Origin of the sequence: Mesorhizobium sp. B2-6-2, assembly GCF_006440615.1 — a bacterium.
Classification (GTDB): Bacteria; Pseudomonadota; Alphaproteobacteria; order Rhizobiales; family Rhizobiaceae; genus Mesorhizobium.
In genome coordinates this window covers 1-54720 of record NZ_VFUG01000023.1, presented here as the reverse complement: position 1 = coordinate 54720, position 54720 = coordinate 1, and the positions used below count along the sequence as shown (strand labels likewise).

General features: G+C 64.3%; 57 protein-coding genes and 1 pseudogene (1 of these 58 only partly in view). 26 read left to right on the top strand and 32 right to left on the bottom strand.

The annotated features are described in order from the left end of the window. On the bottom strand, positions 1-422 hold the 5' end (the start) of the coding sequence (locus tag FJ419_RS31330; protein ID WP_140700460.1) for a hypothetical protein. Its footprint begins 649 nt before the window's first position; 422 of the gene's 1071 nt are visible here — the first part of the coding sequence; its start codon is at positions 420-422; the stop codon falls past the left edge of the window. A gap of 183 nt (positions 423-605) precedes the next feature. Between FJ419_RS31330 and FJ419_RS27685 the strand changes: the two genes are divergently transcribed. Beyond that, positions 606-1043, top strand: coding sequence for a metallopeptidase family protein (locus FJ419_RS27685; protein WP_095769832.1), 438 nt, complete (start codon positions 606-608; stop codon positions 1041-1043). A 173-nt stretch (positions 1044-1216) separates the two neighbouring features. On the opposite strand, the gene FJ419_RS27680 is transcribed toward FJ419_RS27685, so the two are convergent. Beyond that, positions 1217-1423: a DUF1737 domain-containing protein gene (locus tag FJ419_RS27680; protein WP_140544689.1), complete on the bottom strand. Its 207-nt coding sequence runs from the start codon at positions 1421-1423 to the stop codon at positions 1217-1219. A gap of 29 nt (positions 1424-1452) precedes the next feature. Continuing rightward, positions 1453-2331 (bottom strand): CoA ester lyase, encoded by an 879-nt coding sequence (locus FJ419_RS27675; protein ID WP_140700444.1) that lies wholly within the window; start codon positions 2329-2331, stop codon positions 1453-1455. 681 nt (positions 2332-3012) lie between these two features. Here FJ419_RS27675 and FJ419_RS27665 point away from each other — a divergent pair. The 3 genes from FJ419_RS27665 to FJ419_RS27655 all read left to right on the top strand — a co-directional run bounded on the left by FJ419_RS27665 (position 3013) and on the right by FJ419_RS27655 (position 6513). After that, positions 3013-3711, top strand: a complete 699-nt coding sequence (locus FJ419_RS27665; RefSeq protein WP_140700443.1) for a response regulator transcription factor — start codon at positions 3013-3015, stop codon at positions 3709-3711. Then, positions 3699-5270, top strand: a complete 1572-nt coding sequence (locus tag FJ419_RS27660) for a HAMP domain-containing sensor histidine kinase (RefSeq protein WP_140700442.1) — start codon at positions 3699-3701, stop codon at positions 5268-5270. The genes FJ419_RS27665 and FJ419_RS27660 overlap by 13 nt, the downstream gene beginning before the upstream one ends. 76 nt (positions 5271-5346) lie before the next feature. Beyond that, on the top strand, positions 5347-6513 hold the full coding sequence (locus FJ419_RS27655) for an FAD-binding oxidoreductase (protein WP_140700441.1): 1167 nt from the start codon (positions 5347-5349) through the stop codon (positions 6511-6513). Between the two features lie 216 nt (positions 6514-6729). Here the strand turns inward: FJ419_RS27655 and FJ419_RS27650 are convergent, their stop codons facing one another. From FJ419_RS27650 to FJ419_RS27635, 4 genes are all read right to left on the bottom strand, one after another. After that, positions 6730-7218 (bottom strand): SRPBCC domain-containing protein, encoded by a 489-nt coding sequence (locus FJ419_RS27650; RefSeq protein ID WP_140700440.1) that lies wholly within the window; start codon positions 7216-7218, stop codon positions 6730-6732. Between the two features lie 45 nt (positions 7219-7263). Beyond that, on the bottom strand, positions 7264-7713 hold the full coding sequence (locus FJ419_RS27645) for an SRPBCC family protein (RefSeq protein ID WP_140700439.1): 450 nt from the start codon (positions 7711-7713) through the stop codon (positions 7264-7266). After that, the gene (locus FJ419_RS27640) at positions 7710-8030 is read right to left on the bottom strand and encodes a metalloregulator ArsR/SmtB family transcription factor (RefSeq protein ID WP_140700438.1); all 321 of its coding nucleotides are present in this window, start codon (positions 8028-8030) and stop codon (positions 7710-7712) included. Before FJ419_RS27640 ends, FJ419_RS27645 begins: the two co-directional genes overlap by 4 nt. A gap of 254 nt (positions 8031-8284) precedes the next feature. Then, on the bottom strand, positions 8285-8710 hold the full coding sequence (locus FJ419_RS27635; RefSeq protein ID WP_140700437.1) for a GNAT family N-acetyltransferase: 426 nt from the start codon (positions 8708-8710) through the stop codon (positions 8285-8287). A gap of 154 nt (positions 8711-8864) precedes the next feature. On the opposite strand from FJ419_RS27635, the gene leuD reads away from it, so the two are divergent. The 6 genes from leuD (at position 8865) to FJ419_RS27600 (ending at position 13449) form a co-directional block, all read left to right on the top strand. Then, entirely contained in the window at positions 8865-9470 is a 606-nt protein-coding gene (gene leuD, locus FJ419_RS27630) for a 3-isopropylmalate dehydratase small subunit (RefSeq protein WP_040987979.1), read from the top strand. Between the two features lie 74 nt (positions 9471-9544). Continuing rightward, positions 9545-10480, top strand: coding sequence for a hypothetical protein (locus FJ419_RS27625; protein ID WP_140700436.1), 936 nt, complete (start codon positions 9545-9547; stop codon positions 10478-10480). A gap of 337 nt (positions 10481-10817) precedes the next feature. Beyond that, positions 10818-11201, top strand: a complete 384-nt coding sequence (locus FJ419_RS27620) for a RidA family protein (protein ID WP_140700435.1) — start codon at positions 10818-10820, stop codon at positions 11199-11201. 43 nt (positions 11202-11244) lie between these two features. Beyond that, entirely contained in the window at positions 11245-11595 is a 351-nt protein-coding gene (locus FJ419_RS27615) for a VOC family protein (RefSeq protein ID WP_140700459.1), read from the top strand. Positions 11596-11855: 260 nt separating this feature from the next. Beyond that, positions 11856-12959 carry a 3-isopropylmalate dehydrogenase gene (gene leuB / locus FJ419_RS27605; protein ID WP_140700434.1) on the top strand — a complete coding sequence of 368 codons (1104 nt, stop codon included), beginning with the start codon at positions 11856-11858 and terminating at the stop codon, positions 12957-12959. 4 nt (positions 12960-12963) lie between these two features. Continuing rightward, positions 12964-13449 (top strand): GNAT family N-acetyltransferase, encoded by a 486-nt coding sequence (locus FJ419_RS27600; RefSeq protein ID WP_140700433.1) that lies wholly within the window; start codon positions 12964-12966, stop codon positions 13447-13449. Between the two features lie 384 nt (positions 13450-13833). Here the strand turns inward: FJ419_RS27600 and FJ419_RS27595 are convergent, their stop codons facing one another. Then, positions 13834-15720 (bottom strand): DEAD/DEAH box helicase, encoded by a 1887-nt coding sequence (locus tag FJ419_RS27595; protein WP_140700432.1) that lies wholly within the window; start codon positions 15718-15720, stop codon positions 13834-13836. A 476-nt stretch (positions 15721-16196) separates the two neighbouring features. On the opposite strand from FJ419_RS27595, the gene FJ419_RS27590 reads away from it, so the two are divergent. Beyond that, complete coding sequence (locus FJ419_RS27590) at positions 16197-17231, top strand: aspartate-semialdehyde dehydrogenase (RefSeq protein WP_140700431.1); 1035 nt, start codon at positions 16197-16199, stop codon at positions 17229-17231. Positions 17232-17960: 729 nt separating this feature from the next. On the opposite strand, the gene FJ419_RS27585 is transcribed toward FJ419_RS27590, so the two are convergent. After that, positions 17961-18389 (bottom strand): ACT domain-containing protein, encoded by a 429-nt coding sequence (locus FJ419_RS27585; protein ID WP_140700430.1) that lies wholly within the window; start codon positions 18387-18389, stop codon positions 17961-17963. A 137-nt stretch (positions 18390-18526) separates the two neighbouring features. Between FJ419_RS27585 and FJ419_RS27580 the strand changes: the two genes are divergently transcribed. The 3 genes from FJ419_RS27580 to FJ419_RS27570 all read left to right on the top strand — a co-directional run bounded on the left by FJ419_RS27580 (position 18527) and on the right by FJ419_RS27570 (position 19888). Beyond that, on the top strand, positions 18527-18937 hold the full coding sequence (locus FJ419_RS27580; RefSeq protein WP_140700429.1) for a DoxX family protein: 411 nt from the start codon (positions 18527-18529) through the stop codon (positions 18935-18937). Between the two features lie 12 nt (positions 18938-18949). Beyond that, a complete protein-coding gene (locus FJ419_RS27575) occupies positions 18950-19477 on the top strand; it encodes an SRPBCC family protein (protein ID WP_140700428.1) in 528 nt (175 codons plus the stop codon). Positions 19478-19624: 147 nt separating this feature from the next. Then, positions 19625-19888, top strand: a complete 264-nt coding sequence (locus FJ419_RS27570; protein ID WP_140547045.1) for a YMGG-like glycine zipper-containing protein — start codon at positions 19625-19627, stop codon at positions 19886-19888. Between the two features lie 76 nt (positions 19889-19964). Here FJ419_RS27570 and rpsP read toward each other — a convergent pair whose 3' ends face one another. The 5 genes from rpsP to FJ419_RS27545 form a co-directional block, all read right to left on the bottom strand. Next, positions 19965-20366: a 30S ribosomal protein S16 gene (rpsP, locus tag FJ419_RS27565; protein WP_140700427.1), complete on the bottom strand. Its 402-nt coding sequence runs from the start codon at positions 20364-20366 to the stop codon at positions 19965-19967. Positions 20367-20416: 50 nt separating this feature from the next. Then, a complete protein-coding gene (locus FJ419_RS27560; protein WP_095770012.1) occupies positions 20417-20743 on the bottom strand; it encodes a chorismate mutase in 327 nt (108 codons plus the stop codon). Positions 20744-20750: 7 nt separating this feature from the next. Next, positions 20751-22328: a signal recognition particle protein gene (ffh, locus tag FJ419_RS27555; protein WP_140700426.1), complete on the bottom strand. Its 1578-nt coding sequence runs from the start codon at positions 22326-22328 to the stop codon at positions 20751-20753. A gap of 339 nt (positions 22329-22667) precedes the next feature. After that, positions 22668-23618: a CPBP family intramembrane glutamic endopeptidase gene (locus FJ419_RS27550; protein ID WP_140700425.1), complete on the bottom strand. Its 951-nt coding sequence runs from the start codon at positions 23616-23618 to the stop codon at positions 22668-22670. A gap of 486 nt (positions 23619-24104) precedes the next feature. Continuing rightward, the gene (locus FJ419_RS27545) at positions 24105-24710 is read right to left on the bottom strand and encodes a DUF1236 domain-containing protein (protein ID WP_140546505.1); all 606 of its coding nucleotides are present in this window, start codon (positions 24708-24710) and stop codon (positions 24105-24107) included. Between the two features lie 363 nt (positions 24711-25073). Between FJ419_RS27545 and FJ419_RS27540 the strand changes: the two genes are divergently transcribed. After that, positions 25074-25877 (top strand): lytic transglycosylase domain-containing protein, encoded by an 804-nt coding sequence (locus tag FJ419_RS27540; RefSeq protein ID WP_140700424.1) that lies wholly within the window; start codon positions 25074-25076, stop codon positions 25875-25877. 120 nt (positions 25878-25997) lie between these two features. On the opposite strand, the gene FJ419_RS27535 is transcribed toward FJ419_RS27540, so the two are convergent. Both FJ419_RS27535 and FJ419_RS27530 read right to left on the bottom strand, forming a co-directional pair. Next, the gene (locus FJ419_RS27535; protein WP_140700423.1) at positions 25998-27653 is read right to left on the bottom strand and encodes a hypothetical protein; all 1656 of its coding nucleotides are present in this window, start codon (positions 27651-27653) and stop codon (positions 25998-26000) included. 301 nt (positions 27654-27954) lie between these two features. Then, the gene (locus FJ419_RS27530; protein ID WP_140700422.1) at positions 27955-29178 is read right to left on the bottom strand and encodes an argininosuccinate synthase; all 1224 of its coding nucleotides are present in this window, start codon (positions 29176-29178) and stop codon (positions 27955-27957) included. A gap of 435 nt (positions 29179-29613) precedes the next feature. Between FJ419_RS27530 and FJ419_RS27525 the strand changes: the two genes are divergently transcribed. Both FJ419_RS27525 and FJ419_RS27520 read left to right on the top strand, forming a co-directional pair. Then, positions 29614-30255 carry a LysE family translocator gene (locus tag FJ419_RS27525; RefSeq protein WP_095770006.1) on the top strand — a complete coding sequence of 214 codons (642 nt, stop codon included), beginning with the start codon at positions 29614-29616 and terminating at the stop codon, positions 30253-30255. A 118-nt stretch (positions 30256-30373) separates the two neighbouring features. Then, a complete protein-coding gene (locus tag FJ419_RS27520) occupies positions 30374-31027 on the top strand; it encodes an outer membrane protein (protein WP_181170827.1) in 654 nt (217 codons plus the stop codon). Here the strand turns inward: FJ419_RS27520 and FJ419_RS27515 are convergent. Genes FJ419_RS27515 through rlmN form a run of 3 tightly spaced genes read right to left on the bottom strand, consistent with a single transcriptional unit; the run spans position 31024 to position 33472 of the window. After that, positions 31024-31728 (bottom strand): GNAT family protein, encoded by a 705-nt coding sequence (locus FJ419_RS27515; protein WP_140700420.1) that lies wholly within the window; start codon positions 31726-31728, stop codon positions 31024-31026. The genes FJ419_RS27520 and FJ419_RS27515 overlap by 4 nt on opposite strands. 47 nt (positions 31729-31775) lie before the next feature. Then, on the bottom strand, positions 31776-32243 hold the full coding sequence (locus FJ419_RS27510; protein ID WP_140700419.1) for a hypothetical protein: 468 nt from the start codon (positions 32241-32243) through the stop codon (positions 31776-31778). Continuing rightward, complete coding sequence (rlmN, locus tag FJ419_RS27505) at positions 32240-33472, bottom strand: 23S rRNA (adenine(2503)-C(2))-methyltransferase RlmN (RefSeq protein WP_140700418.1); 1233 nt, start codon at positions 33470-33472, stop codon at positions 32240-32242. Before rlmN ends, FJ419_RS27510 begins: the two co-directional genes overlap by 4 nt. A 404-nt stretch (positions 33473-33876) precedes the next feature. Here rlmN and FJ419_RS27500 point away from each other — a divergent pair, with 404 nt between their 5' ends. Then, complete coding sequence (locus FJ419_RS27500; RefSeq protein WP_140546497.1) at positions 33877-34176, top strand: hypothetical protein; 300 nt, start codon at positions 33877-33879, stop codon at positions 34174-34176. 189 nt (positions 34177-34365) lie between these two features. After that, positions 34366-35718, top strand: coding sequence for a chloride channel protein (locus tag FJ419_RS27495; protein WP_140700417.1), 1353 nt, complete (start codon positions 34366-34368; stop codon positions 35716-35718). Positions 35719-35834: 116 nt separating this feature from the next. Here FJ419_RS27495 and FJ419_RS27490 read toward each other — a convergent pair whose 3' ends face one another. The 8 genes from FJ419_RS27490 to FJ419_RS27455 form a co-directional block, all read right to left on the bottom strand. Continuing rightward, positions 35835-36593, bottom strand: a complete 759-nt coding sequence (locus tag FJ419_RS27490; protein ID WP_140700416.1) for a DUF4336 domain-containing protein — start codon at positions 36591-36593, stop codon at positions 35835-35837. A 33-nt stretch (positions 36594-36626) separates the two neighbouring features. Next, positions 36627-37178, bottom strand: a complete 552-nt coding sequence (locus FJ419_RS27485; RefSeq protein WP_140700415.1) for a hypothetical protein — start codon at positions 37176-37178, stop codon at positions 36627-36629. A 130-nt stretch (positions 37179-37308) separates the two neighbouring features. Beyond that, positions 37309-37611: a hypothetical protein gene (locus FJ419_RS27480; RefSeq protein WP_140700414.1), complete on the bottom strand. Its 303-nt coding sequence runs from the start codon at positions 37609-37611 to the stop codon at positions 37309-37311. A 92-nt stretch (positions 37612-37703) separates the two neighbouring features. After that, positions 37704-38489, bottom strand: coding sequence for a hypothetical protein (locus FJ419_RS27475; RefSeq protein WP_140700413.1), 786 nt, complete (start codon positions 38487-38489; stop codon positions 37704-37706). Further along, entirely contained in the window at positions 38476-39009 is a 534-nt protein-coding gene (locus tag FJ419_RS27470) for a sigma-70 family RNA polymerase sigma factor (protein ID WP_140700412.1), read from the bottom strand. Before FJ419_RS27470 ends, FJ419_RS27475 begins: the two co-directional genes overlap by 14 nt. A gap of 446 nt (positions 39010-39455) precedes the next feature. Beyond that, the gene (locus tag FJ419_RS27465; protein ID WP_140700411.1) at positions 39456-39959 is read right to left on the bottom strand and encodes an invasion associated locus B family protein; all 504 of its coding nucleotides are present in this window, start codon (positions 39957-39959) and stop codon (positions 39456-39458) included. 256 nt (positions 39960-40215) lie between these two features. Then, complete coding sequence (locus FJ419_RS27460; protein WP_095770030.1) at positions 40216-40578, bottom strand: YkvA family protein; 363 nt, start codon at positions 40576-40578, stop codon at positions 40216-40218. A gap of 499 nt (positions 40579-41077) precedes the next feature. After that, positions 41078-41371: a 4a-hydroxytetrahydrobiopterin dehydratase gene (locus FJ419_RS27455; RefSeq protein WP_140700410.1), complete on the bottom strand. Its 294-nt coding sequence runs from the start codon at positions 41369-41371 to the stop codon at positions 41078-41080. A gap of 188 nt (positions 41372-41559) precedes the next feature. Here FJ419_RS27455 and FJ419_RS27445 point away from each other — a divergent pair. After that, positions 41560-42032: pseudogene (locus FJ419_RS27445) on the top strand (low molecular weight protein-tyrosine-phosphatase). On the opposite strand, the gene thpR reads toward FJ419_RS27445, so the two are convergent. Together thpR and FJ419_RS27435 are read right to left on the bottom strand one after the other, a co-directional pair. Next, positions 41939-42532: an RNA 2',3'-cyclic phosphodiesterase gene (gene thpR, locus FJ419_RS27440; RefSeq protein ID WP_140700409.1), complete on the bottom strand. Its 594-nt coding sequence runs from the start codon at positions 42530-42532 to the stop codon at positions 41939-41941. The pseudogene FJ419_RS27445 and the gene thpR sit on opposite strands and share 94 nt — an antisense overlap. Before the next feature lie 118 nt (positions 42533-42650). Then, positions 42651-43295, bottom strand: coding sequence for an arylesterase (locus FJ419_RS27435; protein WP_140700408.1), 645 nt, complete (start codon positions 43293-43295; stop codon positions 42651-42653). 82 nt (positions 43296-43377) lie between these two features. Between FJ419_RS27435 and FJ419_RS27430 the strand changes: the two genes are divergently transcribed. The 4 genes from FJ419_RS27430 (at position 43378) to FJ419_RS27415 (ending at position 48316) form a co-directional block, all read left to right on the top strand. Continuing rightward, the gene (locus FJ419_RS27430) at positions 43378-44073 is read left to right on the top strand and encodes an ABC transporter ATP-binding protein (protein WP_140700407.1); all 696 of its coding nucleotides are present in this window, start codon (positions 43378-43380) and stop codon (positions 44071-44073) included. A 4-nt stretch (positions 44074-44077) separates the two neighbouring features. Continuing rightward, positions 44078-46633 carry an ABC transporter permease gene (locus tag FJ419_RS27425; RefSeq protein WP_140700406.1) on the top strand — a complete coding sequence of 852 codons (2556 nt, stop codon included), beginning with the start codon at positions 44078-44080 and terminating at the stop codon, positions 46631-46633. Between the two features lie 248 nt (positions 46634-46881). Continuing rightward, on the top strand, positions 46882-47622 hold the full coding sequence (locus FJ419_RS27420) for a Bax inhibitor-1/YccA family protein (RefSeq protein ID WP_140546944.1): 741 nt from the start codon (positions 46882-46884) through the stop codon (positions 47620-47622). 118 nt (positions 47623-47740) lie between these two features. Continuing rightward, positions 47741-48316 (top strand): GNAT family N-acetyltransferase, encoded by a 576-nt coding sequence (locus FJ419_RS27415; protein WP_140700405.1) that lies wholly within the window; start codon positions 47741-47743, stop codon positions 48314-48316. Positions 48317-48451: 135 nt separating this feature from the next. Here FJ419_RS27415 and FJ419_RS27410 read toward each other — a convergent pair whose 3' ends face one another. Beyond that, a complete protein-coding gene (locus FJ419_RS27410; RefSeq protein WP_140546946.1) occupies positions 48452-48838 on the bottom strand; it encodes a DUF2794 domain-containing protein in 387 nt (128 codons plus the stop codon). A gap of 557 nt (positions 48839-49395) precedes the next feature. Further along, a complete protein-coding gene (locus FJ419_RS27405) occupies positions 49396-50196 on the bottom strand; it encodes a thioredoxin family protein (protein ID WP_140700404.1) in 801 nt (266 codons plus the stop codon). A 183-nt stretch (positions 50197-50379) separates the two neighbouring features. Between FJ419_RS27405 and FJ419_RS27400 the strand changes: the two genes are divergently transcribed. Beyond that, positions 50380-51039 carry a ceramidase domain-containing protein gene (locus FJ419_RS27400; protein ID WP_140700403.1) on the top strand — a complete coding sequence of 220 codons (660 nt, stop codon included), beginning with the start codon at positions 50380-50382 and terminating at the stop codon, positions 51037-51039. A 114-nt stretch (positions 51040-51153) separates the two neighbouring features. On the opposite strand, the gene acnA is transcribed toward FJ419_RS27400, so the two are convergent. Further along, positions 51154-53844 (bottom strand): aconitate hydratase AcnA, encoded by a 2691-nt coding sequence (acnA, locus tag FJ419_RS27395; protein WP_140700402.1) that lies wholly within the window; start codon positions 53842-53844, stop codon positions 51154-51156. A 283-nt stretch (positions 53845-54127) separates the two neighbouring features. On the opposite strand from acnA, the gene ccmA reads away from it, so the two are divergent. Then, a partial coding sequence (gene ccmA, locus FJ419_RS27390; RefSeq protein WP_140700401.1) for a heme ABC exporter ATP-binding protein CcmA occupies positions 54128-54720 on the top strand: 593 nt, incomplete at its 3' end.

Below are 54720 nucleotides of genomic sequence, written 5' to 3'. Positions count from 1 at the left end.
GTGCCGACCCAGAGGATCGGCAGACCTTGCTTCTCTCTGAGGACCAGGCTTACGAGCGACAGCGCGAAGCCGGCAACGGCGCCGGCATCGCGGGTCTCCAGGCCATGGATTTCGCTGAGCGCCGCCTTGGGCAGGCCGCCGCCAAGCGCGGCGTCAAGCCGATCGATGCCGGTGTGGAGGAAGGCGTCCGCCGAAGCCACGGCAAGGCCGCGCCGGACAATCGTCATGTCCGGCCCGGCGGCATCGTTGGATGTCTGGTTTTGCGCAATTCCGGACGGAAAACTGCTTCGCACTTTTCCTGGAATTGCTCCGGGCGCGCACCCCGAAGGCGCCTGCAGGCGCTCGGGCAGCGTTCCCTCGATCTTCGCGATCTGGCGGCGCAGGGCAAAAACAGTGTCCCGCGCCACGGCGCTCATCGCCATGACGTTCACTTCCAGCAGCAATTGTTCCTGTTATGTTCCTATAGATTCCAGAGGCGCCCGGAAGAGTCAAGCAGAGTCACAAGGAATTTATTCCTTCGTCTTTTACCTGAAAGCGAACACCCCAGCCGGTCCATTTGCCTCAATCGGCGTGAAAGCCTATATGCCGGGATTAAAGGACATTCCATGGCCCGCATCTACAAGACCCGCACCTGGCACGACCAGCTCTCGCCGTCGATGGACGAGATGGAGCTTCTGGCGCTGGAGGCCTATGCCCATCTGCCGGACGAGTTCCGCAAGCTCACCGGCGAGATCATCATCCAGATCGCCGAGTTCCCGACCGACGAGATCATGGACGATCTGTCGCTGGAGACGCCCTTCGACCTGCTCGGCCTGTTCGAGGGGCGCGGCATCGCCGAGCGCTGGAACCCGCAGACCGGCGAAGGTCCGAACCGCATCACGCTCTACCGCCGCGCCATCCTCGACTACTGGGCCGAGAATGAAGAAACGATGGGCGACATCGTCACCCATGTGCTGATCCATGAGATCGGCCACCATTTCGGCCTGTCGGACGACGATATGGAGCGGATCGAGGAGGCGGCGGAGCAGGCGGCGGCGGGGTGAGGGCGCACCTCGTCATCCGCATCGTTCTTCGCAGCGACTCCCCCTCATCCGACCGCTTCGCGGCCACCTTCTCCCCGCCGGGGAGAAGAGATTGGCGCCGGCGCCGAAAGTCTCCTCTCCCCTCGGGGAGAGGTCAGCCGAGCGAAGCGGAGGCTGGGTGAGGGGCGCTTTTCCTACCAGTCGCTGAGCTTGGTGTCCGGGCCGTAGTCCTGGCCTTCGACATCCTTCACCACGGCCTGGCCGCAACGCATCGACTTGGTTTTCTTGTCAAAGGCATAGGTCGGCGAGCCGAACAGGTGCCAGCCCTTGTTCAGGGCCGCCGTCACCTTGTGGCAGAAGGTTGAATCGTCCGGACCGGACAGAAAGCGGTAGAGTTTCATTTATCAAGCCTATCTTGAATACCGGCGCATCATGCGCCGATGATCGCGGCCTTCGCCAGAAGTTTCTCGGCTTCCGCCAGATGCAGCCGTTCGACCATGCGGCCGTCCATCGCAATCACCCCCTTGCCGGCATTCTCGGGCCGCGCGAACGCATCCTTGATCGCACGGGCCGCAGCCAGCCTCTCGGGCGACGGCGAAAAGGCGCGGTTCGCCGGCTCGATCTGGGCGGGATGGATCAGCGACTTGCCGTCAAAGCCCATAGCCGCCCCGTCGGCGCATTCGCCGGCAAAAGCGTCGAGATCGCGAAAATCATTGGCGACGCCGTCGATGACGTCGAGGCCGCCGGCCCGTGCCGCGAGCACCAGCTGCATCAGCCACGGCATCAGATAGCGCCGGTCGGACGTCGCCAGGATGCCGGTCGCCTTCATCAGGTCGTTCGTTCCGGTCACGAAACAAGCCAGCCTCGAGGCCGGATCGCGGCCGAGTTCGGCGATGGCGCCGATGTTGAGCAGCGCCTTGGGCGTCTCGACCATCGCCCATAGTTTCACGCTGTCCGGCGCGAAATTGTCGTCGAGCAGGTCGCCGGCCTCGAGGATGTCGCGCGGCGTGGCGACCTTGGGCAGAAGAATGCCGTCGGGCTCGGCCTTGGCCACTGCCAGCAGGTCGTGGGCGCCCCATTCGCTGGCCAAAGGATTGATGCGCACCACCATCTCGCAGCTTTTCTCGTGCCCGGCGAGAATGCCTGCGACCTTGTCGCGCGCCGCTTTTTTGCCGGCGGGCAGGACGGCATCCTCAAGATCGATGATGACGGCGTCGCAGGCCAGGGAGCCGATTTTGGCGAGCGCCTTGTCGTTCGAGGCGGGAATGTAAAGCACCGAACGGCGCGGGCGGTAGGGTTCTTGAGCCATGGCCGATCTTTGCCGGGTGAGTTCAAGCGAAGCAAGTACGCAGGCTATCTGCCGAAATGCCGGCGCTGCCCCTCATCGCCCTGCCGGGCACTTCTCCCCGTATAGTGACGGGGAGAAGGGGCTGGCCGCAGCCTCGCCGCTCTTCTTGCAACGTTGACGATTGGGCAAATCGGCGGCGGGAGCTTCCCTCTCCCCGTCACTATACGGGGAGAGGATGCCGGCAGGCAGGTGAGGGGCAGCGCCAATATCTGGCGATTGCCCCTGCACCAAATCTGCAAACCCTTGCTGAAAAGCTCCGGGATTCCGCCGCGCCGTTACCGCGCCAGTCGGCGAGAAGGCCGCCATGCGAACACCTCATAAATCCCGCTGGTCGCTGCCGCGCCGGCTCCGCAATGAAGGCTGGTGGCTCGTCGAGCCGCAAAGGCCATGCCATGAGGCAGGCATCCTGCTTTTCGCTCCGAGGTCGCTCCACATGGTGGGAGCGGACATTCCGAGGACGGCCCGGCGATGACGCTCTTTGTCAACTTGCCATGGGCTCTGCCCAGGCATGCGCAAATGCCCCGAAGCCTTTGTCGATTCATCTCCTTGTCCCGATGCAGCTCCGGACCGAAAACAATTTCGCACTTTTGCCTGGAATTGCTCTAATCCTGCCGTCACCTTACGCGCCGGGCCGCTGATTTCATGCCGCACAACATTCTCGTCGCCGACGACGACCCGCATATCCGCGAGATCATCTGCTTCGCGCTGGAAAAGGCCGGCATGAAGACGGCCGCCGTCGCCGACGGCGCCGCCGCGCTGCAAGCGGTCGAGCGCCGCGCGCCCGACCTCATCGTGCTCGATATCGGCATGCCGGAGATGGACGGTCTGGAGGTCTGCCGCAGGCTGCGGCAAAAGTCCGATGTACCGGTGCTGTTTTTGTCCGCGCGCGACGAGGAGATCGACCGGGTGCTCGGGCTGGAGATGGGCGGCGACGATTATGTGACGAAACCGTTCAGCCCGCGCGAGCTGGTCGCCCGCGTCAACGTCATCCTGCGGCGCGCGCGTCCGGCGCCGGTCGAAGAAGAAGCCGACGACCGTCAATTCACGCATGGCAAGCTCATGCTCGTCCCGTCAAGCCATGAAGCCAGCTTCGAAGGCAAGCCGCTCACCTTGACGGCGATCGAGTTCGCGATCCTGAAGGGCTTCCTCGCCCGCCCGCAGCATGTGCTTGGCCGCGACGCGGTGATGGCCAATGCCTATGCCTCGAACATCCATGTCTCGGAGCGCACGGTCGACAGCCATATCCGCAACGTGCGGGCCAAGCTCGCGGCGGTCGGCTGTCTCGATGCGATCGCCACGGTGCACGGCGTCGGCTTCCGGCTCGGCCGATGCGGTGGTTGAGCAAGGAGAAGTGGCGGCCCAGGCTTGCCACCGTCGTTGTCGTCATTCTCATCCTGGTGATGGCGCTGCCGCTGGTCGGGCTGTTCTTCTTCCGGCTCTACGAGAACCAGCTGATCCGCCAGACCGAGGGCGAGCTCATCGCGCAAGGCGCGGTCGCCGCCGCCGTCTATGCCCGGGAGGTGCGCGCTGCCGGCATTCCCCAGGAAAAGCTGGGGTCGCCGATCTCGGCCGATCCGGCAAGGGACAACAGCTATCCCTATGATCCGATCGAGCCGCGCCTCGACCTTGCCTCCGACGATGTCATGCCGACGCGCCCGGCGGCGCTTCCCGCCACCGCCGATCCGGCCTTCGCGGCAATAGGCGCGCGGCTCGACGGCATCCTCGACGAGACGCAGAAAACGACGCTTGCCGGCTTCCGGCTGCTCGACCCGCGCGGCGTGGTGATCGCCGGCGGCGACGAGGTCGGCCGGTCGCTCGGCGAGATCGAAGAGGTGCGGACAGCGCTTTCAGGCGCCTATGCCAGCGCGCTCAGGCTGCGCATTCCCGACCAGCCGCCGCCGCCGCTCTACTCGGTGAGCCGCGGCACCAGGGTGCGCGTCTTCGTCGCCCTGCCGGTCGAGCTCGACGGCCGGGTCGCGGGCGTCGTCTATCTGTCGCGAACGCCGAACAACATCGTCAAGCACCTCTATGGCGAGCGCGGCAAGGTGACGTTGGCGGCGATCGCCATCCTCGGCGGCACGCTGTTGATCGCGCTGGTGTTCATCCGCACCGTCAGCCGGCCGATCTACGCGCTGATCGAGCGGACGAAGCGCATCGCCGCCGGCGACCGCGAGGCGATCAGGCCGCTCGCCCATCACGGCACGCGCGAGATGGCGGCGCTGTCGGCGGCGTTCCTCGACATGGCGCAAAAACTGCAGGCGCGCTCCGACAGCATCCAGACCTTCGCCACCCATGTCTCGCATGAGCTGAAATCGCCGCTGACGGCGATCCAGGGCGCGGCGGAGCTGCTGAGGGATTCCGGCGGCGCGATGGACGAGGCCGAGCGCAAGCGTTTCTCCAACAACATCGTCACCGACGCCGGGCGGCTCAATCTCCTGGTGCGCCGGCTGCTTGACCTGGCGCGCGCTGAAAATCTGGAACCGAGCGGCGAAAGCACGACGCTTCATGCTGCGTTGGCATCCTTGCCGGTCGACACAAGGCTGGAAGCGCGGCTTGATGGCGGCGGCGATATCAGGCTCGGCATCTCGGCCGAGAATCTCGGCATCGTGCTCGCCAATCTCATCGACAATTCGGCAAGGCATGGCGCCCGACAGGTGGCGATCCATGCTTCAGCCGCCGGCGAGCGCGCGTCGGTCCAGATCGGCGACGACGGCGACGGGATCTCGGCCGCCAACCGCGCCAGGATCTTCGAGCCCTTCTTCACAACGCGGCGCGAGTCCGGCGGCACCGGCATGGGGCTCGGCATCGTGCTGGCCCTCCTGAAAGCGCATGATGGCACGATCAGGCTGGTTGACTCCGAGCGCGGCACGCGCTTCGAGATCGATTTGCCGGTCGTTTGAATTCAAGCGTGATCCTGTCCGAAAAAACCGGTGCCTGCGTCGCAGGATCATGCCCTAGAACTGGAGAGCCGAAAGCGTGCGCTACGACATCGTCATCATCGGCGGAGCCATCGTCGGGTCCTCGGTCGCCTACTATTTGCGCGAGGAGGGCTTTACCGGTTCCATCGCGCTGATCGAGCGCGATCCGCAATTCTCGCATGCGGCGACGACCTTGTCCTGCGCCTCGATCCGCCAGCAATTCTCGATCCCTGAAAACATCCGCCTGTCGCAGTTCACGCTGAAACTGTTCCGGCGGCTGAAGGAAACCTTCGGGGCCGACGCCGATATCGGCTTTCGCGAGGGCGGCTATCTCATCCTCGCCGGGGAGGCCGGGCTGCCGATCCTCAAGGCCAATCACGAGACGCAGGTCGCCGAGGGCGCCGACATACTGCTCGAGGATGCCGGGCAGCTGGCGCAGCATTTCCCGTGGCTGTCGACCGAAGGCATTGCCGCTGGCGCCTTTGGCCGCAGCGGCGAGGGCTGGTTCGACGCGCATGCGATGCTGATGCTGTTCCGCAAGGCGCTGCGCGACAAGAAGATCGATCTCATCACCGCCTCCGTCACCGGCATCGCGCGTGACGGCAACCGCGTCACCAGCGTAAGCCTCGACAATGGCGAGACGCTCGAAGCCGGCATTGTCGTCAACGCGGCCGGGCCGAATGCCGGCAAGGTCGCGGCTTTTGCCGGGCTGGCGCTGCCGGTCGAGCCGCGCAAGCGCAACGTCTTCGTCTTCGAAGCGCGCGACAAGTTCGCCGACATGCCGCTGCTGGTCGATCCGTCCGGCATCTATGTGCGGCCCGAAGGCTCGGTCTACATCACCGGCGGCGCCGAGCCGGAGGAAGGCGATCATGCGCCCGATCCGACGGATTTCGACGTCGAGTGGCCGCTGTTCGAAGAGGTGATCTGGCCGGTCCTAGCCACCCGCATCCCGGTCTTCGAGGCGATCAAGCCGACGCGCGCCTGGGTCGGGCATTACGACTACAACACGCTCGACCAGAACGCGGTGATCGGCCCGCATCCGGAGGTCGAAAACTTCCTGTTCGCCAACGGCTTCTCCGGCCACGGCCTGCAGCAGGCACCGGCGGTGGGGAAGTCGATCGCCGAACTCATCGTGCATGGCGGGTATCGGACGGTGGATTGCAGGGCACTCGGGTATGAGCGGGTGGCTGAAGGAAGGGCGTTCAGGGAGCTGAATGTGATCTAGCGCTGCGAAATTTCTCTTCGACGCTGGCGGGACAGCGCCCCCCTCTGTCCTGCCGGACATCTCCCCCACAAGGGGGGAGATCAGATGTCACCGTGGCTTTCGCCAATCGCCAACTTTGCCGGGATGAGCGGGGCGCCCGAACTGCCAATCTCCCCCCTCGTGGGGGAGATGCCCGGCAGGGCAGAGGGGGGCGCGAAGGAACGCGGCGTTTCTTACTTAAGCCGCCTGTAGTCCGTCACTAAAATATCCCTGCAGCCACCCAAGCACCCGCGCCCACCCCTCGGCATGTTCCGCCGCGGCGTCCGGGAAACCTGCGAAGCCGCCGTGGCAGATGATGAGCCGCGTGCCGCCGGCGATCGGCTCCAGCAGATAGGCGAGGGTCGTTTCGCGCCGGCCGAGCGCCGGATGATCCCAGTCGTAGTGCCGCGTCTGCACGATCCGGCGCGGCATCTCGATTTCGAGAAACTCTCCGCCGGCGGGCAGGCGCCTGCCGTCGGCGGTTCGCACCGTGACACGCCAGCTTCCGCCGACGCGCAGATCGGCGTTCCAGCCGGTCATGCGGTACGTTTCGGGCGAACCCCACCAGCGCTCGACCTCGCTGGTTGTCAGCGCCGCGCCAACCTCGTCCGGCGAGGCGGGAAGCTCGGCCGAGGCCATGACCGTGTCCGCATTCGCCATGGCTTGCGGCAAGGATAATTGAAGCATCGAATCCACCTCTGCCGAAAATTGTCTCGTGTCCGAAACGAACCTTTACTCTTTCGACGGCGGGTGCTCGAAACCCTTGCCGGTCTCGAGCAGGCTCTTGAGGCTCGCCAGCACCAGCGGCCAGCCCTTGGAGACGTTCTGGATCAGCTTGTGCGGGCCGTCGGCCTCGTGGGTGACGGCAAGCTTCATCAATTCGCCGTCGGGCTCGATGATGAAAGTGCAGCGCGTGTAGCCGTCCTCCTTCACCTCGGGCATCCATTCGTTGCGCCATTTGATCACCAGGCGCTTGGGCGGATCGATCTCGAGGATCTCACCGGAATCGGCGACGCGCCCGTCTGGGAAGACCAGCTTCCAGCTCGAGCCGACCTTCCAGTCGCTCTCCTGATGGGAGCTGAGGAAGAACTGCCGGTTGAATTCCGGATCGGTCAGCGCCTGCCAGAGTTTTTCAGGCGTGGTGCGGATGTAGGTGACATAGACGAAACTGTTCTCGCTCACGGCTCTTCCCTTTCAAGGCGTTGCTTCAGGTCGCTGAGAGCGGCAAGCCGCCCCCGCTCGAACTTGCCGATCCAGCGCTCGGCGATCTCGTTGATCGGAACGGGGTTGAGGTAGTGCTCCTTCTCGCGGCCCCGCCGCATGGTGGTGACGAGGTTCGCCTCCTCGAGGATCGCCAGGTGCTTGGTCACCGCCTGGCGCGTCATCGCCATGTGCTCGCAGAGCGCATTCAGCGTCTGCCCGTTCCGGGCATGGAGGCTGTCCAGCAATTGCCGGCGGGTTGGGTCGGCCAAAGCGCGAAAGACGGCATCCATGCTCATGGCCTTAATATGCAACCATTTGGTTGCATGTCAAGCGGTGGCAAAAATATTCTGCCGCCTGATGACTGCCTGCCTAAGTTTCTTGCCGGATTGTGCCTTGAGGTGGCTTCGCTTTTGAGCAGCGCCTTCCCCCACTCCGTCGCTGCTTCGCAGCGCCACCTCTCCCCCTCCGGAGGGAGAGGAAGGGAGCCAGGGTCGATCTGGCTCGCCGGTTCCAGGCAGAAGTCGGCTCCCGATATCGGTGGCGGTTCAGGTCAGCGCTTGCGGGAGAACCAGAAAGCGTCGGTCATGCGCGTCATGCCGATGCGTTCGTAGAAGCCGATGGCGTCGGGCACCGAGATCAGGCCGATGGCGACCGATGGCCCGAGCTGGCGGCGGGCCTCATCCATCAAGCCCCTGCCGACGCCGAGACCCTGTGCCGAGGCGGATACGGCGAGCTCGGAGATGTAGCAAACCCAGGAAAAATCGGTGATGCCGCGCGCGACGCCGACCAGCGGCTTGCCCTCGATATCGAGCCGCGCTGTCAGCACCAGATTGGCATTGCCGAGCATTGTCTTCAGGCGCGCTTCGTCGTCGACGGGCCGTGTTGCACCGAGGCCGGATTCGACCAGCACACGGCGGAATTCGGCGACATCGAGAGCGGGCTCGCTGGCGTACAGGATTTCGGTGGGCTCAACCATCCCCGCCAAATTGCCTCAGCCATCCGCGTTTTGAAAGCCATTGGTCCCGATCTTGTGTTCAATGGCCCGAACCCAACCGCCAATACCTGACTTTCATTTGCCCGGCGCTTTGTGTAAACCGTGCCCCTGCCACCAAGGAAAGACGGGCAAGATCATGGATAAATTCACCAAGCTCACCGGCGTCGCCGCGCCCATGCCGATCGTCAATGTCGACACCGACATGATCATCCCCAAGGATTATCTCAAGACGATCAAGCGCACCGGGCTAGGCACCGGCCTGTTCGCCGAGATGCGCTACAATGAGGACGGCTCGGAGAATCCGGATTTCGTGCTCAACAAGCCGGCCTACCGCAAGGCGCAGATCCTGGTCGCCGGCGACAATTTCGGCTGCGGCTCGAGCCGCGAGCATGCGCCCTGGGCGCTGCTCGATTTCGGCATACGCTGCGTGATCTCGACCTCTTTCGCCGACATCTTCTACAACAACTGCTTCAAGAACGGCATCCTGCCGATCACCGTCAGCCCGGAAGACCTCGACAAGCTGATGGACGACGCCTCGCGCGGCTCCAACGCGACGCTGTCGATCGACCTCGAGGCCAAGGAAATCCGCGGGCCGGATGGCGGCGTGGTCAAATTCGACCTCGACGATTTCAAGCGCCATTGCCTCTTGAACGGCCTGGACGATATCGGGCTGACCATGGAGAAGGCCGGCGCCATCGCGTCCTTCGAGAAGAGGAATGCCGAGCAGCGCCCCTGGGCCTGAACGGGCCTGAGCACTGAATGGATAGACCCGGCTGCAAGCGGCCGGGTTCGTGGCGGCTGAATGGAGGCACAGTCATGACACGCTCGCTTCTGGCCGCCGGCGCCTCGGTGGCAATCCTTCTCGCCACGGTCAGCTCCCATGCGCAGACCACCGCGCCGGCCACGCAGCCGGCGCCGGCCGCGTCCGACCAGCCGGCGACCGATCAAGGCGCGGCCGACCAGGGCAGTGACCAGGCTGTGTCGGATGACGACAAGCAGGCGCCGATCCCGTTCGAGGGCGGCCAGCTCACCATCACGCAGCTGGAGCAGGATGGCGAGAAGGCGCTGTCCTATGACGGCAAGCAGCTGGCCAGCAATTACGACGTCTTTTTCGACAAGATCGTCAAGATCGGCGACGTCAACGTCGCGCTGGTCGATGTCGGCGACGGCGGCAACCAGTGCGGGCCGGCCAAGGTCATCGTCTGGAAGCCGAAGGACGGCGAGATCCAGACCACTACGGTCGAGCAGGACGAATGCGGCGCGCCGCCGGCCGCAGTCTCCGACAGCGCCATCTATTTCGTGCCCTATCTGCTGCCGGGAGAGACACGGCCGGCGCTGCAATGGTCGCCCTCGGAAGGGCTGACGACCTCCGGCACCCTGACCTACACGCCCGAACCCGGCACCGACTGGAAGGATGTCGACCCGTCGAAATTGGACAACATCATCGACGCCTTCCACAACGAGGCCGTCTACAAGGCCGGGCAGGCGTTGCTGGGCAACGACATGCCCGACATGGCGACCAGCCTTCTGGTCGGCGGCGGCACCGAAAAGACGGCGTCGGGCGCCTTCTATGCCACCGGCTGCGTGCCGCACGACTGCGGCGGCAATGACGGCTTCATGGCGCTCGACCCGGCCAAGCAAAAAGTCTATTTCGCCCGCCGCGGCGACAATGGCGAGCCGCAGGCCTGGCCGCCGGTGAAGGATTGGCCGGACGACATCAAGAAGGCCTATGACGACGCGCAGGGGAATTAGGGTTCGTATCGTAACGACCATCCGCGGCTTCGTCATTCTAGGGCGGAGCGAAGCGAAGCGGAGCGCAGACCCTAGAATCCATGCCGTGACCGTTGCCGTAGGGTGCGAGTGCCCAGAATTCTGCATTGTTGGCGGCGCTTCGGCGTAACGGCATGGATTCCAGGGTCTGCGCGCGTCGCGTCGCTCCTTGCTCCGCCCTGGAATGACGACGGGAGGACGGCTATCGCTAATCTCCAAGGTTGGCGCTTGCTTCGTGACATGCTTCGCATTCGTTGGCTCACGACCAGCCGCACCCCTTTTGCTAGATGCAGGTCGAAACAACCCAACGAGGCACCTCATGCGCAAGCTCATCTCCACCGGCTCCCCCTTCGAGAAGACCGCGGGCTATTCGCGCGCGGTGGTGCAGGGCGACTGGTGTTTCGTCTCCGGCACGACGGGCTATGACTATGCCACCATGACCATGCCCGACACGGTCGAAGCGCAGACGCGCAATTGCCTCGCCACCATCGCCAAGGCGCTGGCCGGGGGCGGGTTCGACATGGCCGATGTGGTGCGAGCGCATTACTACATCACCGACCAGGCCTATGTTGACGTCGTCTTCCCGATCCTCGACGAGGCGTTCGGCGACATCCGCCCGGCGGCGACGATGATCGTGTGCCAGCTCAACAAGCCGGAGATGAAGATCGAGATCGAGGTGACTGCGCTGAGGCGCACGGCATAGGCTGCCGGCACTGGGAAGCGCGCAAAGCAGGGGTCAGCCTATGGTGAAAGTCGAGCGCATCGTCGCCAACATCGCCACATCCGACATTGCCGCGGCCAAGCGCTTTTACCAGGGCGTGCTCGGCCTCGATCTGCTCATGGATCTGGGTTGGATCGCCACCTACGGGTCCGAGGAACGGATGCAGGCGCAGGTGAGCTTCATGGCGCAAGGCGGATCCGGCACGCCCGTGCCGGACCTGTCGATCGAGGTCGACGATGTGGATGCGGCGCTTGCGGGCATGAAGAAGGCAGGCTTCGCCGTGGAATATGGCCCGGCCGACGAGCCCTGGGGCGTGCGGCGCTTCTATGTGCGCGATCCGTTCGGCAGGCTGGTGAATATTCTGTCGCATCGGTAGCGTCACGGTTTCTTGCGAGACGCTGGCGGGACAGCGCCCCCCTCTGCCCTGCCGGGCATCTCCCCCACTTGGGGGGAGATTGGCTATCATTCCGGCTTTCGCCAATCTTCAACGTTGCAGGATTGAGATGGCCGGCAGGCCAGAGGGGGGCGCGACGGATCGCGGCGATTGGTGCTTCGCAGCAGTCATCCCCTTGCGCCGCAATCACTTGGCGTTTAGCAAGGCCGCGGTTTCTCCAGATACTATTGGGACGGTTCTCCATGGCTTCGAAAAATCTCTTCCTGCTCGCCGGCGACGGCATCGGCCCCGAGGCCATGGCCGAGGTGAAGAAGCTGATCAAGGCCATGAACGACAGGCTGGGCAGCGGCTTTGCCACCGACGAGGGGCTGGTCGGCGGCTGCGCCTATGACGCGCATGGCGCCGCGATCTCGGATGCCGACATGGCCAAGGCGATGGCAGCGGACGCGGTGCTATTCGGCGCCGTCGGCGGTCCGAAATGGGACGCCGTGCCTTACGAGGTGCGCCCCGAGGCCGGCCTGCTGCGGTTGCGCAAGGACATGGAGCTGTTCGCCAATCTGCGGCCGGCGATCTGCTACCCGGCTCTCGCCGCTTCCTCCTCGCTCAAGCAGGAAGTGGTCGAGGGCCTGGATATCCTTATCGTGCGCGAGCTGACCGGCGGCGTCTATTTCGGCGAGCCGAAGCAGATCATCGATCTCGGCAACGGCCAGAAGCGCGGCATCGACACCCAGGTCTACGACACGTTCGAGATCGAGCGCATCTCGGGCGTTGCCTTCGAGCTCGCGCGCACACGCAAGAACCACGTCACCTCGATGGAAAAGCGCAACGTCATGAAGTCGGGCGTTTTGTGGAACGAGGTCGTCTCGCAGACCCACAAGGCGCGCTATTCCGACGTCAAGCTCGACCATATGCTGGCCGATGCCGGCGGCATGCAGCTGGTGCGCTGGCCGAAGCAGTTCGACGTCATCGTCACCGACAATCTGTTCGGCGACATGCTTTCCGACATCGCCGCCATGCTTACCGGCTCGATCGGCATGCTGCCGTCCGCATCGCTCGGCGCGCCGGATGCCAAGACCAAGAAGCGCAAGGCGCTCTACGAGCCGGTGCACGGCTCGGCGCCCGACATCGCCGGCAAAGGCATCGCCAACCCGATCGCCATGATCGCGTCCTTCGCCATGTGCCTGCGCTATTCCTTCGGCATGGTCGCCGAGGCCGACAAGCTCGAAGCGTCGATCGCCGCCGTGCTCGACGACGGCCTGCGCACCAAGGACATTTTCTCGCCCGGCATGAAGGAAGTCGGCACCACCGAGATGGGTGACGCCATCATCGCCAAGTTCCTGGGATGATCGTATGACCGTCGACATTCGCTGGGCGAGGGTCGACGACGCCGAAGCGCTCGCCACCGTGCTTTGCGCGATGGCGGCGCATTACCGGCAGGCGCCGCTCGACCACGGGCGCGCCACGGCCACGGCGCGGCAATGGATTGAGGACGAAAGCTCGGCCTATCCGCATTTTGCTTTGGCCTTTGCGGATGGCGAGGTGGCCGGCCTCGCCTCGGTGGCCATTGCGCACCCAGGCATTGATCTCGAACGGCTGATGTTCTTGAAGGATCTGTTCGTGCGCGACAGCGCCCGAGACAAGGGCGTCGGCCGCGCGCTGGTCGGCTTTCTCGCCGGCTATTGCGTCGGCAAAGGCATCGGCCGCATTGATCTGACCACGGAAGACTGGAACGAAGGCGCGCTGCGTTTCTACGACCGGCTCGGCGCAGAACGCCACGGCCAGAAGGTTTTTCTCAGGGTGTCGGGCGACGCGCTGAACAGAGCCGCTAGAATCTGACGCCGGCCTGTGTCGGCGCGAAGCCGGGCGTAGCAATGTAGAGCAGGCCAGCCGGTCAGCCCGACGCAGCGAGCCGGCAGCCACCACGCCTTCGTCATTCTATCGCGGAGCAAGGAGCGAAGCGACGCAGCGCAGACCATAGAACCCATTCCGTGGCCTATGAGCGTCGCAGCGGTTCAGAACGGCTCCCTGTTCTGCGTCGTCCCTATTCTTCGCGCGAGGTCACGGAATGGATCCTCGGGTCTGCGCGTCCGCTTCGCTCCCGCTCCGCCCGTGGATGACGAAGTTTGGAATGCTTCGGCCAATCTCGAACGGTTGCGATTTGCCGCCGAAAGAGAGCGCCGAGCATTCGCCGAGGGCCTGCCTCCGCGTTCCGTCGCGATCCTACGCTGGCCGCTTCTTCTGCTTCTTTCGCTTTGCCGGCTGGTCGGATTTCGGCCCGTCGAACTTTGGCCCGTCGAATTTCGCCTTGCCGGGTTTCTTCGCCCAGGTGTTCAGCGCCCCGGCAGGCTGTCGTTCACCCGGCGGCCGCTTCTCGAATCCGGGCGCGCCCTGGTCGAAAGACCGCTTGCCGCGATGCAGCTTTTTCTCCGGTCTCGGCGGCTGGTAGCCGGCCCGCGACAGGTCCGGCGTACCGTCGATCCGCCTGACCGCGATGTTGCCCTGCAGCTTGCGGTCGGGGCCGATCGCCTCGACGAAGCGGTCGGCCCAGTCTGCGGCGATCTGCACGAAGGTCTCTTCCGGCTGCATCTTGATGGCGCCGATCTCGCGCTTGGACATGCCGGCGGTGCGGCACAGCATCGGGATCAGCCAGCGCGGCTCGGCATTCTGCCGGCGGCCGACCGACAGCGAGAACCAGACGCTGTCGCCGAAATCGTCACGGCGGCCCGTTGTTTCTTCCCCGCGGCCCGACATTTCTTCCCGGCGCGCGAACTTCTCCTTTGATGGCGCGAAGGGCGCGACATCGATCAGGTCCTCAGGCGCCGAGCGGCTTGCCCGGCAAAGCCGCACGAAAGCGGCGGCCACCAGTTCGGCGCCATGCCGTTCGAGAAGCGCCGTGGCGAAGTCGCGCTCTTCGTCCTTCACCGGCTCGCCGAAGGAAGGATCGGCCAGGATGCGCTCGTCGTCGCGCCGCAGCACCTCGTCGGCCGAGGGCGGGCTCGCCCAGGCCGCGGTCAGGCCGGCATTGGCGAGCAGCCGCTCGGTGCGCCGGCGTGCATTGCCCGGCACGATCAGCGCGCTGACGCCCTTGCGCCCGGCGCGTCCGGTGCGGCCGCTGCGATGCAGCAGTGTCTCCGGATTGCTCGGCAGGTCGGCATGGATGACGAGATCGAGATTGGGCAGGTCGATGCCGCGCGCGGCGACGTCGGTGGCGATGCAGACTTTGGCACGGCCGTCGCGCATCGCCTGCAGGGCGTGGCTGCGCTCGTTCTGGCTGAGCTCGCCGGACAGCGCCACCACCGCAAAATTGCGGTTGTTGAAGCGCGCTGTAAGATGGTTGACGGCGGCGCGGGTGTTGCAGAACACCATCGCGTTGCCCGCTTCGTAATAGCGCAGCACGTTGATGATGGCGTTCTCGCGATCGGCGGGCGCGACGGAAAGCGCCCGGTACTCAATGTCGAGATGCTGCTTTTCCCCGCCGCCGGCCGAGATGCGCACGGCGTCGCGCTGGTAACTCTTCGCCAGCGTGGCGATGGAGCGCGGCACGGTGGCGGAAAACATCAGCGTGCGGCGCCCGGCGGGCGCTGCGTCGAGGATGAACTCGAGATCCTCGCGGAAGCCGAGATCGAGCATCTCGTCGGCCTCATCGAGCACCACCGCTTTCAGCGCCGACATGTCAAGCGCGCCGCGCGTGATGTGGTCGCGCAGTCGGCCCGGCGTGCCGACGACAATATGAGCGCCGCGTTCCAGCACGCGCCGCTCGGTGCGCATGTCCATGCCGCCGACGCAGGAAGCGATCTCAGCGCCGGTCAGCTCGTAGAGCCATTCCAGCTCGCGCCGCACCTGCAGCGCCAGCTCGCGCGTCGGCGCCACGACCAGGCCGAGCGGCGCGCCGGCATCGGCAAAGCGCTGAGCGCCGCCAAGCAGGGTCGGCGCCACGGCAAGGCCGAAGGCGACGGTCTTGCCGGAGCCGGTCTGCGCCGACACCAGCGCGTCGGCTTCGCCGAGCTCCGGCCCAAGCACCGCCTTCTGCACCGGTGTCAGCGCGACATAGCCGCGTTTTTCCAGCGCTTGCGCCAGCGCAGGAACAATCGTTTCGAAACTGGACATTTTCTTCTTTCGGAATTCGGGGTTCTGCGCTCGTCATGGAGCACAAGGCCGGCACTGCGCCAGCCAACGGTATTTGGGCCGTTCGTACTTCCTGCAGCCGCCATTGTACAGAGCAGGCGGCAGCGCCTTTCCCTTCTCCCGCAGGGGGAGAAGGAGGCGCTGCGCCGATTGACTCTTCTGCCAAACCGCGTAAAAGCCCGCTTCGAACGGGATCATCCTCGATGCGCGGCCTTTTAATGGCTCTTCTTGCATTCGATGCCCCCAGCCACGATGTGAACCATTGGGCCGGGCGTTCAGACGCGTCCGTCCGTTCAAGCAAAACCCCATTCTTGGCCAAGAAAACCGGCAAAACCAGCACCAAAACGGTGTGATTCCCTTGGCCTAACCACCCTCTCCCGGGTCCGGCCCGGGGGACGGAACCCGCATGAGGCCGGCGGGTTTCTCCAACAACCAAGCGGAGAGGGACAGGAGATCTTATGAGTTTCAAGGTTGCGGTAGTCGGCGCCACGGGCAATGTGGGCCGCGAGATGCTCAACATTCTGGACGAGCGCGGCTTCCCGGTGAGCGAAGTGGTGGCGTTGGCGTCGCGGCGCAGCCAGGGCACCGAAGTGTCCTTCGGCGACCGCACGCTGAAGGTCAAGGCGCTCGACCAGTATGATTTTTCCGACACCGACATCTGCGTCATGTCGGCGGGCGGCAATGTGTCGAAGGAATGGTCGCCCAAGATCGGCAAGCAGGGCTGCGTCGTCATCGATAATTCGTCGGCCTTCCGCTACGATCAGGACGTGCCGCTGATCGTGCCGGAAGTGAACCCGGACGCGATCTCGCTGTTCACGCGCAAGAACATCATCGCCAACCCGAACTGCTCGACCGCGCAACTGGTCGTGGCGCTGAAGCCGCTGCATGACTTCGCCACCATCAAGCGCGTCGTCGTCGCCACCTACCAGTCGGTGTCGGGCGCCGGCAAGGAAGGCATGGACGAGCTGTTCACCCAGACCCGCGCGGTGTTCGTCGCCGACCAGGTCGATGTCAAGAAGTTCACCAAGCGCATCGCCTTCAACGTCATCCCGCATATCGATGTCTTCCTCGATGACGGTTTCACCAAGGAAGAGTGGAAGATGGTCGCCGAGACCAAGAAGATGCTCGACCCCAAGATCAAGCTGACGGCGACCTGCGTGCGCGTGCCGGTGTTCATCGGCCATTCGGAAGCCGTCAACATCGAGTTCGAGAAGCCGATCACGGCGGATGAGGCGCGCGAGATCCTGCGCGAGGCGCCCGGATGCCAGGTGCTCGATAAGCGCGAGAACGGCGGCTACATCACTCCGCTCGAATCGGCCGGCGAGGACGCCACCTTCATCTCGCGCATCCGCGAGGATTCGACCGTCGACAACGGCCTGTCGATGTGGGTCGTTTCCGACAATCTGCGCAAGGGCGCGGCGCTCAACGCCGTGCAGATCGCCGAGCTCCTGGTCGAGCGCGGCCTGATCCAGCCGAAGAAGAAGGCGGCCTGACGGCGGTTTGTTTTCGCTCACGGGCCGTACCGCCGCTTCCGCGGCTGGCCCTGCGCGGGCGCGCCGGACGACCGGCGGCCTGCGGTCGCAGGCTCGGCCTTCGGGCGTTTGGTTTTCGCTCACGGGCCGCACCGCCGCTGCCGCGGCTGGCCCTGCGCGGGCGCGCCGGACGACCGGCGGCCTGCGGTCACAGGCTCGGCCTTCGGCCGTTTGGTTTTCGCTCGCGGGCCGTATCGCCGCTGCCGCGGCTGGCCCTGCGCGGGTGCGCCGGACGACCGGCGGCCTGCGGTCGCAGGCTCGGCCTTCGACCGGGGCGCTTCTTCCTTCTCCCCTTGTGGGAGAAGGTGGATCGGCGCGAAGCGCCGAGACGGATGAGGGGTGTTCCAGCGTAGTGAGACGCCGGCGACCTCTACCGCCGCACTCAATGCTGGCTTAAGTCCGTGTCAAGCTGGAACACCGCTCTGGTCGCCCTCTACGGCCGTCTTATGAACAACGGCAAGGCTCACAGGCAAGCCATCATCGCCTGTGTCAGAAAGCTCCTCATCTTCGCCAACGCCGTCGTCGAACGCGGCACTCCGTGGAGCAAAAGTCCACCCGCAAAACACACCGCCTGAGCTAATGGTTGCGCTTCTCCCACAAGGGGAGAAGGGGGAACCGCGCTAGGCCCCCATGATCGGTCCAGAGCCCTCAAATATCCTCCTGCGTCCGGGAAGGCTTGCCGGATATTCTCTATGAACTCAGGCGGTGAGCCAAGTCGCCGCTTTCCACCGCCAGGTTCCGCAAAATAGCCAGCGCCTCCTCCGCCCGCTCCGCCGGCACGAACAGATGGTCGTGATAGAAGGCCGAGACGGGATTGACCCCCATGCCGGCTGCGGCCAGCCGCTTGGTGATGGCGGCGAGGAAGCCGACGGCTTCCAGCGAGGAGTGGATGTCGAGCGTGATCATCCGGCAGCGGAACGTTCCGGCAAGGCCGGCAGCCTTGGCTTCATCTTCGGTCACGATCAGGGTCAGGCCTTCGCGCTCGCGGAACTGCATGACGGGATCGAGCCCATCCCGCACGGCCGAGTCCGGCGCCAGCGTCGTGAAGACATAGACGTCGGTAAGCAGTCGCGGCGTCATCGACGCCAACAGCCTGCGCAGGTCGGTCTCGCCGGTCATCTTGTCTCCTCCGTTCCATTCACTGAACCACGCTTTTGAAAAAAACGCACCCGACCCGTAGGATCGCCGTGTGGTTCTCCGTCCTTGGTTCGAAGCTGGCAGAGAGCCAGCCCTTGAACCATCAGGAGGGAACATCCGTGAGCATTTCCGAAGCCACGCCTGTCTCGAACGGCGCCTTGTGGACCGGGCGCGTGCTCAGCGCCGCCGTCGTCCTGTTCATGATCTTCGACGGCATCATCAAGCTGCCGCCGCTGGACGTGGTCACCCAGACGATGGCGCAACTGGGTTGGCCGGACGATGTCGGCACGGCGCGCCTGCTTGGCGTCGTCGGGCTGATCTCGACCGCGCTCTACGCCATCCCGCGCACCTCGGTGCTCGGCGCCATCCTGCTCACCGCCTATATGGGCGGCGCGATTTCGACCCATGTGCGGATCGGCAATCCGCTCTTCTCGCACACTCTGTTCGGCGTCTATCTCGGCATCGTCCTGTGGGGCGGGCTCTACCTGCGCGACCAAAGGCTGCGCGCGCTGATCCCGTTCTCGCGATAGAGGAGCAAAGAGATGTTTGCCACCATCCTCATCATCCTGGTCGTCATCATCGTCGCGATGCTGATCTATGCCGCGACCCGGCCGAACGATTTCGTCGTCTCGCGTTCGGCCAGCATCAAGGCGCCGGCCGAGACGATCTTCCCGCTGCTCAATGATTTCCGGCGCTGGCCCGAATGGTCGCCGTTCGAAAAACTTGACCCCGGCATGAGGCGCACGCTGTCCGGCGCCGAAAGCGGCAAGGGCGCGGCCTATGCCTGGGAAGGCAACTCCAAGGCCGGCAAGGGCCGCATGGAGATCACGAATTCGGTGCCGTCATCGCTGGTGTCGCTCAAGCTCGACTTCGAAAAGCCGTTCAGGGCCAACAATAGTGTCGACTTCACCCTTTCGCCGTCCGGCGAGGGCACGACCGTCACCTGGGCGATGCGCGGGGCAAGGCCCTTCATCGTCAAGCTGATGGGCCTGTTCATGAATTTCGACAGGCTGATCGGCAAGGATTTCGAGGCCGGGCTCGGCAATCTGAAGCGCCTTTCGGAGCGCTGAAAACCACGAAGTTTCAACAAGTTGGCGTTCAGTGCCGTAAATCCGGCCGGCGCGTAGCCGGCCAATCTTCATCATTGCCGGGATCAATTTAGCTGTTTGTGAGTTTAAGGCATGGCGGCGAGGACGGCGCTTGAGAGAGGAATAGCGATGAAGAAAGCAATTACCATCCTGGTGCTGACCATGGCCTTGGGCGCCTGCTCGCAAACGGAAAAGGGTGCTGCGATCGGCGGGTTGGGCGGTGCGGCTGTAGGCGCTGCTGTGGCCAACAACCCGACCCAAGGGGCCATTGTCGGCGGCGCTGTCGGCGCGGTGGCCGGCGCGCTGATCGGCCATGCCAGCGAAAGCGGCCAGTGCCGCTATCGCGACCGCTACGGGCGTGTCTATGTGGCGCGCTGCCCGTCCGGCTATTGAGGTATCGGATCGAAATCGAACAAAGAAAAACGGCGGGCCGATGCCCGCCGTTTTCATAGGCGACGAAGAACCGTGGTTACTCGGCGCCGGCCGCTTCAACCTCGGCCGGTGCGGCGCTCGCCGCGGCAGCCGCCGCAGCGGCGTCTTCCTGGGCCTTCTTCAACAGGGTAGCGCGTTCCTGCGCCTTCTTGCCGGGCAGCGCCTTGTTCGGATTCGAGCGGGCCTCGCGCTTGGCAATGCCGGCCTCGTCGAGGAAGCGCAGCACGCGGTCGGTCGGCTGGGCGCCATGCGACAGCCAGTGCTTGACGCGGTCGGCGTCGACCTTGACGCGCTCGCCGTCCTTCGGAAGCAGCGGGTTCCACGAGCCGAGCGACTCGATGAAACGGCCGTCGCGCGGCGAACGGGCGTCGGCGACGACGACGTGGTAGTAAGGACGCTTCTTCGAGCCCGCACGGGCCAGTCTGATCTTCAGTGCCATTTCTTTGTCTCCTAAAAGCTCTGATTTCGTTGATGAGTTTTCGGCTGGTTTCAGCCGGTTTTCGTCACGCCGTTGGCAGCGGCGATCTGTTCGTGGTGCCGGATCACTTCGCGGACGACGAAGTTGAGGAATTTCTCCGCGAAATCCGGGTCGAGATGCGCATCCTTCGCCAGCTGGCGAAGGCGGGCGATCTGCTGCTGCTCGCGCGCGGGGTCGGCGGGCGGCAGGCCATGCTCGGCCTTCAGAACGCCGACCGCCTTGGTGCAGCGGAAGCGTTCGGCCAGCATATGGATGAGGGCGGCGTCGATGTTGTCGATCGAAGCGCGGTAGCCGGCCAGGATGGCGCGTGCATCGGCCATATCTTTCTCCTCGTTCATCGCCCCTTCACTTCTTCTTGCCCAAACCGGGGAGCCCGCCGCCGCCGAGGCCGGGGAGAACCGGAAGCTTCATGCCGCCTGGCAGGCCCGGCAGTCCGCCACCGGGAAGTCCGCCGGGGAGGCCCTTGCCGAGGCCGGCGGCCTGCGCCTGCTTCTGCAGGGCCTCGAGCTGCTTGGGATCCATCTTGGAAAGATCCGGCATGCCGCCGCCGGGCATCATGCCGCCCAGCCCCATTTTCGAGGCAAGGCCGCCCATCATGCCGCGCATGAGGCCGCCGCCTTTGCCCTTGCCGCCCATCGCCTTCATCATGTCGGCCATGCCGCGATGCATCTTCAAGAGCTTGTTGATCTCGGCCGCGTCGGTGCCGGAACCGGCTGCGATGCGCTTCTTGCGCGAGTGCTTGAGGATGTCGGGGTTGGCGCGCTCGGCCTTGGTCATCGAGGAGATGATGGCGAGCTGGCGGCCGAACATCTTGTCGTCGAGGCCGGCGGCGGCCAGCTGGTCCTTCATCTTGCCCATGCCGGGCATCATGCCCATGATGCCGCCCATGCCACCCATCTTGGACATCTGCTGAAGCTGCTGGGCGAGGTCGTTCAGGTCGAACTTGCCCGACTGCATCTTTTTCGCCATCGCCGCCGCCTGCTCGGCGTCGATCGTCTCGGCGGCCTTCTCGACTAGCGAGACGATGTCGCCCATGCCGAGGATTCGGTCGGCGATGCGCTTGGGGTGGAATTCCTCCAGCCCGTCCATCTTTTCGCCGGTGCCGATGAGCTTGATCGGCTTGCCGGTGACGGCGCGCATCGACAGCGCAGCGCCGCCGCGGCCGTCGCCGTCCATGCGGGTCAGCACCAGGCCGGTGATGCCGACGCGCTCGTCGAAGCTTTTGGCCAGATTGACGGCGTCCTGGCCGGTGAGCGAGTCGGCGACGAGCAGGATCTCGTGCGGGCTCGACACCTTCTTGATGTCGGCCATCTCGACCATCAGCGGCTCGTCGATATGGGTGCGGCCAGCGGTGTCGAGGATGACGACGTCATGGCCGCCGAGCCGGGCGGCCTGCACGGCGCGCTTGGCGATATCGACCGGGCTCTGGCCGGCGATGATCGGCAGCGTCGCGACCTTGGTCTGCTCGCCGAGCTGGCGCAGCTGCTCCTGCGCGGCGGGCCGCCGCGTGTCGAGCGAGGCCATCAGGACCTTCTTGTTCTGCCGCTCGGTCAGCCGCTTGGCGATCTTGGCCGAGGTCGTCGTCTTGCCGGAACCCTGTAGGCCGACCATCATGACAACCACGGGTGCCGGCGCGTTGAGATCGACGGCCACGCCTTCGGCGCCGAGCATCTCGACCAGCTCGTCATGGACGATCTTGACGACCATCTGTCCGGGCTTGATCGACTTCAGCACCGCGGCGCCGACCGCCTTCTCGCGCACCTTGTCGGTGAAGGAGCGAACCACTTCCAGCGCGACGTCGGCCTCGAGCAGCGCACGGCGCACCTCGCGCAAAGCCGCCGAGACATCCGCCTCGGACAGCGCGCCGCGACCAGTCAGGCCGTTCAGGATGGAGCCAAGACGCTCCTGGAGGGATTCAAACATCTGCGGTCCTTGATCTCGGTGAGGTTCGACCGAGAGGTAGTGCGTTCGCGCCGGGTCGCCAAGCAAAAGCGCAAAGCCAAAAAGCACCCGGGGGCGCATCGCGCTGCCGGGTGTTGGCCTCCAGGATCTCTTTACAGCAGCCGCCTCAAAGAGGCTTCGGCGTCCTGGTCGGCTTTCGCGAAAGAAAACTCGTCGCGGAATTCAGCGGCTCTAGACAGGAAATCGGCCGCGGAGTCAAGGCCAACGCATGTCGCGCAAACTGCGCAGCGGTTTTGCGGCAACGACATGCGTCAAGAAACTATGCTGGAATCCCGGCCAAAACGCCGCCGTTGGGGCGTCTCATAGCGGGCTTTGCCGGGTCGCCCCGACCCGCAGCGGCGAGCGCCGGTGCAAAAGCAGCAGCATCGTCAGAAGCGTGCTGACGACGCCGATCGCGGCGATGAGAACGGCGTCCAGATGGGTCCAGCCGGGACCTTCGAGGGGCTTGGCATTGAGCAGCGCGAAGGAATTATAGGCCTCCTGGTGCGAGATCAGCAGGAAGCCGGTCAGGTTGTTGCCGAGATGGGCGCCGAAGCCGGCGCCGAGATTGCCGGTCACATAGACCAGGAGCGTCAGCAGCAGGGCGAATGTGCCGATCGAGATGAAGACACTGGCATTGATGGCCAGCGTCGAGGCCGTATTCCAGTGCAGCGACGTGAACAGCAGGCCGGGCAGCGCCGCCCAGACCAGGGGGCTCCTGAAACGATGAGCGAGGGCGCGCAGCAGATAGCCGCGAAACAGCATTTCCTCCGACGAGGTCTGCAGGAAGGCGAGCAGCGCGATCGGCACCAGGAAGAGCAGCCAGGACGAGAGGGCGATCGGTCCGCGCGCGATCTCCGGCTGCAGCCAATAGAGCAGCACCTCGGAAAACAGCGAGGTGATCAGCACCGCGACCAGGCCCTTGAGAAAATCGCCGCCCGCGATGCGGCGGCCGACGCCGAAGAGAGCCGACAGCGGCTCGCCATGCACCAAGCGCATCGCCACCCACAGGCCGACCCAGATGCCGGCAAAGGAGCTCAGCGCGCTGAGGATGCCGACGGGCGATGCCACGAAGTCCTGCATATACTGCCCGGTCGAGGGGCCGGGCAGGCGCCAGACGAGATAGACATAGGTGCCGGCAAACAGCACGACGGCCGTCGCCGCCATCCAGAAGGCAATGACGATTGCCGTGCCGAAAAACAGCCGCAGCAAAGTGGTCTTTTCGTTCGGCGAGCGGCGATAGCGCTCGAAGGCGGTATTTTCGATCGTCACGCGGCTCCCCTGCCGAAGGCTTAGGCTGTGTTGTGTAGGAGGTCGGTGGTTACCGAGCGATTACCTTGCTTTGAGCCGGGACTGACTGGATCGCGTTGAGGGCACGAACATCGAATTCGTACCACGGAACAGTAACGTGCGATCACGACGGTGGGAGATTAGCTGGAACGCCCATCTCGTCGTCATCCACGGGCGAAGCAAGGAGCGAAGCGACGCGGCGCAGACCCGAGGATCCATTCCGATACTTCCGAGCGTTGCCACAGCGCAGAATTCTGTTCCGCTGCGCTCTTCGGCCAAGGTAACGGCATGGATCCTCGGGTCTGCGCGTCCGCTTCGCTCCCGCTCCGCCCGTGGATGACGAAGTTCGGACGGTTCGGCCAATCCCGAACGTGTGCGGTTATGCGGGATTGCACCGACGCAACCATGAGCGACCAGCACGCAAGCAAACGGCCGCCATCCCGGCGGCCGTTTGTCTCTTGGCCACAATCAGCGCATCACATAGACGATGCGCCGCGTGCCGGGGTCGACCAGCGCCGGCTGGTTGTTCACATAGACATAACGATACCGGTAATCGGGAATCTCGCGCAGCTCGACCGTGTCGGGCAGCGTGGCTCCGGTCACCACCTCGCCCTCGAGATAGACCGGATCGACCCGGTGCGTGGTGACATAGGTGCCGACCTCGGCCGGCGGTCTGCCGATCGACTCGATGGTGTCGTCGCCGGGAACGATGGCGCCGGTGTAGCTGTCCGTGGTGTAGATGTTATCGGTCGGCGGCGACACGACGGCGATGCCGGCATTGGCCGGCCGGCGTGTCAGCACGACGCGGCTGCCGCCGAAATCGCCCGTCACATAGTCGGAATAGACCCAGCCATTGCCGCCCGCTTCAGCGATCGTGCACCATTTGCTGTTCTCGATGCAGCCGGTGAGCGTTGCCGACTGGCCGGCGGCCAGCACGCCAATCACGGGATATTGCGGGCCGGGGCCGGCGCGCACATTGAGATCGGCCACCGCCGAGACGGCAGTGTCGGCCAAGGCCGCGCCCGACATGGCGAACAGCGCGCCGGCAAGCGCCGGAAACAGTACGCGTTTCATGGTTTCACTCCGTTTTTCCACTCTCCCTCGCGGTCGGAAACGAAACCAAAGCTTATGCGTTCCGGCTGAAGCGCCTTTCGGCCACTCACGAATTGTTCCACGATTTCTCGGGGTTCCGGTCAAAAGGGCGTGAGCGGGCGCAAGGCGCTTTAGCCGCGGCAAGTCCCGTCGGACCGGCGCCAATGACCACGACATCGACGTCTTTCATGAGGTAAGCCCGCCACACCTGATGGCCGATCGCAGGCAAATTGCCCTTCTTTCGCCAGTGTCGGGTGTCACGTCCCCAGCGAGGGCGGTGACAACCGGGCGTTTCGCTGGCAAATTCGCCACCGGGACGTGATTCAAGGCAACTAGGAGAAGGACATGGCATTTTTTGCCAAAAGAAGGATTTTCGCGGGCGCCGCGGCGGTGGTGGCGATGCTTGGGCTGGCGACGGGCGCTGAAGCCGCGGCCAGCTGCGGCAAGAACGGCGCCGGCTTCGACGCCTGGAAGCAGGACTTTGCCGCCGAGGCCAAGGCCGAAGGCGTCGGCCAAAGGGGGCTTTCGGCGCTGGAGGGGGCGACCTACGCGACAAGGACGATTTCGGCCGATCGCGCCATCCACAAGGCTTTCAGCGGCTCGGTGGAGGCTTTCATGAAACGCCGCGGGGCGTCCGCGATCATCTCGAGAGGCCGCGCGCTGAAGAAGGCTAACGCGGCGATGTTCGCGAATATCGAGCGGACCTATGGCGTGCCGCCGGGCGTGCTGCTCGCCATCTGGGGCATGGAAACCGGCTTCGGCGCCTCGATGGGCAACCAGAACACGGTGTCGGCCATCCTGACGCTCGCCTATGACTGCCGCCGCCCGGACTATTTCACCCCGCACGCCATCGCGGCGCTGAAGCTCGTCGATCGCGGCGCGCTGAGCGCCTCCTCAGTCGGTGCCATGCATGGCGAGATCGGCCACACCCAATTCCTGCCCGGGAACGTGCTGAAATATGGCGTCGGCAGCGGAAACCTGCGCGACCGCAACACGGCGCTGGCTTCCACCGCCAATTATCTCAAGGCGCATGGCTGGCATGCCGGCGCGAGCTACGAGGCCAATATGGGCGCGATCGCGGGCTGGAACTCGGCAAGCGTCTACCAGCAGGCCATCGCCCAAATAGCCGAGGCGATTGACGCGGATTGATAATTCATCCCTGGTGCAGCAGTTCGGCGTCTGATCGCTGAACTGCTGTAGAGCGTTTCACGGAAACCGCTCCATCTCTTTGTGCGCAATTCCGCCGCTGTGAACTTTTACTGGAATTGCTTAGCTTTCGGCCTGTCTTTTCCCGATTTCATCCAAGGCTCGCAGCCTTTGCTTGTCATCCGGGATACGGGAAGCCTGCGAGCGCATGGCCCCCCAGAAGGCACGCCAGGTATCACTGTGGACGTTGAGTTGCGGATCGTATGTGCTGCTGAACCTGGCGGCCTGCGCGGGCGAAGGCAGGCGAACGTCCACCGCGAGCAAAAAGAGTTCCTCACCCCGCAATTCAGGCAGTTTCGACATCAATGCCCGCATTTCCGCGTCAAGCAGAGTAAGTCCGGCCATTCTGGCGTAGGAGACCAAGCGACGACCGTTCGATGGGTCGTGCGAGGCAATGATGCTGGCGAACAATTTCTGGCGGTGCTCCCTGAATGGCGTGGCGACGTACATCGTTGCGGTCAGAAGCCCGTCATATTGCCATTGCTCCAAGTCGGACGTGTTTTGGAAAGCGTCGATGGCTCGCTGTCCGAGATCAGCGGAACTAAAAAGGAATGCCCGGCACCTGCATGCCGCAGGCGTCGTGAGAATTCGAATGATCTCATCGTTCAGAACGTTACGCTGTCGCACGTTCAGCTTGTCGGCGAATTTGTCCAGCTTGGGCAGTCGACCGCCGGCAATGTCACTTTTGATTTTGAAGATGGCATAGGCGGCCGCCTTGACCATGTTGTCATCGAGATAGTTCTTCCGGTCGAGAAGGGCGACGATGTTAAGGGCGGCGCTGAGGTCGCCGCGAGACGCGAGCGCGAACGCCTGTTCAGCCAAAACTGCCGGGTCGGCGGTGTTTGGCTTAGGGGGAAGGGACGGGTCGAAGCGATAGATCGCTGCCGCCATGGCCTGCGGTGTCAGGTCAACGTCGCCATAGTTGACCACTTCGAAAGGTCCCGAGCGCGTTTCCCAGATCGTTTGCGCCTGGTCGAACGAGCCCATGCCCATCCTGAACAGCGGAAGATAGGCCGGCACACGCGCGGAGTTTCGGCGCCACTGCAGGACTTCAGTCTCCCGGCCGTTGTCGGCGACGACCGCCGTGAGTTTGCCTGGCTGGCTTGGGCCCCAGTGATAGTCGGCCGGATGAAGAATGCGCAGCCCATCCGGAACGGCCGGGAGCATCGTTTGCTTGAAACATTCGTCGGTCCGGCCGACAGCCCGCAATTGTGCGGATCGTGCCATGTCTTCATCGGTACACTCTGGGCCGCTGGCAAGCGTCGTCTGCCGAACGGAACTGATCGGGTTGGCGGGATTGTTGTCCTTGTGCGCGATCTCCACCAGCTGATCGACGACGCTCTCCGAAACGAAGGTGCGGCTGGTGTTGAGAAAATCGTCGACGACCAGGGTTTTGATCTTCGCCAGGTCCGGGTCGATCGCCGGGGACGTCACCTTGGCCGCTTCAAGGGTTAGGTAGCCGCGCATCGCCACCGAAACCAAGGCCCAGCCCACGAAGAACACGAGAGGTGCCCATTGATAGCCGGGTTTACCGCTACGCGTTCCGCGCCAGAAAACAAATGCCGCTGCCAGCAAGGGCAACATGACACTGACGAGCTCGCCGACGCCGCCGAGGAAACCCATCGTGATCACGGTAATTGCAGCGCCGGTATATGCACCGACCCAGCAAGCGCCCGCGACGATGATAATGCCGATCAGGAGCTGCGCAGCCTTCGGCATGGTGGGTTAGGCCTCCTTTGTCAGTTCACGATTTACCAGCCGCCGGTTGCGGCCGAATTAATCGCGACGACTAATGGAGCGTTTACATAAGGCGGCCTTGTGCGTCGGGTTTTTTGTTGGCGAAGCCGGGCAAGCGGGAATCTCCCCCTTGAGGGTGAGATGGCCGGCAGGCCAGAGAGAGTCGCCTCGCACAAAGCGCCAACGCCTTTCGCGACGAGAGACGACGCCGGGGCCCCATCCGCGGCGACCTCCTCTGTCGCCTTCGGCGACATCTCCCCCTCAAGGGGGGAGATCAGCAGCTTCAGCCTTTGCGGTTCCTTGCCGCCAGTGTCCGCAGCCGAAGCCCATTGAGGCGAATAAAGCCCTCGGCGTCCTTCTGGTCGTAGGCGCCGCGGTCGTCCTCGAAGGTGACCAGCGCATCGGAATAAAGCGTCTTCTTCGACTTGCGGCCTGTGACGATGACATTGCCCTTGTAGAGCTTCAGCCGCACCGTGCCTTCGACATCGTCCTGGCTCTTGTCGATCATCGCCTGCAGCATGACGCGCTCGGGCGAGAACCAGAAGCCGTTGTAGATGAGCTCGGCATAGCGCGGCATGAGCTCGTCCTTGAGGTGGGCGGCGCCCCGGTCGAGCGTGATCGATTCGATCGCCCGGTGGGCGGCGATCAGGATGGTGCCGCCTGGCGTCTCGTAGACGCCGCGCGACTTCATGCCGACAAAACGGTTCTCGACCAGATCGAGGCGGCCGATGCCGTTGTCGCGACCAAGGTCGTTGAGCGCCGCCAGCATGGTGGCCGGCGACAGCTTCTTGCCGTCGAGCGCGACCGGATCGCCCTTGAAGAATTCAATCTCGATCTCGGTGACGACATCGGGCGCATCCATCGGCGAGACGGTGCGCTGATGCACGAATTCCGGCGGCTCGCTCCACGGATCCTCCAGCACCTTGCCTTCGGAGGAGGAGTGCAGGAGGTTGGCGTCGACTGAGAAGGGCGCGTCGCCGCGCTTATCCTTCGGCACCGGGATCTGGTGCTGCTCGGCGAAATTGAGAAGGTCGGTGCGCGACTTGAACGACCAGTCGCGCCACGGCGCTATCACCTTGATGTCTGGGTTGAGCGCGTAAGCCGAAAGCTCGAAGCGGACCTGGTCGTTGCCCTTGCCGGTGGCGCCATGGGCAATGGCGTCGGCGCCGGTTTCCTTGGCGATATCGACCAGGTGCTTGGAGATCAGCGGCCGGGCAATCGAGGTGCCGAGCAGGTAGGTGCCTTCATAGACGGCGTTGGCGCGGAACATCGGGAAGACGAAGTCGGCGACGAACTCCTCGCGCACGTCGACGATGCGGATGTCCTTGATGCCCATCATCTCGGCCTTGCGGCGCGCCGGCTCGAGCTCACCACCCTGGCCGAGATCGGCGGTGAAGGTGACGACCTCGGCGCCCAGCTCGGTCTGCAGCCATTTCAGGATGATGGAGGTGTCGAGGCCGCCGGAATAGGCGAGCACGACTTTCTTGACGTTCTTGGTCTTGGACATTTTTGGCGGTTCCGCGGGAAAATAGCTTCGCGGGCGAGGTATCACGGCCTTTCCGGGCGGCGCAAGAGATGAACGGCCGCGTGCTATGGCTTCAGAGGCTGCAGTTAGAAATCTTTGGACGTTTGCGCCGCCCCTCATCTGGCTGCCGCCATCGTCTCCCCGTGAACGGGGAGAAGGGCGCTGTCATCGTCGCTTTCGCCAATCTCCAACGTTGCAGGAATGACGCCAAGGTAGCGGCCGGCCTCTTTCTCCCCGTAAACGGGGAGAAATGCCCGGCAGGGCAATGAGGGGCGGCGCCGACATCAACGATTGCCTGAAGAAAGCGTCCTGGAGGCTGGTTGTTGCCAATGCTGGACCAGAGGCTGCGCCGACCAGTCGCTGGCATCGGCAAGGCAGCTGCGTTATAGAAACCAGTCTTCCCGCAGGGGCTCCCCTATGTCCTTCATTCCCGACACTTCGACGCTGATCCAGTTCGCCATCGCCACCATCATCCTGGCGATCACGCCGGGGCCGGACATGACGCTGTTCGTGTCGCGCACGCTGAGCCAGGGCCGCGCCACCGGCTTCGCCTCCATGGCCGGCGCGCTCTGCGGCACACTGATCCACACCACGCTGGTGGTGGTCGGCATCTCGGCGCTGATCGTCGCCTCGCCGATGGCCTTCTTCGTCTTGAAGATTTTTGGCGCCGGCTATCTGGTGTTCCTGGCTTTTCAAGCGGTGACGAAAGGCTCGGCCTTTTCGCCGGAAAAGAGAACGGGACCGCAGGTTTCGCTGTTCCGTAGCTGGGCGGCCGGGCTCGGGGTCAACCTGCTCAACCCGAAGATCATCCTGTTCTTCATGACCTTCCTGCCGCAATTCGTCTCCGCGCACGATCCGAATGCGTCCGGAAAGCTGTTCTTCCTCGGCGTGATGTTCATCGTGCTGTCGATCCCGGTGACGGCGCCGATGGTGCTGGCGGCGGAGAAATTTTCGGCGGCGATGAAGGCAAGCCCGCGGGTGACGCGCGTGGTCGACTATCTGTTCGGCGGCGTGTTCTCGGCCTTCGCGCTCAAGATCCTGACCGCGCAGGCGAAGTAGGGCGTTAGCCATCGCGTAAAATTCGCCGGCGCTGTTGCATTGCTGCTCTTGCCCCCAGGATTCTGCCCACCTAGAAGATTCGCTAGGGCATATTGGGGGACTAATGAAGAGCTTACTCTTGGCATCCGTTGCCGTGATCGGGCTGGTCTGCGAGGCCAGCGCGCAGGAGGCGACCTATAACTGGTCGGGATCTTATGTCGGCGTGGAGGGCGGCTATGCCCACTCCTCCGTCGATTTCGATGCCGACACGACAAACTTCGACGGCAGCCATCAAAAGGATGGTTATCTCGGCGGCATCTATGCCGGGCACGATTGGCAGAGCGGGAACTTCGTTTACGGCGTCGCCGGCGATTTCGATTTCGTCGGCATGCACGACACAAAATTCGGCCACCTAGACCTTCTCGGCAAGGGTGAAGCCTATACTTACGACGTCGACTGGGTCGCGACGGCGAGGCTGAGAGCCGGTTACACGCCGACCGACCAACTCCTTGCCTATGTCACCGGCGGCGTGGCTGCCGGGCATTTTCAGGCAACTTCCTATGACCGTCCCATTTTTGCGCCAGTCGGGTCGACTGCGGATTTTTCAGGTGTGAAGGTGGGCGGCGTGATCGGCTTGGGCGCGGAGTATGCACTTGCGCCGAACTGGTCGCTGAAAGGGGAATACCTCCACTACGCATTCGACAAGATCGAACCTGGGCCGGGCGGCACGGCTGGCGCGAGCTTTCGACCGTCCCTCGATACAGTAAAATTCGGCGTAGCGTATCGTTTTTAGGGCAGTTTTTGGGTCGGGAGACCAGGGCCGGCGAAGGGTCGAACCATGCCGGCCGCCTCCAAGGCGCGAACGCGTTCGTCATATTCTTCCAATGTCAGCGCGTAGAGCATCTGGTCGAGGCGCTTGCCGGTCCGGCCATCTATGCGATGGGCCCGCAACGTGCCTTCCAGCCGCAATCCGAAACGTTCGCACACGGCGATAGCCGCGGCGTTACGCGCCAGCGGCTGAAAGGTCACCTTCTCGAGCTTTCGCTCGCGAAAGAAATGCCTGAGCAGAACGGCAGATGCCTCAAAGGCAACATTTCTACCCCGGTTCTCCGGATCGCCGATAATCAAGTGCAACGAGCCGAGCCGGTGCCGCAGATCGACCTCCATGACGGCCAGGCCGAGCGGCTGGCCGTCTGGCAGACCGAGGATCGTCATGAGATTGCGCTTCAGATTATCGAAGCTGGCGACATAGGCCCGGAAGGCATCGAGGCCCATCGCTTTTTGCGGCGCGTTCAATCCTTCCATGACGGCGGGATCGACTAGCCAAGCTGCGATCTCGGGTGTCACATCCGCCGGCCTGAGCGTGCGGATTCGGATCTTGTCGCTCCAGCGGTCGACAAAGACGGGTCTCAATCCCTGTGCTGCAAGGGGCGTGACGAGGGGCTTGGCGCCCGGTTGCGGCATCTTCGGCATGGTCCAGTGATGCGGGAGCATCGAACCGGGGTCAAGCCGGAGTTTGGCTCAGTTGATCCGGGTGCAGTCTACCGCTCCAGGTCGGGCAACGCCTCGCGGCGCCAGCTTCCGGCCCAGCGGCCGGCGGAAAGCCAATAGAAGATGCCGCCGACCATGCCGGCGCCGATCACCGCCAATCTGGCATTGGTTTCGGTGACGTCGAAATTGGTGTCGCCCACATTATGCACGAAGCCGAGGAAAACGACGGCGATGACGGCGCCGCCCAGCGCGTAGAACAGCCAGTCGCGGCGGCCGAGCACCTCGGCGATCAAAATGACGACAGCCGCCGGCATGAAGGCGAAATAGGCGACGAACAGCGCCACGAAAGGCACCGAGAAATAGAGCGAGGCCGTCGCCGTCGGCTCCGGGTTGGCCGGCGTGTAGCCCAGATGCGCCAGGACCAGGATGTTGAGGAAGGCGCTCGCCGTCATCGAGGCGACGATATAGCCGACTAGGATGACGGCGAAGCGGACGAGGTAGGCGACGATGCGCCTCACGCCTCGCCGTGTCCCGCGATCATCATGGCTTCGAGCGCCAGACGGTCGACCTTGCGCATGCGCTCCGATTCCGACTTCAGCTGGCCGCAGGCGGCGAGGATGTCGCGGCCGCGCGGCGTGCGGATCGGCGAAGCATAGCCGGCATTGTTTATGTAGTCGGCAAACTTCTCGATCGTTTCCCAGTCCGAGCACTGGTAGTTGGTGCCGGGCCAGGGATTGAACGGGATCAGGTTGATCTTGGCGGGAATGCCCTTGAGCAGCTTGACCAGCGCCTTGGCATCGTCGAGCGAATCGTTGACGTCCTTCAGCATCACATATTCGAAGGTGATGCGCTTGGCGTTGGAGAGGCCGGGATAGGCCTTGCAGGCGGCGATCAGCTCCTTCAGCGGGAACTTCTTGTTGATCGGCACGAGCAGGTCGCGCAGATCGTCGTTGGTGGCGTGCAGCGAGATCGCCAACATCACGCCGATCTCCTCGCCGGTGCGGAAGATTTCCGGCACCACGCCGGAGGTCGACAGCGTGATGCGCCTTTTTGACAAGGAAAGCCCGTCGCCATCGGAGGCGATCAGCAGCGCCTTCTTCACCGCCTCGAAATTATAGAGCGGCTCGCCCATGCCCATCATGACGACGTTGGAAACTTTTCTGCCCTCGGCCGGCACGATGGCGCCGTCCGGCGTGTCGCGGTCGGGGAAATCGCCGAGGCGGTCGCGCGCGGTGAGCAGCTGCGCCAGGATCTCCTCGGCGGTGAGGTTGCGCACCAGCTTCTGCGTGCCGGTGTGGCAGAAGGAGCAGGTCAGGGTGCAGCCGACCTGCGAGGAGATGCAGAGTGTGCCGCGGCCTTCCTCGGGAATGTAGACGGTCTCGATCTCGACGGGACGGCCGGCGCCGCGCGGCGGAAAGCGGAACAGCCATTTGCGCGTGCCGTCGGCAGAGATCTGCTCCTCGACGATCTCGGGCCGGGCGACGGTGAAATGCTTGTCAAGCTCGGCGCGCAGGTCTTTGGAGATATTGAACATATGTGCGAAGTCGGAAACGCCGCGCACATACATCCAGTGCCAGAGCTGCTGCGCGCGCATTTTTGCCTGGCGCTCGGGCACGATGCCGGCGTCGACAAGCGCCCCGCCGAGCTCGGCGCGGGTCAGGCCGATCAGCGACGGCTTCTCGGCCGGTGCTGCGCAGCGCAAGGCATCACGTGCGCCCTCGGCGGTAAGATCAAGCGAAACGGTCATGGTGGCGCCAATATAAGCGATTTGCGGCCGATTTCAGCACCGGCCGCCAGGAAGCGCGGCGCATAGCACAGCTCGGCGCCGGAGTCATGCGCCCCGCTTTCCTTCTCCCCTTGCGGGAGAAGGTGGCCGAACGAAGCTCGGTCGGATGAGGGGTGCTCCAGCGGAGTGAGGCGTTGGTGTTCCCTGGAACACCCCTCATCCGTCTCGGCGCTGCTCGTCGATCCACCGCCCGGGTGAGCCACGGATCTCGCCCGTCCTTCGGACCCCGCTAGCGGGAGAAGGAGGGGCCGCGACTGGCGATGGCCCTCAAAAACCGATCACATCTTCGTGTTGGCGTAATCAATCGAAACGCGTGCGCGAACCTGAAAGGGGCGACCATGCCCCTCAACAATGGGAGTTGTTCAATGCACTCGATCAAATTCGCGCTTATTGCCGGCCTCGCCGGTCTTTGCGCCTCGCAAGCCCTTGCCGAGGACACGATGGGCGCCATGACGATGATGAAGGGCGGGCAGGTCACCGCGATCATGCCGGACGGCCACATGGGCACCATGATGCCGGACGCCAAGATGAGCGCCGAGATGATGAAGATGGCCAAGCCGATCAAGCATTGCATGATGATGATCACTGACGCCAAGGGCAAGGCCTACATGGTCGACACGTCGACCAAGAAGGCCCAGGCCGAATGTGAAAAAATGGCGATGTGACCTCGCCGATCCTGCGTGCCGACCTCCCCGCCGGCCGGTGCGCCGGCGGGTTATCCGCCATCCGGCATGCCCTGTGCCGCGACTCATGAGCACCGCTCCCTGACCTGATTGAGATAGCTTCGGGCTCGCCCTCGCGGGTTGATCGGCCCGGCGAGTGTGCTAGGGCGGGTAACCATCAAGAGGACGGTCATGGCCGGCATATCGCGAAAATCCCGCATGCTGCGGCGTTCCCACGCCATGTGGATGTCGCGGCGCGTCTGGCAGCCGCGCCTCGTCTTCTGGGCCGGCGCCATCTCGATCGGCCTGATCAGCGTCCTGTTCGCATTGCTCGCCGACCGGGCGCAAGGCCTGTTCCATGTCATGACGGGCAATGACGGCGGCTGGCGCTTCTACCTGCCGCTCGTCGTGACGCCGCTCGGTTTCGTCTTTTGCGCCTGGCTTGCGCATTCCTTTTTTCCGGGATCGCAAGGCAGCGGCATTCCGCAGGCGATCGCGGCGCGGCATCTGCGCGACGAGGACGATCGCAGCCACATCCTGTCGCTCAGGCTGGTGGTGGGCAAGATCGCGCTGACCATCGTCGGCCTCGCCTGCGGCGCCTCGATCGGGCGCGAGGGCCCGACAGTGCAGGTCGGCGCTTCGCTGATGCTGCAGGCGGCGCGCTGGGGCGGCATGGCGCAGGCGCGCGGCCTGATCCTGGCAGGCTCCGCCGCCGGCATCGCCGCCGCCTTCAACACGCCGCTTGCCGGCATCGTCTTCGCCATCGAGGAAATGGGCCGGGCCTATGAGGCGCGCACCAACGGGCTGGTGCTGACGGCGGTGATCCTGGCCGGCCTCGCCTCGCTCGGGCTGCTCGGCAACTACACCTATTTCGGCGTCGCCAGGGACACGGTCGCCTTCGCCACGGACTGGCCGCTGGTGCTCGCCTGCGGCGTCATCGGCGGCGGTGTCGGCGCGCTGTTCTCGCTCTTGGCGCTGAAAGTCATGCGCCGCATCCGCCGCTGGAACGCGCTGCAGCCATTGCCGCGCGCGCTGGTCGTGGCGGCTGTCTGCGGCCTGGCCGTCGCCGCGATCGGCATCGCCTCCGGAGGATCGACCTTCGGCACGGGCTACACGCAGGCGCGCGGCGCGATCGAAGGCACGCCGCTGCCGGCCTTGTTCTTCGTCGAGAAATTCGCCGCCGGGCTGCTGTCGATGGTATCGGGCATTCCAGGCGGCCTCTTCGCGCCGTCGCTGGCAGTGGGCGCCGGCTTGGGCAGCACGCTCGGCCTGGTCTTCGGCACGGCCACGGGAACCGCGGCGCTGCTCGGCATGGCCGGCTATTTCGCCGGCGTCGTGCAGGCGCCGATGACGGCCTTCGTCATCATTCTCGAAATGACCGGCAACCACGACAATGTGATCGCGCTGATGTGCGCGGCGATGCTTGGCTACGGCACGGCGCGGCTCATCTCCAACGAACCGCTCTACCACGCGCTGTCGCGCGTCTTCATCGCCGAGGCGATCCGGCGGCGACGGGCGGAGACGAGCGAAGCGGTGAAAGCCTAGTGCGTTTCACGGAAACGACGAAACGCCCTATCTCTTTGTTTTTTACGCAATTCCGGACGGAAAACCGCTCACACTTTTCCTGGAATTGCTCTAGCAGCTTCGAAGGTGGGTCGTCGTCACAAGACCCAACGGAACGCGCGCCTGAGCTCGGCGGTGCCGTCTTTGTCATACCACCGGCCATGCGCGATGATGACGCGTTCCGGCTGCCAGGCGAGCATCTGGTCAACCGCCGCGCGTAAGGCCCGACGACGGCGAAAGAAGCTCAGCCGCATGTCGATGGGCGCCTTGCCGTCCGGATCGGCCGCGCCGGCGAGCCTGACGAGGAGCCTCAGAAACCAATTGTGAATCCGGCTCGGTTCGAAGTTCTCGATCAGATCGGTGAGGACCAGCGTTTGCGAGGCGCGGTGAAACAGCACCGCCTCGGTGAGGACGTCGCCGCGCACCACCAACAGGTCGACCTCGGCCGGCCAGGGTGAGCCGCGTCCCACCAGCAGCCGGTCCACCGCGATCGGACGCTTCGCCCGCTCCCGCAGGCCGCGCACGGCGAGAACCTCCGCGCCGGGAAAAACGGCCTTCCAGTCGGGAAGCCACCAGTAGTGAAGCGAATTCGGCGCAACCAGGAAGCGGACCGGCCCCAAAAGCTCAACCGCGGACCGGAGCGCGGGCGTCAGCGCCACGGGCGAATGCAGGATCAGGTCGCCATTGCGAAGCCGCATGACCGTCATGCGGGTGGTGAAGGGAAATTCAAACGGTCCGACGCCGAAGCCGATCCGTGGCCCGTCCACGATCCACAGATCGGGAGCGACGGGTTTCAGGACGTCGATCGGCTCGTAAAGTTCCAGACTGGACCGGTCAGAGAGATGTTCCTGGGGCATGGCTGCTCGCCGATAACTCGAAGCGCGGTCCGGTCAGCAGAAACGGTCCGGCGTCACGGAGCCATATGGCGCGCCTTCGTCGGGAGGGAAGCGCGCGGCTTCACGCTTTGCCAGCCACTCGCGAAGCGCGATACGGATCACATCCATGCGAGCGAGCTTCATGCGCGCCGCGATCGACGACAGCATCATTTCGGTGGCCGGGTCGAACGCCATGGACGCGAAATCGCGCAACATCGCCGCGGCGCGAAAATCGGCGCGCCGCGCGTCTTCGGCTGGACCGGCTTGCCCTTCGCCCGGATTTGCATTCGCCGTCGCCAGCGGTTGTGCCGGGCCCGAGACGATGTTGCAGTCCCGGATCGCGACAAGGTTGTCGCCTTTGATCGTGGCCAGGACGAGGCTCGACCCCTGCGGATAATATCTGGGCAAGGCAGCGGCCTGACCGGCGAGGTTGGCGCCATTCCATCCACACAGCTCGCCGCCGAGCAGCCAGTTCTGCTGCTCGCCATTCGTCATCATGGCGATGTATTCCCCGTCGCAGGGATAACCGATCAGTGCGATTTCCTCGTAATCTTCCAATCTGCGCATTGCGGTCGCCTAGCTCCTGGCTGGATGGGCCCCGGAATCGGAGCCGGCTGTTTCCTCTTTTCGCGAAAACGGCCCGCCAAGCCGAGATGCCGGGCCGTTGGGGAAGCGTCCGCGCGCAACCCTTACCGGGTCACGTCCCCGGGTCACGTTCCCGAATCGCCTGGGGGCCGGCGACCTGCGGCAGCGTCTCGTTCGCGCAGGCGATCAGCGGGACGGTTGAAGCCCGCAGCCGCGCTTGCGACAGCCACAATTGGCGATGCTCCGGTGACAGGCCCTTCATCGCGGTGCGAGCCGCTGAGGTGATCTCGAATGCCCCGCAGGCGGCACACTGGAATTCCACCTTGCGCACGGTGACCTCGGCTTCCAGGGACACTCCGGCGCAAACCGGGCAGGTGGACGGATAGTATCTCCTTTCGAACGACAGGACGTTCATCGTGCGAACCCATCCGACAGCATGCGGGAGGGGCGGGCTTTGAACTCCAGCATCGGGCGCATTCTTTTCCCTTCTGCAACCGGCGGCCGCCATCAGCCTCTTATCTTCGGCGCAACGCTGCGACGCGTGGCGACCTCGATCTGCTTTGCTTCCACCTCGAGCCGATCCGGCGCGGCAGATCCCATCAGCGCGTAGGCCGTGCCCCCAGACTGCCAATAGACGGTCGGCACGCGGCCGTCGGTGGCGGGCGTCGGGGGAACGGCGCCCTCGCCGTTCATCGGAGCGGCGACAAGCGTGATGCGCCCGACGCTTGGCGTATCGGCTGTCACGACAAGGCTCTGCTGTCCATTCCAGGGCTGCACCTGGACATCCTTGACGGCCCATGACGCTGGCAGCGTCGGCATGCTGACGTTGACGGCGCCAACCAGCCGCTGGATTTTGTCCTGCTTGAGCTCGACACCCTTTTCGGGACCCGCATTGAGCTGCGCGACGCGCAGCGCATCCCGCGCAGCCAGGATGAAGGTTTCGTCGGCCGTCTTGCCGCCCTGGCGAAGCGGCACGGTCAGCGAGTTGGCCGACCACCCGATCGCGACCAGCGCGACAGCGGCGGCCTGAAGCCTAAGCATGGCGAACATCCGCCTGCGGCGAAGCGCCTGTTCCAGCTGTCTCGCCTTGTCGACGGTCGCGCCGGGCGGGAACAATCGCCGGGGCTGGGAATCGCGCAGCGCTTCCATGCGCTGCGCATGGGCAAACACCGCCGCCGCCAGTTCGGGCTCGCGGGCAAGCTGGGCCTGCAGCTCGGATCGCTGCGACGGCGACAATTCGCCATCCAGCAAGCGGCCGATATCCTGTTCGGAAACGCGATTATCGGGCCACATCACGCCCTCCAATGATCTTCAAATGACGGGAAGCTGCGCTGCCCATATTTTCCATGTTGTTCTTCAAGGCCGTGCGAGCCCGGCTGAGGCGGGACATCACGGTTCCTGTCGGCACGCCCAGCAGTTCGGCCGCCTCGGCATAGGTGAAGCCCAGAACGCCGACGAGATGGAGTATTTCGGCCTGGTCGGTCGGCATGCGGGCGAGGGCCCTGGTGACGTTGGAGAGTTCGGCGCTGTGCTCCTGCGGCGGCGGCGAGGCCGCATCCGACATGTCGGCGATGGATGCGAGGCGCCGCCTGTCGGCATCGGCACGGCTGGCGCCGGTGAAGAAGGTGTTGCGGACAATCCTGATCAGCCAGGGCAGCAGCGCCCGGGAGGGATCGTAGCTGCCAGCCATCGAGAGCGCGCGGGCGAGAGCTTCCTGCACCAGGTCATCGGCATCGGAATCATTGCCGGTGAGCACCCTGCCGTAACGCCACAAATCCTCCAGATGCGGTATGACGTCGAACTTCGCTTTCATCCCATCTCATGCCGCCCGTCTCGTGTCGCCCGCTTCAAGCCGGATTGGCGCAAGCCGGGCCTATCTTGCCTGCGCTGCCCGGCCGAAGCCGGCGTGAAAGACGGCCCAGCGGTCAGGGACAGGGACAGGCAACCGCTGGGCCGGATGGGAGCGTGCTCCTCCCGACTGCAAGCCCTGAAAGACGCTCGTCCCCAGTGCTTGTCGCCGCTCCCTGTTTCGACGTGGCCTTGCGAATGGCGGCCATTTCAAAGAGCGTTCTCCTCTTTTGCCCCATCTACCGGTCTCGGCCGGAAACTATTCCGTCCACCGTGCAATTTTTTGAATGATGCCCGCAGGCGCTCGCCGGAGCGCGGAATCGACCGACGCCGACGCAAGGACAAAACCGAATGGCAAAAGGCCGGACCTGATGGCCCGGCCTTTGCATCAAATCCGGATGTCGGCTTGGCTTATTTGCACTTGGCGATGGAGGCCAGCGCGGCCGAGATGCCCTTCAGCGAGAAGACGTAGGAAGTGGGGTTGCCGCGGCCGGACTTGGCCTGAACCTTCATGTCGGAGCCGGTCTTCATGGCGGCGATCAGCACCGGCTCTTCCGCGGCGTTCTCGACCCAGGCCGACTTGCCGCGGGTGAACATCGAGAAGCTCTTCTTGTCGATGGTGACCGTGGCCTTCGAGCCTTCCTGGAAGTTGTAGCCGGCGATGAATTGAGGCTCGTAGGAGACCTGCTGTCCGGGCCGCTGGCTGACGAAGAAGAACATGTCGCCATGGTCGAGCGACGGGGGCTGCTTGTCGGTGGGCACGGTCAGCACATAGCAGACCTTGCCGGCGGCCGACTGATAGCTGTAGGTGCCCCAGGCGTTGTGCTGGCCGATCTTGGTCGCCTGCTGCGCCAACGCCGGCACCGCCGAGGCCGCCAGGACCAGGCTGGAAACTATAGCAATCAATCCGCGCATCGTTCTTCCCGTATTCCAAATGGTGCGGAGGCGGGCCGCGTGGCGTCCTGCCGTCGCTTCATTTTGATTTAATCAGGGTTACCAAACGGTGAATTGTCCTCGAAGAAAAGGAACCCACCCCAGGAAACCGCCACCATCCGCGCCGCCATCGTGGATTGATGCCGGCGCGACGTCCCGGCGCGGAGTTGGATGCCAGGAAAACGGCAAGAGTTTGTCTTTTCGCCAGCGCCGATTTGCGGCCTGAAGCGAGCCGGGATCAGCTCTTGTCCGCCAGCGCGTCTTTGGCCGCCTGCCTGTGGGCCGGCGTGATATGGGCGCTGACGGCCGTGATCGCCGCGGTCAGCACGGCAAGGTCGTCGGTGAAGCCGAGGCCGAAGATGAAGTCGGGGATGAAATCCACCGGCAGGACGAAATAGCCGAGCGCGGCGAGCAGGATACCCTTGGCGCGCAGCGGCGTGTCCTTGTCCATGGCGCAATAATAGGCGGCGACAACCTCGTCCATGAACGGAATCTGCCGCGCCGCCTTCTTGGCGGTGCGCCAGAATTTTTCGCGCACCTCACCCTCGCCGGCAAGCTTGTCGCCGAAGCCGAAGAAGTCGAAACCGGTACCTTGCGCCATCAGTCGCTCCTTGGTGGCCGCGTCCTCGCACGCCGGCCTGCGGCGACAGATGTGGTGAAAGCGGGGGGCTGCTGCAAGAGTTTGGGGGTGCGCCGACCTGAGAATCCAGTTTGGCAGCGCTGACAAGTGTGTAAGCCGAGTTGGCAATCGCAACGCTGGAGATTGGTCGGAATGTTCCTCCCGTCGTCATTCTATGGCGGAGCAAGGAGCGAAGCGACGCGCGCAGACCCTAGAATCCATTCCGTGACATATGAGCGCCGCTCACGGTGCGGAATTCTGCTCCGCCGCGCTCTTCGGCCAAGGTCACGGAATGGATCCTCGGGTCTGCGCTCCGCTTCGCGTCGCTCCGCCCGTGGATGACGAGGTTAGCTTCGGCCAATCGCGAATGGTCGCCGCTATCTGGACTGTCCCGACGCTTGTACGTCACGACATGGCAACTGGGTCTGCGCGCGTCGCTTCGCTCCTTGCTCCGCCCTGGAACGACGAAGTCCGCTCGCCCTCAGCCGAAATACACGTTCATCCGCTTGGCGAGCTCGATGTCCAGCGCTGTGACGCCGCCTGCGTCATGCGTGTTCAGCGTCACGTCGACGGTCTTGTAGACATTCGACCAGTCCGGGTGATGGTCCATCTTTTCGGCCGCCAGCGCCACGCGCGTCATGAAGGCAAAGGCCTCGGAGAAATTCTTGAAGACGAAGCTGCGCTTGATGGAGGCGCCGTCGGCGGCGAGCGACCAGCCGTCAAGTTCCGCAAGCGCGGCGACGATCGCTTCCTTGCTGAGTTTTTCCCTGTTCATGTCCGGTCCCTGTGCTGTTCGCAGATGATCCAACCATAGCGCCGGATCGATGAGCGCAAAGCCCATAAATTCCATTCTGTTCGTGTGCCTTGGCAATATCTGCCGCTCCCCGTTAGAGCGCCGCGCGTCCTACGGACGCGCCAAGGACGCTCTAACACTTTGAATCGGCGCATCGTGCTTTTCCGAAAATCGATTCCGATTTTCGGGCCGATGCGCTGGCCGAGGGCGTGTTCCGCGCGGTGCTTGCCGAGCACGGCAAAGACCTTGTGATCGATTCAGCCGGGACGGGCGGCTGGCATGCCGGCCAGGAGCCGGACCGGCGCTCGATCGCGGTGGCGGCAAGGCACGGCGTCGACATTTCAGGGCAGCGGGCGCGCAAGGTGCTGCAGGAGGATTTTTCGCATTTCGACCTGATCCTCGGCATGGAAAGGCGAATGTACGCGACCTCAAGGCGCTGGCGCCGCATGCCGCGCACGACCGCATCCATCTCTATCTGGATTTTGCCGCGGGAAAGGCCGTGGACGTTCCCGATCCCTATTACGACGGCGCCGAGGCCTTCGCCTCGGTCTACCGCATGATCCGCGAGGCGTCGGATGCGCTGGCGATGCGGCTCGGGGCCAGCGCTTCGCCGACCAGCGGCCAGGCTTCCTCGACGATGTAGGGGCCGCCTCCGACCGAATCGCGCGACGACATCAGGACGAAGCGGCCGACGCGGAAGGGCAATGCCGCGAAATTGCCGCGCGCCGAAAGATATTGCGCGACGTCGAGCGGGCTCCCATTGCGCAGGCGCGCCAGCGTCACATGCGGCGAAAACTTGCGTGGGTCGGCCGGCAGGCCGAGCCGCTGGCAGATGCGGTCGATCTCGCCCTGCAGCGCCGTCAGGTCAGGCGAGGCCGACACGCCGGCCCACACCGCATGCGGCTTCTTGCCGCCGAAGGCGCCGACGCCGGCGAGCGTGAGCTGGAAAGAGGGGCGGTCGACGCGGTCGAGGGCGTTGGCGATCTCGTCGGCGACATGGCCCTCGACATCGCCAATGAAGCGCAGCGTCAGGTGGTAGTTTTCGACGTCGATCCAGCGCGCTCCGGGCAGCCCGCCCCGGAGCAGGGACAAAGAGAGAGCAGCATCACGCGGAATTTCGAGGGCGGTGAAAAGACGTGGCATGTGAAGCCTCCTGTCCTCGAATCGAAACTCTCGTTCCTAGCGAATCATCGATATTGGCGCGGGGCAAGCGGTTTGTTATCCACAAAGTTTCCCCAGCGGAAAGCGTGGCATTACGGACTCATGACGGCCCCCCATTGTCGGCGATCGCCTTTTCCACCACAGGCAGGATCCGCTCGACCATGACGTCGACACCCCGGGGATTGGGGTGCAGGCCGTCTCCCAGCTGCAGGTCGGGGTGACCGTCGACGCCGTCGAGGAAGAACGGATAGAGCGGAACGCCGTATCTCTCGGCAAGCCTCGGATAGATGGCGTCGAAGACCTTCTGGTAGTCGGCGCCGAGATTGGGCGCGGCGCGCATGCCGGCGAGAAGCGCCGGGATGTTGCGCTGCTTCAGCTTGCCCAGCATCGCGTCGAGGTTCTTTTCGGCGATCTCGGGCGAGACGCCGCGCAGCATGTCGTTGGCGCCGAGCTCGAGGATCACCAGCCTTGTGCCGTCCGGCACCGACCAGTCGAGCCGCGCCAGCCCGCCGCTCGAGGTGTCGCCCGACACGCCGGCATTGGCGACGGCGACGTCGAGGCCCTTTGCCTTCAGGGCCGCCTGCAGCCTGTCGGTGAAACCTTGACCCGGTCCAAGGCTATAGCCAGCCATCAGGCTGTCGCCGAAGCCGACTATGGTGAAGGTTGCGGCGCGCGCCGGCGAGATGGCGACGCAAAGGCCGAGGAAAAGGATGAGGGCTGCGGCAAAACGGTGTTTGAAAGCCATGCGGCGAGCCCCATATGACCGGAACAACCCAAGGGAGGAGACAGCGGCCGTCTCCTTTTTTCACATATAGGGCGCTTTCATTGTGACAGAAGCCGTCATCGCGCTGAGGGACATATCGCTGAGGCTCGGCGAGGGCGCGTCCTCCGTCCATGTGCTGAAAGACGTGAGCCTCGACGTGGCGGCTGGCGAAGCCACCGGCATTGTCGGTCCGTCGGGCTCGGGCAAGTCCACGCTGCTGATGGTCCTTGCCGGCCTGGAAAGAGTCGATTCGGGCACCGTCCGGATCGCAGGCGAGCTGATCAATGACAAAAGCGAGGACCAGATCGCTTCGTTTCGTGGGCGAAACATCGGCATCGTCTTCCAGTCCTTCCACCTCATCCCCAACATGACCGCGCTTGAGAATGTGGCGGTGCCGCTCGAGCTTGCCGGCCATTCCGATCCGTTCGGCGTGGCCGCGCGCGAGCTCGCGGCCGTCGGCCTGAGCGACCGCGTGACGCACTATCCGGGCGAGCTCTCCGGCGGCGAGCAGCAGCGCGTGGCGATTGCACGGGCGCTGGCGCCATCGCCGCGCATTCTCATCGCCGACGAACCGACCGGCAATCTCGACCAGGTGACGGGAAAGCAGATCGCCGATCTCCTGTTCGCCAAGGCGGCGGAGCGCGGCATGACGCTGGTGCTGGTGACGCATGATCCCGCGCTGGCCGGGCGTTGCGCGCGCCAGGTCTCGATGCGTTCAGGGCGGATCGAGGATGCGCCTTTGCTCAAAGTGACGGCATAGAGGCATGGCGGCCTCCTGGCTTCGAACCCTGAAGCTCGCCATCCGCTTCTCGCTGCGCGAGATGCGCGGCGGCCTGTCCGGCTTCATGATCTTCCTGGCCTGCATCGCGCTGGGCGTCGCGGCGATCGGCGGCGTCAATTCGGTGGCGCAAGCGATCTCGGCCGGCGTCGCCAATCAAGGCCAGACGCTGCTTGGCGGCGATTTGCGCTTCCAGGTCAACCAGCGCAGCGCTTCCGATGCGGAACTCGGCTTCATCAAGGGCCTCGGCGCGGTCTCGCTCAATTCCGGCATGCGCTCGATGGCACGGCTGGAGGACGGCTCGGACCAGGCGCTGGTCGAGGCCAAGGCCGTGGACGACGCCTACCCGCTCTTCGGCGCCCTGGAAACCGATCCGGCGCTGCCGAAGGAGCAGTTGTTCGGCGAAAGGTCCGGCGTGTTCGGCGCCGCCGCGCCCGACCTGTTGTTCGACCGGCTCAATCTTCACATCGGCGACAGGCTGAAGCTCGGCAGCGCCATTTTCGAACTGCGGGCGAGGCTGGTCAGCGAGCCCGATGCGGTCTCGGACGGTTTCGGCTTCGCGCCGCGGCTGATGATTTCGCGCCAGGGCCTTGCCGCATCCGGCCTTGTGCAGCTCGGCAGCCTGGTCGAGAACGCCTATAAGGTGCGGCTGCCCGAGGGGACGTCCGAGGTGCGGATCAAGGACATCCAGGCTCAAGCCGCGAAGGATTTCCCGCAGGCCGGCTGGTCGATCCGCACGCGCAGCAACGCCGCCCCCGCGCTCTCCGCCAATATCGAGCGCTTCTCGCAGTTCCTGACGATCGTCGGGCTGACGGCGCTGGTGGTCGGCGGCGTCGGCGTGGCCAACGCCGTGCGCGCCTATCTCGACGGCAAGCGCGGCGTCATCGCCACCTTCAAGAGCCTCGGTGCCTCGGGCGGCTTCGTCTTCACCGTCTATCTGGTACAGATCCTGTTGATCGCGGGCATCGGCATCGTGCTCGGGCTTGTCGTCGCCGCCGCGATGCCGTTCGTGGCGAGCGCGCTGCTGCAGTCGGTCATCCCCGTGCCGGCGCAAGGCGGCTTCTATCCCGGCGCGCTGGCTCTTGCCGCGCTGTTCGGCCTGCTGGTGACGCTGGCTTTCGCGCTTTTGCCGCTCGGCCGCGCCCGCGACGTGCCGGCGACAGCGCTGTTCCGCGAAATGGGCTTTGAAAGCCGGGGCTTGCCGCGCCTGCCCTATACGGGCGCGGCGCTCGCGATCGTGCTGGCGCTGGCAGCGTTGGCGATCCTTTCGGCCAATGACTACCGCATCGCCTCGATCTTCGTCGGCGCCACGGTGTTCGCCTTCCTGGTGCTGCGGCTGGTGGCGGCGCTGGTGCAATGGGCCGCAAAAAAGAGCCCGCGCGTGCGCTCCGTTCCGCTGCGGCTGGCGCTCGGCAACATCCACCGTCCCGGCGCGCTGACGCCATCGGTGGTGCTGTCGCTCGGCCTCGGGCTGACGCTTCTCGTCACCCTGGCGCTGATCGATGGGAATCTCAGGCGGCAGATCTCCGGCAGCCTGCCCGAGCGGGCGCCGAACTTCTTCTTCGTCGACATCCAGAGCAGCGATGTCGACGCCTTCGCCTCCCTCGTCGGCAAGGAGGCGCCGCGCGGAACCCTGGTCAAGGTGCCGATGCTACGCGGCCGCATCATGGCGCTCAACGGCGTCGACGTCGACAAGGTGAAGATCCCGGCCGACGGCGCCTGGGTGCTGCGCGGCGACCGCGGCCTGACCTATGACGCGAGAAAGCCGGACAACGCGACGCTGACCGAAGGCGCGTGGTGGCCGCAGGATTATTCCGGCGAGCCGCTGGTGTCGTTTTCGGCCGAGGAGGGCAAGGCGATCGGGCTGAAGCTCGGCGACACCGTCACCGTCAACGTGCTCGGCCGCAACGTCACGGCGAAGATCGCCAATTTCCGCCAGGTCGAGTGGGAGACAATGGGCATCAATTTCGTCATGGTGTTCTCGCCCAACACCTTCGCCGGGGCGCCGCATGGCTGGCTGGCGACGCTGACCGACAAACAAGCCACCACGGCTGACGACGCAAGGCTGCTCAACGCCGTCACCCGCGCCTTTCCGGCGGTGACGACGGTGCGCGTCAAGGACGCGCTCGACATCGTCAACCGGCTGGTCGCGCAATTGGGCACGGCGATCCGCGCCGCCGCCGGCGTGGCGCTGATCGCCTCGGTGCTGGTGCTCTCCGGCGCTTTGGCTGCCGGCAACCGGGCGCGCATCCACGACGCGGTGGTGCTGAAGACGCTCGGCGCGACGAGACGAACGCTGATTGCCGCATTCTCCCTGGAATACATGCTGATCGGCCTCGCGACCGCGCTGTTCGCGCTCGTCGCCGGCGGCATCGCCGCCTGGTTCGTGGTCGCGCATATCATGACGCTGCCGTCGCATTTCATGCCGCAGGTGGCGGTGGCGACGATCCTGGTTTCGCTGGCTGTCACCGTCGGCATCGGCCTTGCCGGCACATGGCGGGTGCTCGGCCACAAGGCGGCGCCGGTGCTGCGCAACCTCTGACGGAGGGCACTCGAGGCCGCCCGCCCACTTAAACCTTTGTAAGCCCGGTTAAATTTTCGTAAGAATGCCGCCCGAAAGACCCGAAAAGCGGCCTTTTGTCATCTCACAAAGCGTTGCGCCTCGTTACCGTCTTGTTCTTGACGTCGAGAACGCTCATATTTTGCGTCAGGCATGCTGGAGCCCCGCCAGCGGCGCCTGGTCTCAAAAGACCTGTCACCGGACGGGGCAGAAGCAACAGAGGATTTCCAATGGCTGATCCCATTCGCAACTACCAGACGTCCGCCGCCCCCGGCGCGCGCGTCGATATCGATCAGGGCCTGCGCGCCTATATGATCAAAGTCTACAACCTCATGGGGCTTGGCCTTTTGATCACCGGCCTTGCCGCCTGGGGCGCCTTCCAGCTCGCCATCACCGGCGACGGCCAGCTGACCGCCTTCGGCCAACTCATCTATGCAAGCGCGTTCCGCTGGGTCGTCATCCTGGCGCCGCTCGCCGCCGTGATGTTCCTGTCGTTCCGCATCCAGTCGATGAGCGTGGGCGCGGCGCAGGCCACGTTCTGGGTCTATGCCGGCCTTGTCGGCCTGTCGCTGTCGACGATCTTCCTCGTCTACACCGGCACCAGCATTACCCAGACCTTCTTCGCCACGGCCGCGGCCTTTGGCGGCCTGTCGCTCTACGGCTACACGACCAGGCGCGACCTGTCGGCATTCGGCTCGTTCCTGATCATGGGCGTGATCGGCCTGCTGATCGCGATGCTGATCAACATCTTCCTGCAGTCGTCGGCGCTCGCTTTCGCGATCTCCGCGATCGGCGTGCTGGTGTTCGCCGGCCTGACCGCCTACGACACGCAGAAGATCAAGGAGATGTATTTCGAAGGTGACGTCGCCGACGTCGCCGGCCGCAAGGCGATCATGGGCGCGCTGCGCCTCTATCTCGACTTCATCAACCTGTTCATGTTCCTGCTGCAGTTCATGGGCGACCGCCGCTAAGGGCGGTTACCCTGGTTTCAGTGGACCATAGATTTGCGAAAGGGCGGCCCAACGGCCGCCCTTTCTTTTCGCGCAGTCCTCTGCTGTTATCGAGGCAGCAAAGAGAACTGCACAAATTATGAGCACCATTGTCATCAGACCTGCCATCGCGGCCGACCTCGACCGAATCACCGAAATCTATGCCGATGCGGTCGCGCACGGCACGGCAAGCTACGAGCTGGAGCCGCCGAGCCGCGCGGAAATGGGCAACCGATTCGACAACCTGGCGGCGGGCGGCTTTCCTTATCTGGTGGCGGAGAAGGAGGGGATCGTGCTCGGCTATACCTATGCCGGGCCGTTCCGGCCGCGCCCCGCCTACCGATTCGTCATCGAGGATTCGGTCTATGTCGCGCCGGAGGCCAAGGGGCAGGGCGTGGGCTTGCTGCTGATGCGGGCGCTGATCGAGACGGCGCGCGCGGCGGGCTTCCGCCAGATCATCGCGGTCATCGGCGACGGCCACGCGGACAGCGCCTCGGTGCGGCTGCACGAGAAGCTCGGCTTCCGCCATTCCGGGCGCCTGGAAGGATCCGGCTACAAGCACGGACGCTGGCTGGACACCGTGTTCATGCAGCTTTCGCTAAATGGCGGCGCGGAATTGCCGCCCGATCCGGATTCGCTGCCGGAGCGAAGGTTTCGGGGGCTCAAGGGGAACTGAGGAACTGAAGAACTGAGGAACTGAAGAATTGAAGAATTGAAGAATTGAAGAACTGAGGAACTGAAGAAGAGGCGCTCAAGGTCCGCTGGAGCCACGGCTTTCTTGCTCAGTTCCTCAATTCTTCAGTTCCTCTTCTCACGCCTCGACAACCTTAAGCTTGGCATCGAAGACACCAAGCACGCGGCCGAGTTCCTGGCCTCGCTTGAGGATGCGGCCGCCGGCGGCGATAACGGCGAAAGCGCCTTGCCGGCGCGCCAGCCTGGGGTCTTTGACGATCTGGAACAGCGGCACTTCGCTGGCCCGGCGGAAGACGGAAAAGACAGCGCGATCAGTGAGATGGTCGATCGCATAGTCGCGCCATTCATTGGCCGCCACCATGCGTCCGTAAAGCCTCAGGATCTGGTCGAGCTCGCGCCGGTCGAATCGCACCGGCTGGTCGAGGCGTGCGTTGCGCGCCTCGTGCAACGGGATCAATATTCCGGATGCTTCCCCATCCTCCGTCCCGCCGCTGTGATCGGTCATGCCTCGATCCTTCGATTGAATCATGCGCCGGCCAAGGTTCGCGCTTTCATAAGGGAATTGCAAGGGCGCGATGGAATTGCAGGCCGGCCGAACACGCGCGGGGTCGCGCGTTTTCCCAAACGTCCAGTCACGTTTGCGAAACACATGTTGGAATTGGTGATGCTCCGCCACATTCTCGCCACAAATAATCCGCGCTCATGCCCCAATGTCCGACGAATTTACGGTCGTTGCCTGAGACGGTTCGGTCCGGCACCGGCTCGTAAACCCCAAGCCCCCCGCCCACGGGTCAGCGTCGGATCGAACCAACCTCGGTTTTTCCTTGGAAAAATCAGGTGCGACGATCCCAAAACCTGAATGACCGGCGTCAGAAGCAAGCTGACGCCGGTTTTTTATTGCTCGGCAGAACTCTCCCTTCTCCCCTTGTGGGAGAAGGTGGCCGCGAAGCGGCCGGATGAGGGGTGCTCCAGGGAACGCCAACGTCTCACTCTGCTGGAACACCCCTCATCCGTCTCGGCGCTGCGCGCCGATCCACCTTCTCCCACAAGGGGAGAAGGGGTTTATGGCTTGCGGATGAAGGCGGCGCCGAGGATCGGTCCCGGCATGCCGTCCTTGCCGACCGACTGCAGCAGCACCGCGCAGCCGCCTTTCCCTTTCTTGGAAATCTCGGTCATCGGCAATTCGTAGCGCTGCGCCTTGCCGTGCCACATGCCGGCGGTCTGGATGTCGGAAACGGCGTTCCAGTAGGTCAGGCTGCGGCCGCTGTTCTCGCCCTGGCCGATCTTGACCATCTGCGGCGGATCGAAATAGACGATCACCACATGGGCGTCGGTCGGGCCGTTGCCGGCATCGCCAGCGTCGATCATGACGCGGTCGCTGGTGCGGCTCACCTTGATGCCGACCCGCATGCCCTCGCCGGTCCGGTCCATCCGGGCCAAGGCGCCGTCGACATCCTTGCGGCTGGCGCCGTTGACGTGGCTGCGGCCATTGATGACGGCTTGCGGCGTGTAGACCGAGCGGCTGCCGAAGGCGCGCATATAGTCATATTGGCGCTCGGTGTTCTCCTTGGTGCTCAGCGTGTCCTGCCAGCCGAGATAGTCCCAGTAATTGACGTGGTAGGCGAGCGCGATGATGTCGTCCTTGCCGGCGAGCTCGGCGAAGAGCTCGTCGGCCGGCGGACAGGAACTGCAGCCCTGGCTGGTGAACAATTCGACCACGCCCAGGGGCTTGTCGATTTGGGCGTTGTCGGTCCGCGGATTATCCATCACGGCCTTTCCGGGCTCGGCTGCAAGGGCCACGCCGCCCAACGCCGTGAGGGCCAGCGCCAGTGCCGCAAGCCGCAATCGTCCTTGAATTGCCATGACTTTCCAATTCCCGCCGGTGACGCCGACCTTGTTCTGATTGCTAAAATGTGTGGCAGAAGCGCCAGTCAACGGGAAGTCACGTTGCGGTGAAATTTTTGCTGTTGCAGCCACAGGCAAGCGCGCAATAGGAGGGCGGTTGCATTTCAAGGCGCGGTTCGATTCGGGGGCAGCATCCTCACCATGTGGCAAACTCTCCTGACGCCTGTCGATCTCTATTGCGAACGGACGGGGCCTGGACTTTGGGCGGAGCCGGCCAATGCTTTGACCAACCTGGCGTTCATTATCGCGGGACTGTGGGGCGTCTGGCAGGTGCGGCGCTACAAGACCGGCACCTTCGCCGAAGTGCTGGCCTGGTGGGTCGTAGCGATCGGCATCGGCTCGACCCTGTTCCATACCTTCGCCAGCAAAGGCACGATCTGGGCCGATATCCTGCCGATCGCCGGCTTCACGCTGGCCTACACGCTGTTCAACCTGCGGCGCTTTCTCGGCATGGAGTGGCGTAAGGCGTTCCTCGTCTTCGTTGCCTTCTATGTCGTCGCCGGCCTTATCACCTTTGCCGTGCCGGACTGGCTGCGCCAGGCTTCGAACGGCACGACGAACTACCTGCCGCCTTTCCTGGCGCTCGCCTTCTTCGGGGCGTGGGTGGCGGCCACCGGCAACCGGGCCGGCTGGTACAATCTGACCGGATCGGCGATTTTCGTCGTCTCGGCGATCTGCCGTATGATCGATCCGCTGGTCTGTCCCAGCTTCCCGCTCGGCACGCATTTCCTCTGGCACGTCTTCAACGCGCTGATGCTGGCGGTGCTGCTGGCGGCGACGGCGCGGTTTGGGGAAAGGTAGGCAGTAGGAGTAGGGGAGTAGGGGAGTAGGGGAAGCAGATCGAGCGGGCAACCTGCCCTACTCCCCTATTCCCTTACTCCCCTATTCCCTTACTCCCCTACTCCCTTGCTGCTGTTAAGCAGCGAGATCGCGCAGCACGTATTGCAAGATGCCGCCGTTCTTGAAGTAATCGAGCTCGTCCAGCGTATCGATGCGGCAGACGATCGGCACGTTCTTCACCGTGCCGTCGCCATAGGTGACCTTGGCGACCATCTTCTGGCGCGGCTTGATCGTGTCCAGGCCGTCGATCTCGACCAGCTCGTCGCCCTTCAAATTGAGGGAGGCCCATGAGGTGCCGTCCTCGAAGACGAAGGGGATGACGCCCATGCCGACCAGGTTGGAGCGGTGGATGCGCTCGAAGGACTGGGCGATGACCGCGCGGACACCAAGGAGATTCGTTCCCTTGGCCGCCCAGTCGCGCGAGGAGCCGTTGCCGTATTCAACGCCGGCGAAGATCACCAGCGGCACGCCTTCCTGCTTGTATTCCATGGCGGCGTCGTAGATCGACATCTCCTCCTTCGAAGGATAGTGGATGGTGTAGCCGCCTTCGCGGCCGTTCTCGCCCAGCATGTGATTGCGGATGCGGATGTTGGCGAAGGTGCCGCGCATCATCACCTCATGGTTGCCGCGCCGCGTGCCGTACTGGTTGAAGTCGGCGACGCCGACACCATGCTCGGTGAGATACTTGCCGGCCGGCGAAGCGGCCTTGATCGAACCGGCCGGCGAGATGTGGTCGGTGGTGATCTTGTCGCCGAAGAGACCGAGCACGCGCGCGCCCTTGATGTCGCCGATCTTGCCGAAGGCGCGGCCCATGCCGGCGAAATAGGGCGGGTTCTGCACATAGGTCGAGTGGTCGTCCCAGGCGTAAGTTTGGCCTTCCGGCACCTTGACCTTCTGCCAATAGGCGTCGCCCTTGAAGACGTCGGCATATTTGCGGGCGAACAGCTCGCGGGTGACGTTCTTCTCGATGAACTCCTGGATCTCGGCCGATGTCGGCCAGATGTCCTTGAGATAGACAGGCTTGCCGTCGCTGCCTTCGCCGAGCGGCTCGGTCGTCAGATCCCTGGTCACCGTGCCGGCCAGCGCATGCGCCACGACCAGCGGCGGCGAGGCGAGGTAGTTCGCCTGCACGTCCGGCGAGACGCGGCCTTCGAAGTTGCGGTTGCCGGAAAGCACGGCCGCGGCGATCAGGCCCTTGTCGTTGATGGTCTTCGAGATCGGCGCCGGCAGCGGGCCGGAATTGCCGATGCAGGTGGTGCAGCCGAAGCCGACCAGGTTGAAACCGATCTGGTCGAGCTCCTTCTGCAGGCCGGACTTTTCGAGATATTCGGCCACCACCTGGCTGCCCGGTGCGAGCGAGGTTTTCACCCACGGCTTCTGCTTGAGGCCGCGCCGGTTGGCGTTGCGGGCCAAGAGGCCGGCGCCGATCAGCACGCTCGGGTTAGAGGTGTTGGTGCACGACGTGATGGCGGCGATGACGACGTCGCCATGGCCGAGATCGTGATCGGTGCCCTCGACGGCGTAGCGCTTCGAGATCTCGGCTGCCTTCTTGTATTCGGTCTCCATCGCCTTGGCGAAGCCGGCGGGGATGTCCTGCAGGGCGACGCGGCCCTCGGGACGCTTCGGGCCGGCCATCGACGGCACCACGTCGCCGAGGTCGAGCTCGAGCAGATCGGTGAAGACCGGGTCGGCCGAGCCTGTGTCACGCCACATGCCTTGCGCTTTGGAATAGGCCTCGACCAGGGCGATGCGGTTCTCCTCGCGGCCGGACATGGTCAAGTAGCGGATGGTTTCGGAGTCCACCGGGAAGAAGCCGCAGGTGGCGCCATATTCCGGCGCCATGTTGCCGATGGTGGCGCGGTCGGCCAGCGTCATGTTGGAGAGGCCGGGGCCGAAGAACTCGACGAATTTGCCGACGACGCCCTTCTTGCGCAGCATCTGGGTGACGGTGAGCACCAGGTCGGTGGCGGTGACGCCTTCCTTGAGCTTGCCGGTGAGGCGGAAGCCGATCACTTCCGGCAAAAGCATGGAGACCGGCTGGCCGAGCATCGCGGCCTCGGCCTCGATGCCGCCGACGCCCCAGCCCAAAACGCCCAGGCCGTTGATCATGGTGGTGTGCGAATCGGTGCCGACGCAGGTGTCCGGATAGGCGACCGTCTCGCCGTCCTCGGCGTTGGTCCACACCACCTGTCCCAGATATTCGAGGTTGACCTGGTGGCAGATGCCGGTGCCGGGCGGCACGACCCGGAAGTTGCGGAAGGCCTGCTGGCCCCATTTGAGGAACTTGTAGCGCTCCTCGTTGCGCTCATATTCCAGCTCGACATTGCGGGCGAAGGCCATCGGCGTGCCGAACTCGTCGACAATGACGGAGTGGTCGATGACGAGATCGACCGGCACCAGCGGATTGATCTTTTCCGGGTCGCCGCCGAGCGCCTTGATGCCGTCGCGCATGGCGGCGAGGTCGACCACGGCCGGAACGCCGGTGAAATCCTGCATCAAAACGCGGGCCGGGCGATAGGCGATCTCGACACCGGCGGTGCCCTTGTCGGCCAGCCAGGCGGCGACCGCCTGGATTGATTCCCGGGTAACCGAGCGGCCATCCTCGTTGCGCAGCAGGTTCTCCAGCAGCACCTTCATCGAATAGGGCAGCCGGGCGATGCCGGTGAGGCCGTTCTTCTCGGCCTCAACGAGGTCGAAATAAACATAGTCCGCGCCACCTGCGGTCAGGGTGCGGCGGCAATTGAAACTGTCGAGGGATTTTGTCACGGCGATCCGTCCTTGTCTGTTCAGCCTGAAAGGGAACGGACGCCGTTGGCATGCAATCACGCGCAAAGGTGCGGGTACGGCCATTTCCGCTGTCCGCTCCCAAGCAACCCGAGCCGTTCAAGGCGGCGCGTGCGCTGGTTCGGCGCTAATTCTGATCCCGCGCCGACCGCTGGCACGGATGAACCGCATATAGAGAATTTCCCGGAATAGTTCTAGACAGTCGAAAGACGAATTTGCGTGAGGCGGCGAGCGCCGCGCAACGGTGCTTTCGGGACGGGCAAGAATGCGGCTGATCGCCGAAAATCTGGGCGGCGAGCGCGGCGGCGAGACGGTTTTCTCCAACATCGGCTTCACGCTGGAAAAGGGCGAGGCGCTCATCGTCACCGGGCCGAACGGCGCGGGCAAATCGACGCTGCTGAGAATCGTCGCCGGGCTGCTGCCGGCCGCCGGAGGCAAGGTGCTTGTCGAGGGCGGCGGCGAGACTTTCCCGACGGTCGCCTCGGCTTCGCATTATCTCGGCCATCTCAACGCAATGAAGACGGCGCTCAGCGTCGAGGAGAATCTCGGCTTCTGGCGCGCCTTCCAGGGCGAGCCGGGGCTGGACGTCGAAGAGGCGCTGGAGACGGTGGCGCTCGGCGGTCTCGGGCATCTGCCCTTCGGCTATCTGTCGACGGGGCAAAGGCGCCGGGCGTCGATCGCAAAGCTCCTGGTCAGCCGGCGGCCAGTCTGGCTGCTCGACGAGCCGACGGCGGGGTTGGACAAGACCTCGGAGGAGCGGTTCGCGGGGCTGATGCGGGGGCATCTGGCGGAAGGAGGGATCGTGGTGGCGGCCACGCATCTGCCGCTGGGGCTGGAGGGGGCGAAGGTGTTGGGGAT

Bases quoted from the DNA above. Each gene is read 5' to 3' on its own strand.
- FJ419_RS27650 (WP_140700440.1), bottom strand. From the start codon at position 7,218: ATGCTTCAATTATCCTTGCCGCAAGCCATGGCGAATGCGGACACGGTC.
- FJ419_RS27675 (WP_140700444.1), bottom strand. From the start codon at position 2,331: ATGGCTCAAGAACCCTACCGCCCGCGCCGTTCGGTGCTTTACATTCCC.
- FJ419_RS27625 (WP_140700436.1), top strand. From the start codon at position 9,545: ATGACACGCTCGCTTCTGGCCGCCGGCGCCTCGGTGGCAATCCTTCTC.
- FJ419_RS27535 (WP_140700423.1), bottom strand. From the start codon at position 27,653: ATGCCGAAGGCTGCGCAGCTCCTGATCGGCATTATCATCGTCGCGGGC.
- FJ419_RS27410 (WP_140546946.1), bottom strand. From the start codon at position 48,838: ATGACCGATCACAGCGGCGGGACGGAGGATGGGGAAGCATCCGGAATA.
- leuD (WP_040987979.1), top strand. From the start codon at position 8,865: ATGGATAAATTCACCAAGCTCACCGGCGTCGCCGCGCCCATGCCGATC.
- FJ419_RS27495 (WP_140700417.1), top strand. From the start codon at position 34,366: ATGGCCGGCATATCGCGAAAATCCCGCATGCTGCGGCGTTCCCACGCC.
- FJ419_RS27405 (WP_140700404.1), bottom strand. From the start codon at position 50,196: ATGGCAATTCAAGGACGATTGCGGCTTGCGGCACTGGCGCTGGCCCTC.
- rpsP (WP_140700427.1), bottom strand. From the start codon at position 20,366: ATGGCACTGAAGATCAGACTGGCCCGTGCGGGCTCGAAGAAGCGTCCT.
- FJ419_RS27560 (WP_095770012.1), bottom strand. From the start codon at position 20,743: ATGAACGAGGAGAAAGATATGGCCGATGCACGCGCCATCCTGGCCGGC.
- FJ419_RS27680 (WP_140544689.1), bottom strand. From the start codon at position 1,423: ATGAAACTCTACCGCTTTCTGTCCGGTCCGGACGATTCAACCTTCTGC.
- thpR (WP_140700409.1), bottom strand. From the start codon at position 42,532: ATGCCACGTCTTTTCACCGCCCTCGAAATTCCGCGTGATGCTGCTCTC.
- FJ419_RS27500 (WP_140546497.1), top strand. From the start codon at position 33,877: ATGCACTCGATCAAATTCGCGCTTATTGCCGGCCTCGCCGGTCTTTGC.
- FJ419_RS27485 (WP_140700415.1), bottom strand. From the start codon at position 37,178: ATGCGCAGATTGGAAGATTACGAGGAAATCGCACTGATCGGTTATCCC.
- FJ419_RS27570 (WP_140547045.1), top strand. From the start codon at position 19,625: ATGAAGAAAGCAATTACCATCCTGGTGCTGACCATGGCCTTGGGCGCC.
- FJ419_RS27460 (WP_095770030.1), bottom strand. From the start codon at position 40,578: ATGGCGCAAGGTACCGGTTTCGACTTCTTCGGCTTCGGCGACAAGCTT.
- FJ419_RS27685 (WP_095769832.1), top strand. From the start codon at position 606: ATGGCCCGCATCTACAAGACCCGCACCTGGCACGACCAGCTCTCGCCG.
- FJ419_RS27590 (WP_140700431.1), top strand. From the start codon at position 16,197: ATGAGTTTCAAGGTTGCGGTAGTCGGCGCCACGGGCAATGTGGGCCGC.
- FJ419_RS27665 (WP_140700443.1), top strand. From the start codon at position 3,013: ATGCCGCACAACATTCTCGTCGCCGACGACGACCCGCATATCCGCGAG.
- FJ419_RS27420 (WP_140546944.1), top strand. From the start codon at position 46,882: ATGGCTGATCCCATTCGCAACTACCAGACGTCCGCCGCCCCCGGCGCG.
- FJ419_RS27635 (WP_140700437.1), bottom strand. From the start codon at position 8,710: ATGGTTGAGCCCACCGAAATCCTGTACGCCAGCGAGCCCGCTCTCGAT.
- leuB (WP_140700434.1), top strand. From the start codon at position 11,856: ATGGCTTCGAAAAATCTCTTCCTGCTCGCCGGCGACGGCATCGGCCCC.
- rlmN (WP_140700418.1), bottom strand. From the start codon at position 33,472: ATGACCGTTTCGCTTGATCTTACCGCCGAGGGCGCACGTGATGCCTTG.
- FJ419_RS27595 (WP_140700432.1), bottom strand. From the start codon at position 15,720: ATGTCCAGTTTCGAAACGATTGTTCCTGCGCTGGCGCAAGCGCTGGAA.
- FJ419_RS27530 (WP_140700422.1), bottom strand. From the start codon at position 29,178: ATGTCCAAGACCAAGAACGTCAAGAAAGTCGTGCTCGCCTATTCCGGC.
- FJ419_RS27435 (WP_140700408.1), bottom strand. From the start codon at position 43,295: ATGGCTTTCAAACACCGTTTTGCCGCAGCCCTCATCCTTTTCCTCGGC.
- FJ419_RS27480 (WP_140700414.1), bottom strand. From the start codon at position 37,611: ATGAACGTCCTGTCGTTCGAAAGGAGATACTATCCGTCCACCTGCCCG.
- FJ419_RS27425 (WP_140700406.1), top strand. From the start codon at position 44,078: ATGGCGGCCTCCTGGCTTCGAACCCTGAAGCTCGCCATCCGCTTCTCG.
- FJ419_RS27600 (WP_140700433.1), top strand. From the start codon at position 12,964: ATGACCGTCGACATTCGCTGGGCGAGGGTCGACGACGCCGAAGCGCTC.
- FJ419_RS27525 (WP_095770006.1), top strand. From the start codon at position 29,614: ATGTCCTTCATTCCCGACACTTCGACGCTGATCCAGTTCGCCATCGCC.
- FJ419_RS27585 (WP_140700430.1), bottom strand. From the start codon at position 18,389: ATGACCGGCGAGACCGACCTGCGCAGGCTGTTGGCGTCGATGACGCCG.
- FJ419_RS27575 (WP_140700428.1), top strand. From the start codon at position 18,950: ATGTTTGCCACCATCCTCATCATCCTGGTCGTCATCATCGTCGCGATG.
- FJ419_RS27620 (WP_140700435.1), top strand. From the start codon at position 10,818: ATGCGCAAGCTCATCTCCACCGGCTCCCCCTTCGAGAAGACCGCGGGC.
- FJ419_RS27490 (WP_140700416.1), bottom strand. From the start codon at position 36,593: ATGCCCCAGGAACATCTCTCTGACCGGTCCAGTCTGGAACTTTACGAG.
- FJ419_RS27640 (WP_140700438.1), bottom strand. From the start codon at position 8,030: ATGAGCATGGATGCCGTCTTTCGCGCTTTGGCCGACCCAACCCGCCGG.
- FJ419_RS27540 (WP_140700424.1), top strand. From the start codon at position 25,074: ATGGCATTTTTTGCCAAAAGAAGGATTTTCGCGGGCGCCGCGGCGGTG.
- FJ419_RS27415 (WP_140700405.1), top strand. From the start codon at position 47,741: ATGAGCACCATTGTCATCAGACCTGCCATCGCGGCCGACCTCGACCGA.
- ffh (WP_140700426.1), bottom strand. From the start codon at position 22,328: ATGTTTGAATCCCTCCAGGAGCGTCTTGGCTCCATCCTGAACGGCCTG.
- FJ419_RS27470 (WP_140700412.1), bottom strand. From the start codon at position 39,009: ATGAAAGCGAAGTTCGACGTCATACCGCATCTGGAGGATTTGTGGCGT.
- FJ419_RS27400 (WP_140700403.1), top strand. From the start codon at position 50,380: ATGTGGCAAACTCTCCTGACGCCTGTCGATCTCTATTGCGAACGGACG.
- FJ419_RS27660 (WP_140700442.1), top strand. From the start codon at position 3,699: ATGCGGTGGTTGAGCAAGGAGAAGTGGCGGCCCAGGCTTGCCACCGTC.
- FJ419_RS27515 (WP_140700420.1), bottom strand. From the start codon at position 31,728: ATGCTCCCGCATCACTGGACCATGCCGAAGATGCCGCAACCGGGCGCC.
- FJ419_RS27455 (WP_140700410.1), bottom strand. From the start codon at position 41,371: ATGAACAGGGAAAAACTCAGCAAGGAAGCGATCGTCGCCGCGCTTGCG.
- FJ419_RS27465 (WP_140700411.1), bottom strand. From the start codon at position 39,959: ATGCGCGGATTGATTGCTATAGTTTCCAGCCTGGTCCTGGCGGCCTCG.
- FJ419_RS27475 (WP_140700413.1), bottom strand. From the start codon at position 38,489: ATGTGGCCCGATAATCGCGTTTCCGAACAGGATATCGGCCGCTTGCTG.
- FJ419_RS27545 (WP_140546505.1), bottom strand. From the start codon at position 24,710: ATGAAACGCGTACTGTTTCCGGCGCTTGCCGGCGCGCTGTTCGCCATG.